The 45,277-nt window shown below is 36.2% G+C and carries 47 protein-coding genes and 1 riboswitch; of the genes, 12 read left to right on the forward strand and 35 right to left on the reverse strand.

All coding sequences use genetic code 11. The features are described from left to right. The 3 genes from DIS06_RS18655 to DIS06_RS18665 form a co-directional block, all read right to left on the reverse strand. On the reverse strand, positions 1 to 150 hold a 150-nt coding region (locus DIS06_RS18655; RefSeq protein ID WP_162596026.1), incomplete at its 3' end, for a helix-turn-helix domain-containing protein. Positions 151 to 436: 286 nt separating this feature from the next. Next, positions 437 to 832 (reverse strand): hypothetical protein, encoded by a 396-nt coding sequence (locus DIS06_RS18660; RefSeq protein ID WP_110114749.1) that lies wholly within the window; start codon positions 830 to 832, stop codon positions 437 to 439. A 120-nt stretch (positions 833 to 952) separates the two neighbouring features. After that, positions 953 to 2,167: a DNA polymerase IV gene (locus DIS06_RS18665; RefSeq protein WP_110114750.1), complete on the reverse strand. Its 1,215-nt coding sequence runs from the start codon at positions 2,165 to 2,167 to the stop codon at positions 953 to 955. A 271-nt stretch (positions 2,168 to 2,438) separates the two neighbouring features. Here DIS06_RS18665 and DIS06_RS18670 point away from each other — a divergent pair, with 271 nt between their 5' ends. Beyond that, positions 2,439 to 3,026 (forward strand): DedA family protein, encoded by a 588-nt coding sequence (locus DIS06_RS18670; RefSeq protein WP_110114751.1) that lies wholly within the window; start codon positions 2,439 to 2,441, stop codon positions 3,024 to 3,026. A gap of 134 nt (positions 3,027 to 3,160) precedes the next feature. On the opposite strand, the gene DIS06_RS18675 is transcribed toward DIS06_RS18670, so the two are convergent. From DIS06_RS18675 to DIS06_RS18715, 9 genes are all read right to left on the reverse strand, one after another. Beyond that, positions 3,161 to 3,667 (reverse strand): RNA polymerase sigma factor, encoded by a 507-nt coding sequence (locus DIS06_RS18675; RefSeq protein WP_110114752.1) that lies wholly within the window; start codon positions 3,665 to 3,667, stop codon positions 3,161 to 3,163. Between the two features lie 12 nt (positions 3,668 to 3,679). Further along, positions 3,680 to 5,686, reverse strand: coding sequence for a hypothetical protein (locus DIS06_RS18680; RefSeq protein WP_110114753.1), 2,007 nt, complete (start codon positions 5,684 to 5,686; stop codon positions 3,680 to 3,682). Then, positions 5,661 to 6,560, reverse strand: coding sequence for an ABC transporter ATP-binding protein (locus tag DIS06_RS18685; RefSeq protein ID WP_110114754.1), 900 nt, complete (start codon positions 6,558 to 6,560; stop codon positions 5,661 to 5,663). Before DIS06_RS18685 ends, DIS06_RS18680 begins: the two co-directional genes overlap by 26 nt. Continuing rightward, a complete protein-coding gene (locus tag DIS06_RS18690) occupies positions 6,553 to 6,942 on the reverse strand; it encodes a GntR family transcriptional regulator (protein WP_110114755.1) in 390 nt (129 codons plus the stop codon). Before DIS06_RS18690 ends, DIS06_RS18685 begins: the two co-directional genes overlap by 8 nt. Before the next feature lie 182 nt (positions 6,943 to 7,124). Continuing rightward, positions 7,125 to 7,499 carry a PH domain-containing protein gene (locus DIS06_RS18695; protein WP_110114756.1) on the reverse strand — a complete coding sequence of 125 codons (375 nt, stop codon included), beginning with the start codon at positions 7,497 to 7,499 and terminating at the stop codon, positions 7,125 to 7,127. Positions 7,500 to 7,682: 183 nt separating this feature from the next. Beyond that, positions 7,683 to 9,821 carry a DNA helicase RecQ gene (gene recQ, locus DIS06_RS18700; RefSeq protein WP_110114757.1) on the reverse strand — a complete coding sequence of 713 codons (2,139 nt, stop codon included), beginning with the start codon at positions 9,819 to 9,821 and terminating at the stop codon, positions 7,683 to 7,685. Between the two features lie 214 nt (positions 9,822 to 10,035). Then, complete coding sequence (locus DIS06_RS18705; RefSeq protein ID WP_162596028.1) at positions 10,036 to 10,518, reverse strand: MarR family winged helix-turn-helix transcriptional regulator; 483 nt, start codon at positions 10,516 to 10,518, stop codon at positions 10,036 to 10,038. Positions 10,519 to 10,600: 82 nt separating this feature from the next. Next, positions 10,601 to 13,657: an efflux RND transporter permease subunit gene (locus DIS06_RS18710; RefSeq protein WP_110114759.1), complete on the reverse strand. Its 3,057-nt coding sequence runs from the start codon at positions 13,655 to 13,657 to the stop codon at positions 10,601 to 10,603. A 388-nt stretch (positions 13,658 to 14,045) separates the two neighbouring features. Continuing rightward, entirely contained in the window at positions 14,046 to 15,380 is a 1,335-nt protein-coding gene (locus DIS06_RS18715; RefSeq protein WP_110114760.1) for an FAD-dependent oxidoreductase, read from the reverse strand. 217 nt (positions 15,381 to 15,597) lie between these two features. Here DIS06_RS18715 and DIS06_RS18720 point away from each other — a divergent pair, with 217 nt between their 5' ends. Then, on the forward strand, positions 15,598 to 16,041 hold the full coding sequence (locus tag DIS06_RS18720) for a cupredoxin domain-containing protein (protein WP_110114761.1): 444 nt from the start codon (positions 15,598 to 15,600) through the stop codon (positions 16,039 to 16,041). A 35-nt stretch (positions 16,042 to 16,076) separates the two neighbouring features. On the opposite strand, the gene DIS06_RS18725 is transcribed toward DIS06_RS18720, so the two are convergent. From DIS06_RS18725 to DIS06_RS18770, 11 genes are all read right to left on the reverse strand, one after another. Continuing rightward, positions 16,077 to 16,925, reverse strand: a complete 849-nt coding sequence (locus DIS06_RS18725; RefSeq protein WP_162596029.1) for a DegV family protein — start codon at positions 16,923 to 16,925, stop codon at positions 16,077 to 16,079. A gap of 209 nt (positions 16,926 to 17,134) precedes the next feature. After that, entirely contained in the window at positions 17,135 to 19,222 is a 2,088-nt protein-coding gene (locus tag DIS06_RS18730; RefSeq protein ID WP_110114763.1) for a DNA topoisomerase III, read from the reverse strand. Positions 19,223 to 19,348: 126 nt separating this feature from the next. Further along, positions 19,349 to 20,377, reverse strand: coding sequence for a spore photoproduct lyase (gene splB / locus DIS06_RS18735; protein WP_110114764.1), 1,029 nt, complete (start codon positions 20,375 to 20,377; stop codon positions 19,349 to 19,351). A gap of 89 nt (positions 20,378 to 20,466) precedes the next feature. Then, positions 20,467 to 20,709, reverse strand: coding sequence for a transcriptional regulator SplA domain-containing protein (locus tag DIS06_RS18740; RefSeq protein WP_110114765.1), 243 nt, complete (start codon positions 20,707 to 20,709; stop codon positions 20,467 to 20,469). A 99-nt stretch (positions 20,710 to 20,808) separates the two neighbouring features. Beyond that, positions 20,809 to 21,354, reverse strand: coding sequence for a substrate-binding domain-containing protein (locus tag DIS06_RS18745; protein WP_343287512.1), 546 nt, complete (start codon positions 21,352 to 21,354; stop codon positions 20,809 to 20,811). Beyond that, positions 21,264 to 21,461 carry a LacI family DNA-binding transcriptional regulator gene (locus DIS06_RS21020; protein WP_481746889.1) on the reverse strand — a complete coding sequence of 66 codons (198 nt, stop codon included), beginning with the start codon at positions 21,459 to 21,461 and terminating at the stop codon, positions 21,264 to 21,266. The genes DIS06_RS18745 and DIS06_RS21020 overlap by 91 nt, the downstream gene beginning before the upstream one ends. Before the next feature lie 236 nt (positions 21,462 to 21,697). Continuing rightward, a complete protein-coding gene (locus DIS06_RS18750; protein WP_204166827.1) occupies positions 21,698 to 22,057 on the reverse strand; it encodes an avidin-fold protein in 360 nt (119 codons plus the stop codon). A 30-nt stretch (positions 22,058 to 22,087) separates the two neighbouring features. Next, positions 22,088 to 23,062, reverse strand: a complete 975-nt coding sequence (locus DIS06_RS18755) for a nucleoside hydrolase (RefSeq protein WP_110114766.1) — start codon at positions 23,060 to 23,062, stop codon at positions 22,088 to 22,090. Positions 23,063 to 23,168: 106 nt separating this feature from the next. Further along, the gene (locus DIS06_RS18760; RefSeq protein WP_110114767.1) at positions 23,169 to 24,494 is read right to left on the reverse strand and encodes a Na+/H+ antiporter NhaC family protein; all 1,326 of its coding nucleotides are present in this window, start codon (positions 24,492 to 24,494) and stop codon (positions 23,169 to 23,171) included. Between the two features lie 92 nt (positions 24,495 to 24,586). Continuing rightward, positions 24,587 to 24,690, reverse strand: a riboswitch (SAM riboswitch). Positions 24,691 to 24,760: 70 nt separating this feature from the next. After that, positions 24,761 to 25,528, reverse strand: a complete 768-nt coding sequence (locus tag DIS06_RS18765) for an ABC transporter permease (protein WP_110114768.1) — start codon at positions 25,526 to 25,528, stop codon at positions 24,761 to 24,763. Further along, positions 25,525 to 26,433, reverse strand: a complete 909-nt coding sequence (locus DIS06_RS18770; protein ID WP_204166828.1) for an ABC transporter ATP-binding protein — start codon at positions 26,431 to 26,433, stop codon at positions 25,525 to 25,527. The genes DIS06_RS18765 and DIS06_RS18770 overlap by 4 nt, the downstream gene beginning before the upstream one ends. Positions 26,434 to 26,631: 198 nt before the next feature. Here DIS06_RS18770 and DIS06_RS18775 point away from each other — a divergent pair, with 198 nt between their 5' ends. Then, entirely contained in the window at positions 26,632 to 27,072 is a 441-nt protein-coding gene (locus DIS06_RS18775; RefSeq protein ID WP_110114769.1) for a YtoQ family protein, read from the forward strand. A 73-nt stretch (positions 27,073 to 27,145) separates the two neighbouring features. Here the strand turns inward: DIS06_RS18775 and DIS06_RS18780 are convergent, their stop codons facing one another. Beyond that, complete coding sequence (locus tag DIS06_RS18780; RefSeq protein ID WP_162596030.1) at positions 27,146 to 27,985, reverse strand: STAS domain-containing protein; 840 nt, start codon at positions 27,983 to 27,985, stop codon at positions 27,146 to 27,148. 304 nt (positions 27,986 to 28,289) lie between these two features. Between DIS06_RS18780 and DIS06_RS18785 the strand changes: the two genes are divergently transcribed. Next, complete coding sequence (locus DIS06_RS18785) at positions 28,290 to 29,909, forward strand: ABC-F family ATP-binding cassette domain-containing protein (RefSeq protein ID WP_110114771.1); 1,620 nt, start codon at positions 28,290 to 28,292, stop codon at positions 29,907 to 29,909. Positions 29,910 to 30,131: 222 nt separating this feature from the next. Continuing rightward, positions 30,132 to 30,407: a hypothetical protein gene (locus DIS06_RS18790; protein ID WP_110114772.1), complete on the forward strand. Its 276-nt coding sequence runs from the start codon at positions 30,132 to 30,134 to the stop codon at positions 30,405 to 30,407. Positions 30,408 to 30,450: 43 nt separating this feature from the next. Here DIS06_RS18790 and DIS06_RS18795 read toward each other — a convergent pair whose 3' ends face one another. Together DIS06_RS18795 and DIS06_RS18800 are read right to left on the reverse strand one after the other, a co-directional pair. Beyond that, positions 30,451 to 31,446: an LLM class flavin-dependent oxidoreductase gene (locus DIS06_RS18795; RefSeq protein WP_110114773.1), complete on the reverse strand. Its 996-nt coding sequence runs from the start codon at positions 31,444 to 31,446 to the stop codon at positions 30,451 to 30,453. A 240-nt stretch (positions 31,447 to 31,686) separates the two neighbouring features. Next, complete coding sequence (locus DIS06_RS18800) at positions 31,687 to 32,901, reverse strand: MFS transporter (protein WP_110114774.1); 1,215 nt, start codon at positions 32,899 to 32,901, stop codon at positions 31,687 to 31,689. A gap of 147 nt (positions 32,902 to 33,048) precedes the next feature. Between DIS06_RS18800 and DIS06_RS18805 the strand changes: the two genes are divergently transcribed. Next, positions 33,049 to 33,324, forward strand: coding sequence for an acylphosphatase (locus tag DIS06_RS18805; protein WP_110114775.1), 276 nt, complete (start codon positions 33,049 to 33,051; stop codon positions 33,322 to 33,324). Positions 33,325 to 33,370: 46 nt separating this feature from the next. Here DIS06_RS18805 and DIS06_RS18810 read toward each other — a convergent pair whose 3' ends face one another. Next, the gene (locus tag DIS06_RS18810) at positions 33,371 to 33,682 is read right to left on the reverse strand and encodes a winged helix-turn-helix transcriptional regulator (RefSeq protein WP_481746890.1); all 312 of its coding nucleotides are present in this window, start codon (positions 33,680 to 33,682) and stop codon (positions 33,371 to 33,373) included. 283 nt (positions 33,683 to 33,965) lie between these two features. On the opposite strand from DIS06_RS18810, the gene DIS06_RS18815 reads away from it, so the two are divergent. Beyond that, positions 33,966 to 35,252, forward strand: a complete 1,287-nt coding sequence (locus tag DIS06_RS18815; protein ID WP_110114776.1) for a GntP family permease — start codon at positions 33,966 to 33,968, stop codon at positions 35,250 to 35,252. A 69-nt stretch (positions 35,253 to 35,321) separates the two neighbouring features. After that, positions 35,322 to 36,098, forward strand: coding sequence for a 3-hydroxybutyrate dehydrogenase (locus DIS06_RS18820; RefSeq protein WP_110114777.1), 777 nt, complete (start codon positions 35,322 to 35,324; stop codon positions 36,096 to 36,098). Positions 36,099 to 36,138: 40 nt separating this feature from the next. On the opposite strand, the gene DIS06_RS18825 is transcribed toward DIS06_RS18820, so the two are convergent. The 3 genes from DIS06_RS18825 to DIS06_RS18835 form a co-directional block, all read right to left on the reverse strand. After that, on the reverse strand, positions 36,139 to 36,507 hold the full coding sequence (locus DIS06_RS18825) for a VOC family protein (RefSeq protein ID WP_204166829.1): 369 nt from the start codon (positions 36,505 to 36,507) through the stop codon (positions 36,139 to 36,141). Positions 36,508 to 36,658: 151 nt separating this feature from the next. Then, positions 36,659 to 37,405, reverse strand: coding sequence for a type I methionyl aminopeptidase (map, locus tag DIS06_RS18830; protein WP_110114779.1), 747 nt, complete (start codon positions 37,403 to 37,405; stop codon positions 36,659 to 36,661). Further along, entirely contained in the window at positions 37,398 to 37,970 is a 573-nt protein-coding gene (locus DIS06_RS18835) for a GNAT family N-acetyltransferase (RefSeq protein WP_110114780.1), read from the reverse strand. The genes map and DIS06_RS18835 overlap by 8 nt, the downstream gene beginning before the upstream one ends. A 114-nt stretch (positions 37,971 to 38,084) precedes the next feature. Here DIS06_RS18835 and DIS06_RS20260 point away from each other — a divergent pair, with 114 nt between their 5' ends. Beyond that, a complete protein-coding gene (locus DIS06_RS20260) occupies positions 38,085 to 38,261 on the forward strand; it encodes a hypothetical protein (protein WP_204166830.1) in 177 nt (58 codons plus the stop codon). A 68-nt stretch (positions 38,262 to 38,329) separates the two neighbouring features. Here DIS06_RS20260 and DIS06_RS18840 read toward each other — a convergent pair whose 3' ends face one another. Both DIS06_RS18840 and DIS06_RS18845 read right to left on the reverse strand, forming a co-directional pair. Continuing rightward, positions 38,330 to 39,208, reverse strand: a complete 879-nt coding sequence (locus tag DIS06_RS18840) for a thermonuclease family protein (protein WP_239422156.1) — start codon at positions 39,206 to 39,208, stop codon at positions 38,330 to 38,332. 154 nt (positions 39,209 to 39,362) lie between these two features. Then, positions 39,363 to 39,932 carry an HAD-IA family hydrolase gene (locus DIS06_RS18845; RefSeq protein WP_110114781.1) on the reverse strand — a complete coding sequence of 190 codons (570 nt, stop codon included), beginning with the start codon at positions 39,930 to 39,932 and terminating at the stop codon, positions 39,363 to 39,365. Between the two features lie 207 nt (positions 39,933 to 40,139). Between DIS06_RS18845 and DIS06_RS18850 the strand changes: the two genes are divergently transcribed. Further along, a complete protein-coding gene (locus tag DIS06_RS18850; protein ID WP_162596032.1) occupies positions 40,140 to 40,502 on the forward strand; it encodes a helix-turn-helix domain-containing protein in 363 nt (120 codons plus the stop codon). 62 nt (positions 40,503 to 40,564) lie between these two features. On the opposite strand, the gene DIS06_RS18855 is transcribed toward DIS06_RS18850, so the two are convergent. The 3 genes from DIS06_RS18855 to DIS06_RS18865 form a co-directional block, all read right to left on the reverse strand. Then, positions 40,565 to 42,037: a spore germination protein gene (locus tag DIS06_RS18855; protein ID WP_110114783.1), complete on the reverse strand. Its 1,473-nt coding sequence runs from the start codon at positions 42,035 to 42,037 to the stop codon at positions 40,565 to 40,567. Positions 42,038 to 42,226: 189 nt separating this feature from the next. Next, positions 42,227 to 43,540, reverse strand: a complete 1,314-nt coding sequence (gene brnQ, locus DIS06_RS18860; RefSeq protein ID WP_110114784.1) for a branched-chain amino acid transport system II carrier protein — start codon at positions 43,538 to 43,540, stop codon at positions 42,227 to 42,229. A 253-nt stretch (positions 43,541 to 43,793) separates the two neighbouring features. After that, complete coding sequence (locus tag DIS06_RS18865; protein ID WP_110114785.1) at positions 43,794 to 44,198, reverse strand: hypothetical protein; 405 nt, start codon at positions 44,196 to 44,198, stop codon at positions 43,794 to 43,796. Between the two features lie 263 nt (positions 44,199 to 44,461). Between DIS06_RS18865 and DIS06_RS18870 the strand changes: the two genes are divergently transcribed. Next, the gene (locus tag DIS06_RS18870; RefSeq protein ID WP_110114786.1) at positions 44,462 to 44,947 is read left to right on the forward strand and encodes a hypothetical protein; all 486 of its coding nucleotides are present in this window, start codon (positions 44,462 to 44,464) and stop codon (positions 44,945 to 44,947) included. A 189-nt stretch (positions 44,948 to 45,136) separates the two neighbouring features. Further along, a partial coding sequence (locus tag DIS06_RS18875) for a transposase (protein WP_204166831.1) occupies positions 45,137 to 45,277 on the forward strand: 141 nt, incomplete at its 3' end.

The following is a 45,277-nucleotide window of genomic DNA, read 5'->3' on the forward strand; positions in this document are numbered from 1 at the left end:
TAACCCTTTCCCCGTTTCTTTGTAAGCATCGTTCCATTTCGCCAAAAAGTGATTGAATACAAAGCGAGAACAACCGATTGTTTTAGCGATTAAGATTTCTTGTTCCTTATTAGGATAGATCCGAAACTTATAGGCTTTATTGACTAACATGACTTTCACCTCCTCGCGTGTTGAGATATACATATTATACCATATTAGATAGATATTACATTTCATTTAGAGGTGAAGATATGGAAACACAATCGGTTGTCTTAAGATTTCCCAAGACTTTTTTAGATAGAGTCGACATATACAAAGTGGTTTTGGTACTCGTACACAAGCTATTTTTCATTTACTGCAACTCGCACTCGAACAGTCGGACAATCGAGATGGCAAGTAAGCCATCCCTTGTCCGAAGACGATTCATCCCCCACCTACTCATTGGGCTTGGCCCTTCTCATTCCTTGAGGTGGGGGTCTTCTCGACTGAAATGATAAATATCATCACTTGATGCGTCTGGGTAATTCTTTAATAAAGCCGCTAACTCTTTTTCTACTTTAGGAGCAATTTCTTTATTTTTAAAATCTGAAAAGTCTAACATCCCAAGGTCAATAACTTCCTGTTCGCGCCTCTTCACTAAAACACCACTTTGTTGCTGATTGACCTCTTCAATTGTACGAGCAGCTTGTTTACTTTCACTTGCTTCTTTTTCAGCTATCTTTTCTTCTTTTGCACCTTCAGGGTTAGCGGTCGTCTTTTCCGCTTCATCCGTTCCACACCCTGTTATAAGAAAAATGACAGCTAATAAACTTATACTCCATTTACATACATTCATTTCTTTCACTTCAATCATAAAAAGTAAGACTTGTTTATCATACTACAAACCTCTCAATTTTTGATTTATACAGACACTTTTTACAAAAAGAGGAAAAAAGACTTATAATAGTTAGAAAGAGGGTCAAAAGCTTTACACCTAACTGTTTTCCCTCTTTTTACTGTTAGTAATATCAATTCCTTTTTGGATAATGTCATCTCCAAACCTTCCTTTTAACTGATCCATGACTTTTAAAAGAGGTTCTTCTGTTGCTTCTTCTTCATATGTGAAGAGACTTAATTGTTTCATTGCTTCTTTTTTACGAACCACTTGAGCAGCAGTAATCCCTAACAAACGTATAGGGTCTCCAGTCCAATGCTTTCGAAATAATCGAACAGCTTGATTGAACAACTCCTCTTTTGAATCAATGCTATTTGGTAGCTTTTCACTCCGTGTGATCGTTTCAAAGTTGCTGTAGCGGATTGTAATTTGAATGTGTTGAGTGACAACTTTTTTTTGATGCATTCGTTGACTTACAGACTGAGCGAGACGATTGAATGTTTGAAGCAATATGCGGTCATCGGTTTCATTTTTAGGTAGTGTAGTAGAATGTCCAATTGATTTAAATTGTGATGAAGCATTTGGATTCACTAAACGGTGATCTATACCGTTTGCTCGCTCGATGATTGTTTTCCCTTTCACCCCTAGTACATGTTTAACGCGGTGCTCATCTGCTTTTGCTAAATGTTCAATGGTTTCAATGCCAAGTTGGTTTAATTTTTCAGCTGTTTTCGCACCAATTCCATGCATTTTACTGACCTGTAAAGGCCAAAGAATGTGAGAAACATCTCTTTTCCGTAAAATCGTAATACCAAGAGGCTTCTTCATATCACTAGCCGTTTTAGCTAAAAATTTATTCGGCGCAATACCAATAGAAACAGGAATCTTTAATTCCGTTAATAACGTTTGTTGAATTTGTTCAGCAATTTCAAGAGGACTTCCTAATTGAAAGCAGTTGGTGATATCTAAATATCCTTCGTCTATAGACGCTGGTTCTAATACGTTTGAATATTTTAGCAGATAGTCAAACATCTTTTTAGATACTTGTCGATAAAGTGGGAAATTAGGTTTTAGAACGACCAATTCCGGGCATTTTTGTTTCGCTTCCCAAAGTGGCATAGGGGCGTATACACCTTTGCTTCTTGCTATATAATTACATGTAACGACAATGCCTCTTCGTTCTTTTGGGTTACCAGCAATTGCAACAGGCTTACTATTTAATTCTGGATTTTCTGAAGCTTCAACCGATGCATAAAAAGCATTTGCATCAATGTGAAGAATGACTTTTCCGTTTTTTGGGTACATATTGTGCATACTATCCATCACCTTACACTTAGAACATATATTCTTATTATACACAATCACCACTTTAATCATAAGATGTAAATGATATTCATATATTTACAAAACTTGTTTTAACAAATTTGTTCATTTTTAAGCGAAAAGAATAGTTAATCTTCTTTTATAATGAGACTCTAAACATTTCACTTTTCAATTTTAGATAAAGACAGTATGATTTTCTCATAAAACTTCTATCATATATGAATAAATTATAGGGTAGAAGATAGAAAGGTGGACAGATTAGTTGATTGATAGTCTCTTATCTTACATTGAAGAACTAGGATACGGTTACTTCTTTTTTATTACGTTAGTTGGAGCAAATTTAACACCTGTTCCGGATCCTATTTATATTATGATTGCTGGTAATCAAGCAAAACAGAATCTTTTTAATTACATTCCCGCCTTTCTTTTAACGTATTTAGGAATGATGACTAGTTTATATGTAAAATTTTTGTTCGGAAGGTTATTCTCAGCTCAAGCGTTGCGACTACTTCAACGTCCTCGTCTAAAAAACAAAATGCTTAAAATGGAAAAAGCCATTGATCAATACGGAAACTCAGCTATTATCGCCAGTTACTTTTTACCAGGTCTTCGTCATATTATGCCCATCTTTCTAGGGGCAACAGGAATGAGAAATGCTAGATATATAACTGTTTCGTTTTCATTTGGGTTCATTTGGACTCTATGTTTATTCATTTTAGGAGCAGTTTTAGATGGTTCCCCTTCTTATGTTGATTTTGTTGATGTAGGGATTGGATTGATTTTCATTTGTGGAATATATATTTTTTACCGAAAGAGAAAACAAAGAAGAAAAAGATTAGGACATGAGTGACGAAAGCTAAAAAAGAACATGTACATGAAACAACCCTTGCCTCTCTATCTATTTCTATTAATCGATGGTAAAAGGCAAGGGTTGTTTCATATTGAGTCAACTAGGGGTGTTTTATCCTAGTTGGATTATCCTCTCTACATGTCTAACATACTAGTATATTCTTTTATAAAATGTTTTCTTGCTCGAAATAAAGACGACTTCAATGTACCTAATTGCATGTTTAACCGACTTGCAATTTCGTCATATTTTAATTCAAGTACATACTTTAAAATTAATAAGTTTCGATAAGTTGGATTTAACTTGTTTAATGCGGTCTGACACTCTTCACAATCTTCACTTTGAAGTAAGCATGTCATGGGACAACACGTATCATTATAAAAATCTTGTCTTTTACACTTCTCCATGTACCGCTCTTTTACTTTTTTATGACGAAGTGTATCATAATGTTTGTTCATGGCGACTCGAAACATCCATGCTTTTACTTTTTGAGGATGAATGAACTCTTTATGTTCTAAATATTTCAACGCAACTTCCTGTGTTAAATCCTCTACATCTTGGTGTGCAATTCCTTTTGCATGTAAATAACGCGTTAATTGTTTTAAAGATGCTTCAAAGGATGGTAGATCCTTTTCCGTACACATAGTTGTTCTCCTTTACTTATTGTTAAAGTGTTGCTTGACAAAGTCCGGTACTTTGTCATTTCTAAACGTTCGTGTAATAGGGCCTCTTTGTTCTTTATCATAAAATGCAATAAGATATTCACCACGATCATCCCAAATGCTTGCTGTTAATATTTCATCAATTTTATTTGAGTCTGTGACGGTTAATTTATCTGCATGCTTTTCGATTTCTTCTTTTGTTAGCTCATCCATTGATTTTTTAAAATCATTTTTCAGAATGATCACTTTAGAATAATCATTTCCCGTTTGTCGAGCTTCTTCACGCAATCCTTGTTGTTGTAGCCACTCGTCGACACCTGCATATGATTTATGCCATGTAACGTAGCTGAGTGCTTTTTTATCTGGGCGAATGAGCTCAATATCCCCCCAAGCTTCATTCCCAGAATAACGATATAAATCTTCATAACTTTGAGATCTCATATCTTTCTTTATGACCTCTAACAACTCACGCACTTGCTTAGGGTCTGAAATCGTTACTTGCTTATCTCGTCCATCATGAGAGCGAATAATTAATTGTTCGACATTTTCTAGATTTTGATCCTTTAATAGCTGATGGTAATTTTCCATATGCTCGTCTGATGCGACAATTGGCTCATAAAACACTTTGTATTCTTGATATGGAATGATATATTGTCTCACCAATTTCTTGCCATTTTTAAGTTCATAAACAAGTGAAACGGATTGCGAACCTTGTTGAGATAATCGTCTATGTTGATCATGTTCAGCCGAAATTGCTTCATGCAGCTGAATAATGTGTTTAATATTTTCCTTTTCTTCATAATAAAATGGTTCGTACTCTTTATACATATAATCATCAACGTCTTTAAAATCCTCTGGTGACACAAACAACGAATAAAATCCATCTGAAAGATATACCCTCTCTACATCTTCCGCTTCAGGTACCTTACTTTCAAACCCTGTGATATCGGAATACAAAATGACACCGATTATACCAAAAATAATGATAAATCCAACATACCCTTTCCACTTACTCGCAATTCGCCACGTTTTATCTAAAATCATTTGCGAAATCACGTAACCAAGTAAAGCTCCGATTCCATATCCGAAAATTCCCCAACTAAGTGAGTGTTGTGCTCCTAAAAAGTAAAGACCTCCTACTAGTGCAAAACAAAACGTAACCCCATATTTAAACAGAGGTTGAAGTGGCTTAAAGGCTACCGCGCTATTCGCTACTTCAACATTTCGCTTACGATAAACAAGTAGCGCTGTTACATAGAATACAAGAATAAGAGTGATATAGATGAAAAATTCCGTTCCTGTTAATAAACGATCTTGAATCATGTGTGTGTACCTTGCTGGTAGAAGTAAATACTCAGAAAGACGACCGTGTAAGTAATAATCAATTGCTAAGCCAGTCAAAGCATAGCGTAAATTCATTACGATTAGCATCATCATTCCAAATGGAAATCCTATTAATACATATGTCAGCAAACCATGTAATACAGACATACCTGTAAAAGTCGAAACAAAGACACTCGACATATAAACTAATAGCGTAATCGTAGCTGTTGTTAAGAACCAGTTGATGACATCGCTCGTTGAAAAGATATCGCTAATATTTAAAAATGGAATTAAACATGCATTAATAATCGACACAAGTATAAGTGGGGTGATTAATAACAGCGCTCCAATGATTACTTGTTGATGAAATAGCGGTTCACGCTTGATTGGTAAACCATGTATAAAATCTGCAGCCAGTTTTACATGCATATAACGAAATAGAAAGATGGCTAGTAAAACGGGTACTGTAAATAAAAAGACAACTTGCAAATCTCCTGAAACAGCAAACAAGTTAACGGGAGGCTGTTCAAAAGGATCTCGTTCTTGTGTATATTTCATTAGTAGTTGTAGGGGCACTGAAAAAAACAGCAATACAAAGAATAGTAAACTAGTCCAACCAACATTTCGTAACGTTTGAGTAAGAATTCCTCGATTAAACAAGAATGTTTTCGATGGCATAACCAACATCTCCCATCTCATAAATGAATATTTCTTCTAATGTGAGTGGTAAGATATCAAACAAAACAGGTTGCTGTGATTGCACAAATGTTTTAATTCTCTCTTCCTTGCCTCTCACAATGAATAATAAAACACTTCCGCGCTGCTCTTTATGTAAAATCTGTAGTTCGTGTAAAAAGGCAAGTGGAACATCCTTTTTAAAAGCAACTTGTATTTTATGAATATCTGATTTTAAATCATCTAACTCTTTCTCAACCATTAGCTTTCCTTGATGTAAGATTCCAATATAGTCACAAAGATCCTCAACTTCTCGAAGGTTATGAGAAGAAATTAAAACCGTCATTTCACGATCGGCAACATCTTGAATCAACAGATTACGGATTTTTTGTCTCATCACTGCATCTAATCCATCTAGCGGTTCATCTAAAATAAGCACATCAGGCATCGCTGATAAAGCAAGCCAAAACGCAACTTGACGCTGCATTCCTTTTGACATACGGTGGACTTTTTTCGTAAGTGGGATTGGAAAAGCTTCTGCTAACCGTTCAAAACGCTCTTCGTTCCAATTCCGATACATACTGCGATAAAAGCTCGCTAGTTGCTTAACTGTGGACTGAGGAAAGAAGTACAAGGAGTCTGATAAAAAGATAAGTCTCTCTTTCATTTCAATATTTTCAAAGATAGGTTGGCCATCAATTTTGATTTCCCCACTATCTTGTTTATAAATACCTGCTAGCATTTTAAGTAACGTTGTTTTACCGGCACCGTTCGAACCTAAAAGACCATAAATTGACCCTTTTTTAATTTGCAAACTCACATCTTTCACAGCTTCGTTGTCTTCATATTCTTTTCTTACATGTTTGGCATTAATCACTGTTATCTCCCCCTTTCACTGTTTGTTCTGCTTCTGTAATGAGCGATAGGATTTCTTCTTTTTTCAATCCTAGATACATAGCCTCTGAAATGAGCTTAACTAACTCTTCTTTCATCTTTTTCACCTTTTCATTATTTGATGTTACAGATTGCGGTGTCACAAAGCTTCCTTTTCCTGGAACCGAGTAAATATATCCCTGATTTTCTAATTCTCGGTATGCTTTTTGGATCGTATTAGGATTAATCGTCAACTCTTTTGCAAGCAAACGAACAGACGGTAACTGCTGATCCGCTTGAAACACTTCGTGAATGATTAGTTCTTTCAGTTTTTCAACGAGCTGCTCGTAAATAGGTTTACGACTTCGAATATCTAAATCAAACATAACTTACCTCCTTTCTTTCGTTCAATATCTGTATGATGTGTACTAAGTGTATTAACTGTATTACATTACATATTACAGTTTTAATTATATTCATATTTTTGGAAAAGACAACAGTTTTTTAAAAATTAGTCATTAAAAAGTGATGAACAAAAAAAAACGCAACCTTATAGGCTGCGCTTTTTTCATAGAACGTACGAAGCAAGTGTACGTTGAACATCATATATATTTTTATCTTTTTTAAATTCTTTTGAAACAGGCATTGAAGCGCCAGAGAGCCAAATTTTCAACTCGGCATCTAAATCAAATCGACCTGCAGTTTCAACGCTAAAATGTGTAATTGTCTTATAAGGAATCGAATGATACTCTACCTTCTTACCAGTTACTCCTTGCTTGTCAATGAGAATTAAGCGTTTGTTCGTAAACACAACTAAGTCTCGAATTAGTTTATATGCTTTCTCAATTTTTTCATTTTGTACTAGGATAAGAGAAAGGTCTTGTTCAACTGACTGTAAATCAACTTCCGAAGCGTTACCTAGTAATCCATCTAATATACTCATCATTGTCTCCTCCTTTTCACTTTCCTATTTCTATTCTACTTCGTATCTTCGTATTCCTCAAATGAGATCATGTTTGGATGGTTTTTCTTTACTTCGCCACATCGTCATACTACACTTTTCATATACTAGAAGGAAAGGAACTTACACAAACGGTCTACTTTCCGCTTTTGAAACACCTTTTTATCACGTCGTCTGCTTTCTTTTTGCTAGAACACTACGAATCATAAAATAGCTCACTTCATCTGGAAGCGCTTCTTTTATCGGTTTTAACTTATCGTCTTCCATCTGACTAATCACATCTTCAATTAATTGCTCATAGTGAGGAGGAACAAACCGATTCCAATCAAACTCTTTTCCTTCTTGATAACAGCGAATTAGATGGTTTTCAATGGTTTGTTGACTTAATCCTCTTTGTTTTGCCACTTCTTCAATGACGATCCCTTCTTCTATCACCATTTGATAAGTGACTTCATGAGAAAGCTCATCACTCGTTGTTTTTTTCTTTTTCGGTGCTGTCTCTACTACTTCGACTTGACGCTCTCGCTCTGGATTTTCAAGGCAAAATTGATGAATTGCTGCAATAAAACGCTCACCGTATTGTTCTTGCTTACGTTCTCCAACTCCTTTGACGCTTAAAAATGCTTCATTCGTTTGGGGTAACTTTGCACTCATATCGCGTAAACTTTCATCTGAAAATACAACAAACGGTGGTACCCCTTCTTCTGATGCAATTTCTTTTCGAAGTGAGCGTAAATACTCAAATAGTTCATCATCTCGAACGAGTTGTTTTATTTGTACTTGTTCTTTCCGCATCACTTTTTCGTTTCCAAGTAACACATCTCGCCCTCGGTTTGTAACAGTTAATGTCGGAAACTGACCTTGTCCGACTGCAATATACTGTTCAGAAATTAAGTATTCGATAAACTGACTTACGTCTTTTACAGACTGCTCTTTCATCACCCCATACGTCGAAAGCGTGGTAAAGTTAAGTTCTTGTATCTTTTTATTTTTTGAACCAGTGAGTACTTGAGCAATCATCGTTTTACCAAATCGCTCACCCATGCGAATCATACAAGATAGCACTTTTTGTGTGTCAATCGTGACATCAACTGCTGTTCGGTCATCGGTACAATTTCCACATCGACCACACGACTGTGGGTTTTCGTCCCCAAAATACTGTAAGATAAACGCCTGTAAACAGCCTTCTGTATGGCAATAGTTCACCATTTGCTGAAGCTTTTCCAAATCGTTCATTTGACGCTCTTGGTGGAACGTGGTTTGTTCAATTAAATACCGTTGCACCCGAATATCTTGCGGAGAATATAACACGATACATTCACTATCGAGTCCATCACGCCCCGCACGACCTGCTTCTTGATAATAACTCTCCATGTTTTTCGGCAGTTGATAGTGAATGACGTATCGAATATTCGATTTGTCTATCCCCATTCCGAAGGCAGATGTTGCAACCATCACTTGCACATCATCTTGTAAAAACTGCTCCTGTTCTGTAGCTCGACTTTGATCATTCATCCCGGCATGATAGCGGCCGACACTTACACCATTTTGTCGCAAGTGTTCATACAGATGATCCACTTCTTTTCTCGTTGCCGCATAGATGATTCCAGCTTCTTGCTCATTTTGTTTAATGTAACGATTAATATAAGCAAGACGATCTTCTCCTTTGACAACTGAGAACGATAAGTTTTTTCGTTCAAAACCTGTAATGACTGTATTCTTTTCATCAATATTTAATGAACGACAAATGTCCTCTCGAACTTGAGGGGTTGCTGTCGCTGTTAAAGCGACGACTGTTGGTTGGTATTCTAATTGATTAATCATTTGATGAATACGCAAATAACTTGGACGGAAATCATGTCCCCATTGCGAAATACAGTGAGCTTCATCAATGGCTACAAGTGGAATAGGTAAATAGCGTAATTGCTCTAAAAAAGCCGGAGACTCTAACCTCTCTGGCGCGACATACAACAGCTCATATTCACCCATTTTCACTTCATCTAATCGTTCATTCACTTCTGTTGCTGTTAAAGAGCTATTAATAAACGTTGCTGAAATACCAACTTGATGTAATGCATCTACTTGGTCTTTCATCAATGAGATGAGTGGTGAAATAACAAGTGTCGTTCCCGGTAAAATTAAAGCTGGAATTTGATAGCACAATGACTTCCCACCGCCAGTTGGCATAATACATGCCACATTTTCACCGTTTAATACCTGTCGAATGGTCTCTTCTTGTCCACCTCGAAATGACTCATACCCAAAATAAGATTGTAGATGCTGCACTGCTTGCTCAAAACTCATAAAATGACCTCCTGGATTTCATTTGTTACTTTTTGAGGGAAAGAGAAAGAGGATTGTATCGTGTGATTGAAGAATGTAAGTGAGAGTATGTTTAGTTTAACAGGAATTCACTAAATTCGAAACTGTTTCTTACATTGATTTCGCACTAACATTTGGCAAAGCTTTAAACCTATCATTTAATGAAAAGTGGTCTAAATAGAAGAAGCTGAGTCGATTATCTTTTCAACTCAGCTTCTTCTATTTCATTATACATATCCGTTGCAGTTTTGGTTAACTTTTGCAACATATCATGAAACGCGTATTTTTCTTCATCGTTTAGCGCTTCAAAAAAGCGATCCGTTACTTCAATGCTAATTCGTTCCGCTTCTTTCACCGTTTCAATTCCTTTGTCAGTTATTGTCACTTGGTGAGCACGTTTATCGGTTGGATGTGGTACTTTTTCAATACAATCCATATCTCCTAACTCGCGAATCAGCGTAACCATGGTCGCTTTATCGATACTAACTAAATCCGTCAATCTCGCTTGTACTTGAGGACCATGATTATCAAGTGCCATCAGTACGCCAAGATGATGTGGTGTAATTCCTATTTGATGAAGAGATGAGGAGTAAATTACTTTCGCTAGTTCACCTAACTTCCCAAACGTAAATCCCATCCATTTTGATAAATAACTCGGAAAGTGCTGCTCTATTGTCATTGTCATCACCTTCTATCTAAAACGAAAATCTTTGTAAAAATAAGGTGCAGTTTTCTGCACCTCATTTTTTATTATACTAAAATCACTTTACTTTGCGTAGTTTTGCGACTAGTAAATACAATGCAGGTACAATAACTAGCGTTAAAATGGTTGAAAACAGCACACCTGACACAATTGAAATAGCAAGTGGCTTAAATAATGGATCATTACTAAATGCCACAGGTAGTAATGAAACAAGTGCTGTAAAAGCAGTTAATAAAATTGGTCGAATACGTGAGCGACCTGCTTCAATAATGGACTCAACTAACTCCATCCCTGCTTTTCGACGCTGTTCAATGAACTCAAATAACACAACAGAATTACGTACAACAATCCCTGCTAAGGAGACAATGCCCATCGTTGCCATAAAGCTAAATGGCGTTTGTGTGACAAACAAGCCTGTTACGGCACCAGCAATCGCAAGGTACACTGTTCCTAATACAAGTAGCGGCAATAAGAATGAATTAAACTGTAACGCAATCGTTAAATAAATCAATACCATTACGACACCGAAAAGAAGTGTAATTTCAACAAAGAATTGCGTTTGATCATCATTTTCTCCACCAGTTGTTAACTGATAGTTCTCATTTTCATATTTCTTCTGTAAATCTTTCACGATGCCTTCTACGTCTTCTTTAAACGTTTCTGATTCCCCCGGATATGCTTTTAATGTAATTGTACGCTCTCCATCTTTATGAGGAATCGTTTTGTATTCTTCTACATTCTTTTCTGTTACAAAATCGCTTAGTGGTGCAAGTTCTGGAACAGGACCACCTGTTTGAATCGGTACGTTAATTTCTTCTAAGTTGATCCCTTCAGCATGTGTTTCTTCATCTAATTTCAACACTAAATCCATGTCATCTTGACCACGCTGGAAAGAACCTAATGGTACCCCATCTGTCACGACACGAAGTTGGTCACTAATAAACTTCGCATCTATCCCTTGCTTAGCCATTTCTTCACGATTTAACTCATACGTAATTGTTTCAACAGGTTCTTTTACATCATCAATAACTAAACCATTATCTACTTCTTGAATATTTTTTCGAAGCTCATTTTTAATCTCATTTAATTTTGTAAAATCTTCACCAGAGATATCAACAGTAACTGGTGCACCAGTCGGCGGACCTTGCACAATCGTATTCAAGAAAATCTCCGCTTCTGGATATGCTTCACGAAGTGGCTCTGTCATGTCATCAATAAATTGACTTGATGTAAGTGTCTCATTATCCACACGCGCCACAATTTGCCCTGTATTACTTCCGGTATTATCCATGCTAGCATTGAATAAATTTGGTAATCCTTTTCCTGCAAAAATAGACGTTTCCTCGATACCTTCAACTTCATTAATATCTTTTGTTATCTTCTCAAGTGTGTCATATGTTTCTGTTAATGAATTTTCAACAGGTAGCGTTACATTGACCACGACTTCTTTTTTATTGGCTGCAGGGAAAAATTCAAACGGTGTTAAAAATGCAAGACCAAATAATAACGTTGTAATAACGACTCCACCGATTCCTACAACAAATGGTCTTTTTAATACACTAGCAACCACTTTATCTGCATAGAAGTCAGATAAACGCTTTAATGAATTCCCAATTAAACCTGGTTCGCGTTCACTTGATTTCTTACCGTCCTTGTTTTTATTAACGGCATATTGATAGATTGGAACCAATGTTAATGAAATAATCATAGATGCGATAATTGTTAGTACTAAAACGGTTGGTAATGAGCGAATAAATGCACCATTTCCACCTGATAAAAAGACAAGAGGTAAAAATGCAAATACAACCGCTAACGTTGATGTAATAATTGAACCCCATACTTCTTTAATCCCATTTACAGTGGCGGGTAGAATCTTGCCTTGTTCTTTGTAGTTTCGCAAAATATTATCATTTACCACAATGGCGTCATCTACAAGAATCCCAAGTGCAATGATTAACCCAATAACTGAAATTTGGTTTAGATCTACATCTAAAAATGGAAGTGGAATCGCCCCTAATGTAATCGAAAACGGAATGGCAAGCGACACAATAAACGCTCCGCTCAGCGTTAACCCTAATGTTGTAATAATGATAACTGCGATAACCGCTAATAATGCGTCACGTGTTAAATCTTTAAAGATATTATCTACATCTGCTTTTTGTGAATAATACGTTACAAGATCAACATTGTTCGGTAACGTATTTTCATTGTTTTTTACAACTTCATCTACTTTTGTAAAAATTGTTGGAATGTCTAGTCCTTGCTCTACGTTTACCGTTAATGAATAAGCTGGTTTACCTTTATAGGTTACAATATCCTCAACTTCTTTTTCACGGTATTCAAATGAACCTAATTCGCTTAATTGAACAGCTTCTCTCTTTGTTTTTGATTGAAGTGAGATGGTTTCTACGTCCTCAATCGACTTGAAGTTTCCTAATGATAACGTGTACTCTTGTCCATTTTGCTGAACACTTCCTAATGGAGTTGTTTCGAATTCGTTATTGATAGCTTGAATAACAGACGAAACATTTAACCCATTTTCCGTTAGCTTTTCACTATCTGCTACAAAAACTGCTTCTTCTTCTGAGAAACCTTTAATAACAACGTCACTAACACCTTTTACTTCTAATAGTTTCTCTTTTAAGTCATTAATAGCTTTTTTGGACTCTTCTAATGTTTGTTCATCGTTTGCCACAACCATGTATGACGAAATAGGTGACTTTCCAAAGTCATCATTAAATGTTGGATCTAATGCCCCTTCTGGTAAGTTCTTAGATGAATCAAGCATCACTTGTTTAATTTCATCTGCCACATCTTGAAATTCAGCGCCATCATTGATTTCAATAATCACATTTGAAAATTCACGTGTTGAAACGGAATTCACAGAATCAATGTCTTTTATATCATCAAGCGCCTTCTCAAACCTATTCGTCACATCTCTTTCTACTTGTTCCGCATTTGCACCGGGATAAACCGTAGAGATTGAGACCAAATTCGGTTTAAATTCAGGTAACTCACGCTTTGGCAAGTTGTAAAATAAATATCCTCCTACAATTAAAACAACAAAAAATAAAACGAGTATAAGTTTGCCACGTTCTAAAAATTTTTCAAACATTGTTGATAACCTCCCTTATGGGCATAATGTTAGCTCAACAAACGTTTGTTAGTCAAACATTAGTGTGCTAAACAATTTGTAGAAATTTTTTCCTCTATTATGCACAAAAAAAGACAAGTTTAAAAAGTGGACTTGTCTTTTCGGAATTGTTCAATTTTAATCTCATCTGTCTGAAAATGATAGACATAAGCAATTTCCTCTTCTAGTTCAACAAGAGCTAGTTTAGGGTTCGATGTTACTTGTGCACCTAGGTCAGTTGCAACTCTAGCACCATCATGTGTAACACGTGTTGTAGGCGTATGGCCATGAACGACTACTTTCCTTTCTAATCTTCTTTCATTTTAAAGGAAAAAGAAAAAGTAAGCCAGGTAACCTGACTTACTTCTCATTAAGAACTTAACGCTTGTAATCCCGCTTGATTTAAGAAGTTCCACGGCTTATTAAAGTGTGGTTGGAAGAAGAAATCCACAAAACCGAGTTGATCGACTGTCATGTTGTTTTGAATACAGACAGACAACGTATTAATCGCTTGTGTTACATCGATTTTTGAAATAACCTGTGCACCAACAATTCGTCTTGATTCTTCTTCATAGACTAATTTTAATGTGACTTCTTCATACGTAGGCATGAATTCAGGTCGATTGTTTTCAGAGATTGTGATACTTTTCACATTCATACCGAAAAATGAAGCCGATGTTTCGGTTACACCAGTTGATGCCATATTATAGTCATAAATGTGTAAGCCTGACGTTCCTTGTGTTCCCATGTACTTAATCGTTGGCTGCATCAAGTTTTGAGCGACTAATGTTCCCATTCGAACTGCATTTGTTGCTAATGGAATGTATGCATGTTGACGAGTCGGATTGTAATAAATGGCACAGCTATCTCCTGCAGCAAACACGTCTGTATTACTTGTTCGCATATACTCATCCACAATAATAGCGCCGTTATCTAACATCTCCACTTGTCCTTTTAACAAATCTGTATTAGGTCGGAATCCTACACATAAAATGACTAAATCTGCTTCGTATTCGCCATTTGTTGTAATTACTTTTTCAACTTTTCCATCTGTCCCTTCAAACTTTGTAACCGATTGGTTCATCGCCAATGTGACACCACGGTTTGTTAGCTCTTCTTCGATAATGGATGTAAACTCTGGATCTAAATATTTATTTAAAATTCGATCTGCTCCATCAATAAATGTTACTTCTTTACCATATACTTCAAAAGCCTCTACTAATTCAACCCCAATATACCCCGCGCCAATAACGGCGATTTTCTTTGCTTTTTTCGCTTTTTCAATGATGTTATTGGCATGAGAGAAGTTTTTAGATAAGACAATGTTTTGAAGATCGATGCCTTCTAAGTTTGGCACGATTGGCCATGAACCAGTGGTCATTACTAATTTATCAAAGTAATCTTCAAATTGTTCATTCGTCTCATTGTTTTTCACTGTTATTGTTTTTAAAGTTGTATCAATCGTTAGCACTTCATGTTTCATTTTCATATTGACACCTAAATTTTTTAGTTCTTCTGGTGAAGAGTAAAATAAGCCATTTGCATCTTTTACAACTCCACCAACATAAAGTGCAATCCCACAAGATAAGAATGATACGTTGTCGTTCTTTTCATATACTGTAATCTCAGCTTCCGGATAAAGTGTGGCCATATTTTTAACAGCTGCCGTACCTGCATGTGTGCAACCTACAACTGCAATTTTCATGTAAACATCCTCCTAGGATATTTATTTGTGAAGCTTTTCACATGATATTGTGAAATATTTCACATATTCTTTACAGTTTTTATTATACACACTGTATAAATGGTTAGCAACTACTTTGTGAAATTTTTCACAAAAAAACTTTTTAGCTTAAAAAAGACAAGTTTTCACACCATCCTAACATATAAATGAACAACGATAATCGTTAGGAGGAGATTACGTGAAGTTTGTTGTGATTAAAAGAAAATGGCTTACACTCTTAGCACTAGTCCTTACGGTTGGATGTGTCAGTTGGTATGTATCAGATACTGATGTAGCGCTAACAAACACGCAGCCTAATCAACAAAAACTCGTCATTAACTTAGTAACTGGAGAGTTTTCATCTAAAACAGAGGATGGACAAGAAATTGAATCATATCGCTGGGACCCAGGTACTATTATGATTCCAAAAGGAGAAGAAGTAGCGCTTAGCATTTATGGCGTCAATGGAAAAGAGCACCCCTTTTTCATCGAAGGAACAGATTATAAAGGCGTTGTAAAAAAAGGTGAAGAAACGGTATTACAAGTTACATTCGACAAACCAGGCATTTATCGACTCATTTGTACAACTCATGCTCGAATCGAAGATAACGGTCCAATGATAGCTTACTTAATTGTTGACTAAAAAGTGCCAGGTTTATCTCCCTGGCACTTTGTTATTTATCTGCGTTCAAACCACATTAATCCAATTGTACCTGCACCTACGTGGGTACCAACAACTGGGCTTAGTGGACCCATTTCAATAGTAAAGCTTGGATCAATTTCTAACAAACGACGTTTCCATTCTTCTGCTTTTTCTGAAACTTCACTATGGATGATAGATACACCGTATAATGAATAGGCTTCATACGATTGTTTGAATAGTTCGAAAATGCGATTTTCTGCTTTTTTCATTGTACGGACTTTTTCAAGAGGTACAAGTGCTCCATCTTGAAACTCGAGAATCGGTTTAATTTGGAATAGATTACCTAACAATAAACCTAATCCAGATACTCGACCACCTTTATGCATCTGTTCTAAGCTACCGATTAAATTAAGCCCTCTCACTTCATTCGGCATTTGTTGAAGGCGCGCTACGATTTCTTCTGTAGATACTCCTTCTTCTTCTAGTCGAATACCTTCAAACATCATATATTCTAATGCTTTCGCACCAATTTTTGAATCAATATGCACCATTGGGAAACCTGCCATTTCAGCGGCCATAATTGAGGAATTATATGTTCCACTTACTTGTGACGTCACATGAATTGCAATTCCCATTTCATACTCTTCTTTTAGTTTTTCATAAAGCTCAACAAATTCTCCAACAGCAGGTTGACTTGTTGTTGGCAGTTTATCTGCTTCTTTTAAGCGAGCGTAGAATTCTTCAGTTGTTAAATCAATACCATCTTTGTAAATAGATTCTCCAAAAATTAAAGATAAAGGAACAACGTAAATTCCTTTTTCCTCAGCTAACTGTGGGGGAATACATGACACACTGTCTGTTACCCATGCAATTTTCTTCTTCAATAGTGAACCTCCTAAAACAAACGCTTCATACATTGTAACCGTATTCTCGCTAGATTAATAGAAAAATTTATTGGAAATGTTTATTTTTTTTCGTATTCTGACACATTTCCGGACACATTTTTTCCTTTTTGTGGATTGCCTATCGCTTTTTTATAAGAACAGAAGTTTCTAATTGAACAAGAAGACTTCTGCTCTTTTTCATTTTCTGTTTATTCTTTTTTTCCTTGTAATGCTTGTTTCAATGCATCACCTAAACTTGAACCAAATGCACCATCATCACTATATTTTTTCAGCAATTGTTTTTCTTCTCGCTTTGTCACTTTTTTCTTTTTGTCTTCAGCTTTTTCCACTACTTGACATGGACGACATTGAAAGTATGTTCCTGCCTTACCTGTATGGATTTCCATCTTTTTATGACATTGTGGACAACGACGGTTTGATAGTTTTGGATCTTTGTGTCGTTTATAGTTACACTCTCTATTCGAACAAACTAATATTTTCCCTTGTTTCGTTTTCTTTTCTTTTAGTAGTTCACCACATTCTGGACATTTTGAACCTGTCAAATTGTGTGGTCGATACGTTTTTTCGCTATTTTTCACTTCATGAACTAAATGTTTCGTTTGTTGGCGAATGTTTGCTAAAAAATGATTTGCATTTCCTTTTCCTTTTGCAATGGCTTCTAGCTCTTTTTCCCACTTTGCCGTTAGTTCTGGAGACTTCAATTCATCTGATACAAGATCAATCAGTTGATGTCCTTTTTTAGTTGGATGAAGACGGTTATTTTGTCGATCAATGGATTCGTTTTGTAGAAGCTTCTCAATAATATCCGCTCTTGTTGCAGGTGTTCCTAGACCATGCTTTTCCATTTGTCCAAGCAAATCAGCTTCTGAATAACGTTGTGGTGGCTCTGTAAAACCACTTTTTACGGTTATTTTTTGAACACAAAGAGTACTGCCTTCTTTCATTTGTTCAAGAGATACGTTTTCTTCTGATGCCTCTACTCCGTCTACTGTCTTAAAACCGATTTCTTTTACTTGTTTTCCACTTACAACAAATAGCTCTCCATTTACGTCGAGCTCTATTTTTACGACTTCATACTTATGAACAGGATAGAAAAGTGAAATAAAACGTTTAGCAATAAGGTCGTATAATTTACGCTCATCTGCTGATAATTCTCCTAAATGTACCGGTTCATCAGTTACGATAATTGCATGGTGATCGGATACTTTTTCATTATCCACAACACGTTTTGGTAAGATAGGCTGCTTTCTCAATAACGGTTTCACTTCATCTCTATATACACCTGAAATGCTTTCTAAACGCTCTTTCATCGTACTTACCATATCCGTTGTTAAATATCTTGAATCGGTTCTCGGATACGTGACAAGTTTATGTTGTTCATATAATTTTTGTAGCACGTTTAACGTCTTTTTAGCTGAAAAACCAAATCGTTTATTCGCATCGCGTTGTAATTCATTCAAATCATAAGGAAGCGGTTGAACCTCTACATGTTCTTTACGACGAATTGATTTGACGACAGCTTCTTTTTCATTTGTTTTGGCATGAATAGTCTCTGCTTCTTGTTTAGTAAACAATCGTTTTTCATTTTGACGCTGCCACTGAGCAGTAAATGAACGAAACTCTGCTGATAAGGTCCAGTACTCCACAGGCTTGAAAGTGTTAATCACTTTTTCTCGATCTAAAATCATCGCAAGTGTTGGTGTTTGTACGCGCCCTGCTGACAACGGTTCTTCATACTTAGTTGTAAGTGCTCTCGTCACATTTAAACCGATTAACCAATCAGCTTCAGAGCGACAAACAGCTGAATCATATAAGCGGTTAAATTGCTCACCAGGCTTCAAATTTTTAAAACCATCTTTAATTGCTTTATCCGTTTGAGACGAGATCCATAAGCGCTTAAACGGCTTATTCCAACGTACTTTCTCCATGATCCAGCGAGCAACAAGTTCACCTTCTCGCCCTGCGTCTGTTGCAATAATAAGTTCTTTTATGTCTTTTCGTTTGGCCAAGTCGGAAACGGTGCGAAATTGTGGACTTGTTTTACGAATGACTTTTAATTTCATTTGATCCGGCATAATAGGTAAGTCTTCTATTTTCCACGTTTTATAACGGTTATCATAATCTTCAGGTGTTTGTAATTCAACTAAGTGACCAAGTGCCCATGTCACCACATAATTAGGTCCTTCAATATATCCTTTTTTGGTTTGTGTGCAACCAAGTACACGAGCAATTTCTCTTGCTACGCTTGGCTTTTCTGCTAAAACTAATGATTTCATGTATGTATACCTCCAATTTACTTGTTCCATTATACAGGAAACAAAGCAATTTGTAATAATCATCCCTTTTTCAACATAAAAAAACAGACCTATGCATAGCGCACAAGCCTGTTTATCCTCTTTTCATTACGTGAAATATTCAATTTTAGCACTTGGAAAATAATAATCAATGTAATCTTCTAGTGTTTCACGTAATTCCTGCTCTTCATCTTTACTATAAACATACTTTCCGATTCCATAACGCCCCCACTTATAGCGACGTTCCTCTTCGTTCATTTCAAGCTTTGTTTTTGGGTAGTTCTTTTCAATGACTCGCTTTGCTGGTTTGGTAAAACGGTGCTGAATCATTTCGAATGTAATATCATCCCTTGCACTTTTAGGAATGGAATCATTCAGCTTCTCGAACATTTCACGATAACCATCTTGCCAGCCTTCATGAATATAAATAGGCGCGATAATAAATCCTAACGGATAGCCTGCTTTTGATACTTTCTTCGCTGCTTCAATCCGGTAATCAAGCGGTGATGTTCCTGGCTCAAAATATTTAATGACATAATCAGCATTAATACTAAAGCGGAAACGGGTACGTCCATTATGATTCGCATCTAACAAATGATCAACGTGATGGAATTTTGTCACAAAGCGTAATTGCCCTAAATCACTTTGTCCAAAATATTCAATTGCTCGTTTTAACGTATGTGTGAGATGATCAATTCCCACGATATCAGATGTACATGCCGCTTCAAATCGTGTAATCTGTGGCGCACGTTCTTGCATATATGTTTCCGCTTGATTCAATATTTCTTCTACATTCACATACGTACGAATGTAAGGTTTGCTGCCCATTGTTGTTTGCAAATAACAATAATGGCAATGACCCATACAGCCTGTCGCAAAAGGAATTGCATACTCAGCTGATGGTTTTGAAGTATCAAATTTTAACGTTTTACGTACACCAACAACTAATGTTGATTTCGCATTTCGATATTTTTGTAGGTCATTTTTACCTGGGATATTACGAACTTGGTTATGAGACGTTGTTTCACGGATCTCTAAACCCATTTTTTCAAACTTCTCTTTAAGTTCTACTCCTAATGGATATTCTAAAGCTCTTGGTTCAATATAAACTAATTGAGGTACAAATGGTTTAATCATGTTATCCACATCCTTTACTCATTGACACATTTGTACCGATAGTTTTCGGCACCCTTAATCATTATATAGCTGAGAGATATTACCTTTTATTAGTCGTACTGCTCATAGTCAAAAATTTTATTATACATCTGTTCTGCTTCTTCATATGTTGGATATACGGCATCATCTTCTGCTAGCAAGTGATAAGATTCATGTAAAAATAACGCTACATCTCCTGGCTGCTCAGGATGCTCGACAATCTCTGCTTCTGTAATATTAGCTACATTTGCAGTATGAGGATTGCGATAAATAACAAAGACTTGATCGCCAACTTGATACTCTCTTTTTGACATGTGGACCATTCCTTTCCTATCATTGTTTATTCGTAGCTTTTCCGTTGCACCAATTTTTTTACATAACAAAATGTGTTAATTTAAAAGAAATAGCCAAGCTCAAACAGTCGCTCGTTTTATGAGTCGAGTGGCAATTTCAATATGTTTGAGTTTACGTTTATGTAAAAAGAGCTCAAACAATTCATTCCCCATTTTCTTTAATGGTAACTCAATGGTTGTTAGTTGTAATACTTGCGAAATAGGTTGGTTGTCAAATCCGATGAGCGCTAAGTCCCCTGGTATTTTTATACCTAGTTGTTGACATTGCAGCATCATCCCAGCAGCTACTTGATCATTTGTCACTAATAAAGCAGTAGGACGACTTGTAAGACTTCTCCACTTCCTTGCTACACGTTCACCATCTTCTAGCAATAAGCAATGATGAAATATCCACTCTTCACGAATCGGTTCACCTAGTTCATTCATTATACGTGTATATGCTTTATGTCGTTGATAACTATTAACACCTGTTCGTCTGCCGATGCAGTACCCAATATGACGATGGCCCTGTTCAATTAAATGCCGTAACACTTTTTCAAATGCAGAATAGTGATCGATAAAGACAGATGAGATCTCGGTTTTCCTTGCATCTTCACAAACAACGATAGGACCATACGCTTATCTTCTTTTACATATGGATGATGATTAAGTACACGAGAAACCGTGGCAACAGATACACCTGCTTTCCTTGCAATATCGCGAATGTTCCCCATTTAAAACACCTCATGTTTACTATTGATTTTTTCTTGCTCTGAAATGCGTTTCATACATTATATTCTCACTAAGCAATGAAAAACGTAACTAGGAGTGAAAAGATATGATGAACATTTTAACTGGATTAGGCATATTAATTGGTCTTTGCTTTATTGTTGTAATAGGTGCATATATCGCATTAAAGCTACAAAAATGATGCAGATGCACAAATAGAGCTGTTTCAAACGAAGTTCGATTAACTCCGTCCGAAACAGCTCTTTACCTCTTCAATAATTGATTCACCCTTTGTTTTTTCCTCATCTAACCACTGCCACTTTTCATGTAATTGAATACGACCATCCTCTAAATAGGTAGGGGTAGACGAACATACACCTCCTCTAATTTCATGATCTCTGTTTACATGATTATAGCGAAAATGTAAATTCCCCGCTAAATCGACAGTTCCAATTAAAAACCCTTTTATAATTTCGCCACCACTATATGTAGCATGCACAATGTTTTTTTCTTGTTGATAATAAAAAATCGTGTCAGATGAAACCTCTCCATTTTCTGTATTTGTAATAGAGGTGAAAATTCGTTTATGATAATTAATCATGAAATCCATCCTTTTTGAAAATTATAACATTTATTTTCCTGTTATTTCTCGTTCTTGTAGAAATGTTTCAAGGAAATTTTCTTTAAACAACTCATAATCAAACTCTAATACAACCGTGTGGATATTATAATCGTCTAGTGGCTTCGGTCGATAATCAGCAAAACTTTGACCAAATGCCAATCCTTTTGAAACCACAATATTTAATGGCAGTTGAGACGTCGTAAAGTCTTGTGGACGAATTAAGTAATCTAAAGTTAGTACGTCATGCAATGGACTTCCTAAGATACCTGGGTAGTTAGATGAATAGAAGTTATAATAGTAATCCAACATTGGCTTAATCATCAGCCCGATCGGATCGTTCGTCTGCTGATGAAATTTATCAATCTGCTCAACCATTTCAGGAGTAACTAAAGCACTTTGTGTCACGTTTAGTGGAATGATGGTGAGTCTTTTCGCATGACGAATCACAATGTTAGCTGCATAAGGATCACCATGAAAATTGGCTTCTGCTAATGGTGTGACATTACCGGGATAAAAAAAAGCTCCTCCCATCACAATAATTTCTTTGAACAAACACATTTCTTCTAATTGCCAAATGAAGATTGAAGCTAAAGAGGATAACCGTCCAAGTGTCACGATTGTAATGTCTGCTATATCAGGTTTAATAATTGTTACTAAGTCTTCTATATAATTAATAGGAAATTTCACGTCAGGTGGGATGTCTGGAATAATAGGACCCAACCCTTCAGGCCCATGAACATCAGGAAAATATTGAGGTTCAATTCCTGTTAGTGGAATGGATGCACCTGCAAATACAGGAATATCCATCCGTTCCGACATATATTTTAAATAATTGATATTACGAAGCACTTTTTCTCTCGATACATTTCCATAATCAGCTACAATTCCTACAACCTCAATTTCTTTTCGGAACCATATATAAAAAAGGGCAATTGAATCATCAATCCCAAAGTCCCCAAATAGAAGCACCTTCTTTTTCTTCATCGACGTTCTCCCCCTCTTCTTTCTCTATTCGTAAAAACATATGAATACAAATGAATGTTTATGTGAAATAGAAAAAAGGTGTCCGATTCACTCGAACACCTTTTGATTACTTACTATAACCTTCATTCATGTTTCTTGTATGTTGCTTTTGCGTGTTAAACTTTGGAAAGTTAATAAAAATGGCAATGGTCCCAAATACAGCAATTAAAATTGGATAAAATGCATATGGGATAATGTTTATTGGTGAGATACCTGCAAATTCTGCTGCAATTAACATTTGAGCACCATATGGGATAAGTCCTTGTACACTACAAGAGAAAATATCAAGTAAACTTGCTGATTTACGATTATCAATGTTGTACTCATCTGCAATGTTCTTCGCAAGTGGACCTGTTGTAATAATTGAAATGGTATTGTTTGCTGTGGATAAATTTGTTGCACTTACTAATCCCGCAATACCAAACTCCGCACCTTTTTTTGTTGTAATATTTTTCGTCATTGCATGTAAAATGAAGTGAATACCACCATTGTGCTTAATAATCTCAACCATTCCACCAATTAAAATTGACAGGATAACAAGCTCTGACATGCCGCTAATTCCGTCTGTTATCGCTTTTGTGAACGTAGCTAACGTATAACTACCATCTACTAAACCAATCACACCTGCAAATAGAATCCCTCCAGCTAAGACTGCAAGGACATTCACGCCTGCTAGAGCGGCTACTAATACCCCAACATAAGGTAAAATCTTCACCCAATTAAAACTTTCTGGTGTAATCGTACTTTGGTTACCTAATGTTAAAACAACTAATAAAACCGCTGTAATAATAGCTGCTGGTAATACGATAAAGAAATTCACTTTAAATTTATCTCTCATATCTGTTTTTTGTGTACGCACTGCAGCAATCGTTGTGTCTGAAATAATGGACAAGTTGTCTCCGAACATGGCGCCACCTATGACTGCTGCCATGGCTAATGCAATTGAAATGTCCGTTTCACCGCTAATCCCTACCGCAATTGGAGCTAAAGCAGCGATTGTTCCTGTAGATGTTCCCATTGATAATGAAATGAAGGCACCAATAATGAACAAACCAACAACTAAAAAGCTTTGTGGCAACACAGATAAAGCTAAATTAACAGTCGAATCTACAGCACCCATTCCTTTTGCTGTTTCTGAAAAAGCACCTGCTAAAATAAAAATGATAACCATAATAATAATGTCAGGATGTCCCGCTCCCTTTGCAAAGCGTTCGACCTTTGTCATTAAGGGGTCTTTTCGGTTCATCGTTAGCGCAACGGCTACTGCAACAAGAACCGCTACTAATACAGGCATTTTATAAAAATCCCCTGTGATGATACCTGATCCTACAAATAATCCTAAAAATACTACCAAAGGCAACAAAGCCCATCCGTTTCCTCTGATTTTTTCCAACCATAACACCTCACTTAAAAACTATCATGTTATGAAAAAGACCTCTTCCTATAAACAAGAAGAGGTCTCATATACATGTATAAGAAACGCCCTTCTCATCTTCCAAGCTTTACGCCTGCTGGATTTGGCACAGCATTCAAATGAATCAGTTGCCGAGACATCATCGGGCCAGTCCCTCCGCCTCTCTCGATAAGAAGATTAAATTTTTTCACAAACAGTCTTTCACTACTGTAAGATGTTTGTCGTAAAATGTCAAATAGGAATTTTCAGACTGTCATATCTCTCTTTGTAAATGTCCACCATGATGCTACTAAAAATAAAACCATGTAGACAGCGGTAACAAAAATAGAAAAAGAAGCGGTCATTCCTTCAAATAAAGGTTCGCTACCTCCAATATATTGCCCAAAGTCAGTATTTGCATATAATAAATACTTCCCCCAACTAACTTTCAAAGTAGAGAGCAACTGAACAAACCCTTCTCCAGCTAACGTTAACAAAACAGACAGTCCAACCGCTAACGAGCTGTTACGAAATACCGTCGAAATAGAAAATGCGAATGTTGTTGCTACAATTGTTTCAACATAGCTCAGTCCATAACCAATCAAAGTGCTTTTAATCAAGGCTGCATCATCTTTTATGTACTCAAATCCAAATAAAAGAGCTCCCAGTAACATAGAAGAAACAAAAAAGACAAAAAATAAATACAAGCTAACTAACAAAACAGTCACATATTTTGACAGTAACACTTTTGAACGCTTCGCAGGACGAATAAGTAGAAATTTTATTGTTCCCCAATCAAATTCATTCGCAACAATTCCACTTGCAATCGCAATCGCAAAAAATGGCAATATCGATAAAAAACCAGTTGTAAACGACAAATAGCTAATGATATTTTCATTTACACCTGCTCCATCTACCATTCTTTTCGTAATAAGCGATAAAGTAATGGATAAAACAAGTAGCCCACCAAACAATACTTTGTTACTTTTTTTATAAATGATCTTCATATGTTCATTTATGATTAAGCTTCTCATGAATGAACACCTCCGGTCACTTCTAAAAATTCATCTTCTAAAGACTTATAAAGAGGTTGCATACGATAGATTTGAATCCCTTTTCCAACAAGAGTTGCATTTATAATGGGGATTTGTTGCTTTGTTAGTTCAATTTTAAAAGTCGTGTCGTTTAGAATATTAGCTTGCTCGTTTGATAGAACTAGAATTGCTTTTGCTGCATCATCCACTTCAAAAAGAACATGCCGCAACGCTTCATCTTGCTTTGTAATCGCTCTAACAGCTACTACTTCTCCATATTGAATAATAGCTACACGGTCACAGAGCTCCTCTATTTCTTTTAATAGGTGACTAGCAATGACAATCGATACGTTTTCCTCCTTACATAATTTACGTAAATAAACACGCAATTCCTTCATGCCAGATGGATCCAATCCGTTTGTGGGTTCATCTAAAATTAACAATTTCGGCTTATGTAAAATGGCTTGAGCAATCCCTAAACGTTGTCTCATTCCTAAAGAATATGTACCGACTCGGTTATGAATACTTTCTTCTAAGTTAACTAAGCGAATAACTTCGTCAATACGTTCAGGGGTGACACCTTCAACCATATTTGCGAAATGAACTAAATTCTGATACCCTGTTAAATACTCATAAAACTCTGGATTTTCGACTATTGCTCCTACTTGCATCATTGCTTGTTCAAATGATTTCGCCACATCATAGTGACCGATAAAAATCCGACCTGATGTTTTCTTTACAAGACCTAAGATTGCACGAATTAATGTTGTCTTTCCAGATCCATTTGGTCCTAGTAAGCCAAATATTTCTCCTTCTTTCACCTCAAATGATACATCGAATAAAAGGTCTTGTTTTCCAATTCGTTTATATACATGTTCAACCCGTAATATTGATTGATTTATCATCATATATCCCTTTCTTTAAAGCTAGTACTATGAACATTATTCTACTTTGTTATTTTAAGGTATTCTCTTTCATCAGGCAATGAACTACTTAGAAGGGAATGAGATTCACCTGTCGAAACAAGTTAGAGGATTCATTAGTTGCTTTTTGTGGTAAACATAATGAGTAAACTATTATCATTGTACAGAGGAGGAATTTTAATGAACTTAACTGTTTATCTGGCTGGTCAAATTCATGACAATTGGCGAGAAGAATTGAAAAGTATGGCGCAAGAAAAAAGATTACCACTTACATTTGTAGGACCTATGGAAGACCATGATCGTTCAGACACTATTGGAGAAAAAATTGTAGGGAAGCAACCCAATGCCATTTTAAAAGATGAGATGGCGTCACGTATAAATAACCTACGCACAGAGATATTAATGAAAAAAGCAGATGTGGTCATTGCACGATTTGGTGAAAAATATAAACAATGGAATACTGCGATGGACGCTTCTGCAGCAATTACGCTGAATAAACCTCTGATTTTGGTGCGCCCTGAATCTCTTCATCACCCATTAAAAGAGTTATCAAACAAAGCACAAGTCACAGTTGAAACAACCGAGCAAGCGCTTCAAGTTCTTTCTTACATATTTGAATAAACTTAAAATCCCTTTCCATAAAATATCCGCTAAAAACGGAAATAATGGCAAGGGATTTCTTTTATAACTTGTCCTACTGTTCTTCACTTTCATACGTAAAGCCAATTGCTCTTAGTGCTTGTTTTAAAGTTGAGTACGTTCGCACACCGCTAAAGTCAATTCCTAAATTGACAATGGTTTGAGCAATTTCCGGAGTAATTCCACTGATTTTTGCTTTTACTCCAATTAATGTGAGAGCCTCAATAATTTGAAATAATTTTTGAGCAACAAACGTATCAATAATCGGTACACCTGATAAGTCAAGAACAAAATGGGTTAGCTGTAGTGAAACACTACTATCAAGCGCTTGTTCCATAATTAACTTCGCACGATACGTATCGATAGTCCCCACAATCGGCAATACAGCTACACCTTCTGCTATCGGTACAACTGGAACAGATAATTCGAGTAGCGCTTCTTTTGATGTTTTCAATTGTTCACTATGAAATTCAACGAAAGGTAAACTAAAATAATACACAACATCATTAACGGTTTGATCTAAAATTGAAATAACCTCATACAGTTCATCTAAAGATAGATTTGCTTTTTCGGCTTCCTCTTTGATCACACTTCCAATAAAATGACGATAATGAGGAACTTCATCTAGCATCGAATCAAGTGTTGTACCCATGACCGCACACTCACGACCTGTTTTTCTCCCCCACTCCTCTAATCGCTTTTTTCGTTCTTTTTCTTCCATCGCTAGCGATTCTCCGTATAATTGCACAAGCTCAACACGCAAAGGAAGTAATTCATTCGAGATCGGTAATAATTGATCGGGATACCGCTTATTTTGCTCATCTGTTACAAAATGAGCTAACTGATATTTTGCTTTAACAATTTTTTCACTCATTAACCTCAAATGTTCCATCATCATTTCTTTCTCCAATACCTTTTTATTTTAAAACGAATTTTGATCAACAAGTCATTGTATCTTTCATTATTTTAATCTTTTCTATTAAGAAAAGTATATTCCCAATGTGCTATCACTTCCCTTAAATGGTTAGGATGAAACAAGAAGAGAAACATGCAGCAGACACAATCATTTGACTTTTCGTTTTAAAAATCGGTACACTTTATGTTTGAATTTGCTTATTAATTCACAATATCCATGTCGCTCTTGACTGCAAATAATGATATAATTTCTTAGGATCTTAAATTTGGAGGAATAAAATTACATGATTACAGTAACAAATGTTAGTTTACGATATGGTGATCGAAAACTTTTTGAAGATGTCAACATTAAATTCACACCAGGAAATTGCTACGGATTAATCGGGGCAAACGGGGCTGGGAAATCAACATTCTTAAAAATTTTATCAGGTGAAATTGAAGCACAATCAGGCGATGTACATTTAGGGCCTGGTGAACGTCTTGCTGTCTTAAAACAGAACCACTTTGAGTACGAAGAACATGAAGTATTAAAAGTAGTTATGATGGGGCATGCTCGTCTTTATCAAGTGATGCAAGAAAAAGATGCGATTTACATGAAAGCTGATTTTACAGATGAAGACGGAATGAAAGCGGCAGAACTTGAAGGTGAGTTCGCTGAACTAAACGGTTGGGAAGCTGAGTCAGAAGCAGCGATCCTTTTAAAAGGTTTAGGAATTGCTGAAGATCTACACACAAAGAAAATGGCTGATTTAACGGGCGGAGACAAAGTTAAAGTACTTTTAGCGCAAGCATTATTTGGTAAGCCAGATGTTCTTTTACTAGATGAGCCTACTAACCACTTAGACATCAAAGCAATTCAATGGTTAGAAGAGTTTTTAATTAACTTTGAAAACACAGTGATCGTTGTATCCCATGACCGTCACTTCTTGAACAAAGTTTGTACACACATTGCGGACTTAGACTTTGGAAAAATCCAAATTTATGTTGGGAACTATGACTTCTGGTATGAATCAAGTCAATTGGCTCTTCGTATGGCTCAAGATGCAAATAAGAAAAAAGAAGAAAAGATTAAAGAGCTTCAAAACTTTATCGCTCGATTCAGTGCGAATGCTTCGAAATCTAAACAAGCAACATCTCGTAAAAAGTTGTTAGATAAAATTTCTCTTGATGACATTCGTCCATCTTCTCGTCGTTATCCATACGTAAACTTTACGCCAGAGCGTGAAATTGGAAATGACTTATTACGTGTTGAAAATTTAACGAAAACAATTGATGGTGTAAAAGTTCTTGATAACGTAAGTTTCATCATGAACAAAGATGACAAGATTGCTCTTGTAGGACGTGATGAAATTGCTCACACAACATTATTTAAAATCTTATCTGGTGAAATGGAGCCAGATAGCGGTTCATACAAATGGGGTGTGACAACTTCTCAAGCTCACTTCCCTAAAGATAACTCGGAGTACTTTGAAGGTTGCGATTTAAACCTTGTTGATTGGTTACGTCAATACTCACCAAATGACCAAAGCGAGAGCTTCTTACGTGGTTTCCTAGGAAGAATGCTATTCTCTGGTGAAGAAGTATTGAAAAAAGCAAGTGTACTATCAGGAGGAGAAAAAGTACGCTGCATGCTATCAAAAATGATGCTAAGCGGTGCGAATGTTTTACTTCTTGATGAGCCAACGAACCACCTTGATTTAGAGTCAATTACAGCTTTAAATAATGGTTTAACAAGCTATAAAGGTTCTATGGTCTTCACGTCTCATGACCATCAGTTCGTTCAAACGATTGCAAATCGTATTATTGAAATTACACCAAATGGCGTAATTGATAAACAATTAACGTATGATGAGTACCTAGAGAATAGCGACCTACAAAAACAAGTAGCTGAGATGTATAAATAATGAAGCAAAGAAGGTAACCACTCTGGTTGCCTTTTTTTATTCACAAAGGATAAAAAGCTTAAATGTTGAATAGAATGACTAGCAAGATGACAAATTATGAACATTTCCGCACTAATTTGTGAACAAATTGTGAAAAAATTATAGACAAAATTGTCAAAAAAATTTATAATAATGTTAAATAAAGTTAATCAAACCAGTTCTTTCATTAAGGAGGATCATCACATGAGTTTAGTTGGTGGATTAGTATACGTCGGAATTATTTTTATCTTTTTACTTACAATTGTAACCGCTTTCTTAAAAGCGGCATATCCTACTCGTCGATATGAATATAAAATTGCATTAGGGCTGTTTGGCCTTAGTTTAATCTTAATTGGAATCAACTTTATCGTAACTGGCGGCGTTGAACAGTTAGCTCTTACATTTGTAGGTATTATGATTATTGTAGGAACAACAGTCGTAACAGCTTTAAATCTTTTCTTAAAACGAATTGCTTCTTAATAAAAAAGAGACAACACCTTACTGTTAGAGTGTTGTCTCTTTTTTATTTGAAAGCTTTTGCTAACAGTTCATACGATTTTTTCTTTGCTTTAAAGTCATGGATATTGGTGATCACTAAAAATTCATCAGTTCGATATTGATCTTGCAAGAAAAGAAGTTCTTGCTTCACCATTTTTACGTCTCCGACAATCATTCTTCTTCGATTTCGTTTTATTTTTTTATAATCGTCTTCCGTGTATGAGTACGCACTTGCCTCTTCTATACTTGGGACTGTCGTGTCTCCGCCTTTTTCAACTTTTAGCAACCATAAGTCTAATGTTTTGGCGTGCATGTCTGCTTCTTCCTTTGTATCTGCACATACGACAAAAATACATACATTTGCATGAGGTGTTTTCTGATAAGAAGAAGGAACAAAATGATCATAATACGTCTCAATGGCCTCCTGACCGGCTATCGGCTGTATAAAATGACCAAATGTGAATGACACACCAAGCTCTCCGGCTGCTCGACCTCCTCGTTTATTAATACCAAGCTGCCATAATTGAGGGTTTGTCTCACTAGTTGGATAAGCACGAACACCGTAAAATTCATGCTCTTTTGGTAACGAATTTGTTAGATGGCCTATTAACGCTTGTACTTGTCTTGGGAATTCATTCAAACTTTTCCGAACACCATCTGTTAGAGCTAACCTTGTTAACGCATCTCCTCCTGGTGAACGCCCCAAACCAAGATCAATTCGATTTGGAAATAAGTTTTCAAGTAATTGCACATCTTCAGCCACCTTATAAGGACTATACTGAGGCAACAAGACTCCACCAGATCCAATTCGAATCCGCGTCGTTTGAGAGGCAAGGTGGGTCATTAATAAAAGCGGTGAAGAACCTGCTAGCCCATTTGTATTGTGGTGTTCAGCAACCCAAAAGCGGTGATAACCAAGCGAATCAGCAAGTTGAGCAAGTTCCACTGTTTTCGTTAATGCATCATGAAATGTATCTCCACTAGAAACCGGAGATTGATCTAACACACCTAATGTAATCATCTTCGAAATCCTTTCTTCGTTTTATGAGTATAATGATAAAACCTCTTCTGCTTTTTGACGAATAAGTTGCTTCATTTCAACTGGCTCTTTCACTAAAGCATCACGTCCTTATCACCATTATATGGTATAAGAGAAGTAAAAGGAGTAGAGTTCACAAAACATACAAAAAGGAAATAACTATGTTAAAGAAGCAAAAGTAAGCATCTTTAACATAGCCAAAACAACATAAACTTTTTATTGTTATTGATTTAACTCACGCACACGCTGATCAGTTGGTAATAACCACGTTAAAACTCCTAGTAATGGTAAAAAACTACAGAATATCATGATAAACCGTAAGCTATAAACATCGGCCAGTTTCCCTAAAATAATGGAACCTAAAGCACCCATTCCAAAAGCAAGACCTACAATTAATCCTGAAACCATTCCTATCCTACCTGGTAATAACTCTTGTGCGTATACAACTGTCACACTAAAGCTTGATGATAAAATAAAACCGATTAAAAAGAATAAAGGTGTAACAGCAATGAGTGGTACGTAAGGTAATAAAAGTGTTAATGGAGCTGCGCCTAACATTGATAGCATAATAATATTTCGTTTCCCGAAACGATCAGCTAAAGGACCCCCAAAAAATGTGCCTAACACCCCTGCAATCATGAATACAAATATGTAAAACTGTGCACTTTTTATCGTTAAGTCATAATAATCAATTAAATAAAACTGATAATAACTTGAAATCCCCGCTCCATACCATGAGCGTGCAAAGACGAGAAATACAAGAAGTGCAATAGCAAACTTCACTTGTTTATTTAATACGTTCGTCTTCATAATGGTACTTTGTTTTTTAACAGGTTGTTTTACTCCTAACTGTTGCTTATACCATGCAGAAACATATAGCAACACAACAATAGCAATAGCTGCTAGAACTGTAAACCACATTGAACCAATTTGCCCAAGTGGCACAAAGATAAAGGCCGTAAACAATGGAGCCATTGACTGCCCTGTGTTTCCTCCTACTTGGTAAATGGATTGTGCTAAGCCACGCTTTTCACCTGCTGCCATATACGCAACACGCGAGCCTTCTGGGTGAAAGATAGCAGACCCTAAACCAACAAAGAAAACGGAAAGTAATACCCAATAAAAGCTTGGTGAAAAAGCTAAGCCGATCATTCCAACCATACTAAATGACATCGCTAGTGGAAGTAAAAATGGGGAAGATCGTTTGTCTGCATAATAACCAAACACTGGTTGCATAATGGAAGATGTCATGTTTAACACAAAGGCGATTACACCGATCTGAGTAAATGACAGACTCATCGATTTTCCGATTATCGGAAAAATAGCAGGAATAACAGATTGCATCGAATCATTTAAGAAATGACCGAGACTAATGAGGAAAAGAATGTTATACATAGTTTTTGTTTCTTGGTGACTTGTTTTTAATGCTACTTGCATGATTAAACCCTTCTTTCTTCTGTACATCGTGTAGAGGTGCTTTTAAATACGGCGCAAATTAATATATATTCGATGACAAATGTAAATTTTCCTCTTTTTGTTTGAATGACGTTTATTTGAGAATTATGGAACTAGAGGTGGAAATCAATGAATATTCGTATACGCATGAGTATCAAAGGTCACGTTCAAGGTGTTGGGTTTAGGCAATTCACCCAATTAACAGCCATACAATATGGCCTTTCAGGTTGGGTTAGAAATTGCGAAGATGGTTCCGTGCAGCTTGAAGCAGAAGGGCCAAAGAGTCGTATTGACACGTTCGTCTCCACTATTAAAAAAGGACCCCATCGTTTTAGTCACGTTCACGCAGTAGATATTCAACAGAAAGAGCACTTGCAGAATGACAAGCAATTTAACATTCACTAATAAGAAAAAAGAGGTCACAAGCAACCATGCTCAATGACCTCTTTTTTTACATCCACTTTCCTGCCCATTTACCAATTTCATTCAATGCATCACTTAACGCTCTTCCCTTTTCTGTTAAGCTATATTCAATGCGTACAGGTCGGTCTGGAATGACGTTTCGATTTATAATCTCTAAATCTTCTAATTCCTTTATACGTTCTGTTAGTACACGGTTACTAATGTTTGGAATCGACGCACTCATTTCAGCAAACCGCTTTGGTCCGCTCGCTAATGTATGGACGATAAAACACATCCATTTCCGACTAATCATTTCAAATGAGAGCTCAGTTTTTGCGCATACTCTCATTGTTTCTTCCACAACGAAGCCCTCCTCATCTGCATCATACATTTCTTTTTCCCATCTTTATCATACAACATAACCCCTATATTTTGTAAATAGAATATTTCATCTATCGAGCATTAGTCTCTCTTACCCTATGAATGATTTCATATATTTCATAATAGTTCATGTGTTGGTAATATTGAAACAATTTTAAATACCCTTAGAATACCTTGACGATTTTGTGAACAAAAAATATAATGGTAATCGTTACTAACTTGGTTACTTATAGTAACTTAATAACTTGAAGGAGTCACAGATCATGATTAGCATTATTGTTGGACTTATTTTATTAATGCTCCTCGCTTATAAGGGATGGTCAATTGTTTGGCTAGCTCCTCTTGTAGCCGGAGTTGTTGCGCTCATTAGTGGTTTAGAGCTTCTACCTACATATACAAACGTCTACATGCAGGGCTTTGTTGATTTTGTAAAGGCATGGTTTCCTGTCTTTATGCTTGGTGCCATCTTTGGTAAACTAATGGAAGATACTGGTGCAGCGAAATCAGTGGCTTTATGGGTGACAAAAGTGGTAGGAAAACAGCGCGCTATTTTAGGTGTACTTATTGGTGCTGCTGTTCTTACTTATGGTGGGGTTAGCTTATTCGTTGTTGTATTTGCGATTTATCCAATCTCAATTGCTCTATTTAGAGAGGCGAATATTTCACGCAAATTAATCCCTGGAACAATTGCACTTGGAGCGTTCACTTTTACGATGACCGCTCTTCCTGGAACACCACAAATTCAAAACTTAATTCCGATGCAATATTTTAAAACAGGCCCGATGGCAGCTCCTATTATTGGAATAGTATCTGGTCTCATCATGGCAGTGGGAGGTTATTTTTACTTAGTTTGGAGACAAAAACAATTAACAGCTCAAGGTGATGTGTTTACAGAACCCAAACAAAGTAAAGAGTTAAAAGAAGATGATCAATCTTCTTTACCTAATCCATTTTTATCTTTTTTACCGTTACTTGTTATTGTCGTAACATTGAATGTTCTAAAATGGAATATCATCCCTTCCATGATTGTTGGTACTTTACTCTTAATGGTGTTAAACGCTAAGAAACTAGCTATCTTCTTACCTTCCATTAACCAAGGTGCTCAAGGATCGGTTACAGCGATTATTAATACGAGTGCAGCTGTTGGATTTGGAGCGGTCGTTAAAGCTGTGCCGGGGTTTGAAGATTTAACAAACTTCCTAATGAATATAAAAGGAAGCCCATTAATTTCAGAAGCTCTTGCTGTTCAACTGATGGCAGGTGTGACAGGCTCTGCATCTGGTGGTATGGGGATTGCATTAGAAGCTTTAGGTTCTAAATATTATGAATTAGCCATCTCCACAGGCATTGCACCTGAAGCATTCCACCGTATCGCATCGGTTTCGTCTGGTGCGCTTATCTTACCACATAACGGTGCATTATTAACATTACTTGCGGTTACTGGCTTAACACATAAAGATTCGTATCGTGACATTTTCTTTGTAGCTGTCATCATTCCAACAATCGCTACAATTATTGCGATTATACTTGGTACATTAGGAATCTATTAACCTTTGATTATACATAAACAAGTTGTTTATTGTATATAAATTAATTATTTTAATCTAGGAGGAAAAAATATGGTAACGAATAAAGTCGTTTTAATTACAGGTGCTGCACAAGGTATCGGTTATCAAATTGGCGAGCGTTTCGCTGAAAATGGTGCAAAAGTTGTTTTAACTGATTTAAATGAAGATGGTGTAAAAAAAGCAGCTGAAACACTTGTTTCAAAAGGTCATGAAGCATACGGCATTAAAGCCGATGTAACAAGTGAAAGTGATATCGAAAACATGATTAATGAGACCGTTGAAAAGTATGGTCGTCTTGACGTACTAATCAATAATGCGGGCATGCAATTTGTATCACCGATTGAAGATTTCCCTACTGAGAAGTTTGAACTTTTAACAAAAATTATGCTTGTTGCACCATTTGTTGCAACGAAGCACGCTTTCCCAATTATGAAAAAACAACAATTTGGCCGCATTATTAACATGGCATCCATTAACGGTTTAATTGGATTTGCTGGTAAAGCTGCTTACAATAGTGCAAAACATGGTGTAATTGGCTTAACAAAAGTATCAGCACTTGAAGGAGCTGCTCATGGTATTACGGTAAACGCAGTTTGTCCTGGTTACGTTGATACACCACTTGTACGTAATCAATTGCAAGACTTAGCAAAAACACGTAACGTAGCATTAGAAAGTGTATTAGAAGAGGTTATCTATCCATTAGTTCCTCAAAAACGTTTATTATCTGTAGATGAAATTGCAGATTACTCCATGTTTTTAGCAAGTGATATGGCTAAAGGTGTAACAGGTCAAGCGGTTGTTATTGATGGTGGATATACAGCTCAATAACCTAAAAAAGGTGGTTGACATTGCGTCAACCACCTTTTTCTTATTCATACTCTAAAAATTCAATTCGATTGCCAAACGGATCTTGAACGAAAAAACGCTCCCGACCTGCTATCGGTGTATCTTCTTTCGTTGCTATCCCTACATCTCTAAGGTGTTGTCTAAACGTGCGTAAGTGTTTAACGACAAAGGCTGGGTGTGCTTTTTTCTGTGGAGTAAACCCTTCCTCTACGCCAATATGTACTTCTTGATTACCACATTGAAACCATACCCCTCCATTTTTGCGAAGACTTTCTGGCTTCGGTATTTCAGTAAGACCTAGTTTATCTACGTAAAATGTGCGTGCTTCCTCTTCGCATCCTTTCGGACCTGTTAATTGAATGTGATCAATCCCTTGAATGAACGTTGGCACCCTATCACCTTCCCGTTTTTCGTTATGGCTACTATTATACATCATTTTCCTCTTAGAGAGTTTAAAATTGTTCTCAGGTGACATGTTCTTAGTTACGTATTTTTTCTAAAAATAAAAAACGAGAGTCTATAGTCCACTCTCGAATGAATTATTATTGTTTTGTTAAGATGATAGGTCCTTCTTTTGTAATGGCAATGGTATGCTCATATTGTGCAGATAAACTTCCATCTGAAGTACGCGCTGTCCACCCATCCTCTTCAATATAAATATGCCGCTCACCTATATTTAACATCGGTTCAATCGTAAACGTCATTCCTTCTTTTAGTCGCACTCCTTTTCCAGGTAAGCCTGCATGTAAAAACGAAGGCTCCTCATGAATATTTCGACCAATTCCATGTGCAGCTAATTCCATTACAATGCCGTATCCATACTTCTCGGCGTGCTGTTGAATTGCATGTGAAATGTCACCGATTCGATTACCAATAACCGCTTGTTCAATTCCTATATATAAGCATTCTTCAGTTACTTTTAATAGCTGCTTCGCTTCTTCAGATACCTCACCTACCGCATAAGACCAAGCCGAGTCTCCTTTCCACCCATCCACATCAAACACAGTATCAATGGTTACAATATCTCCCGATTTTAACGGTTTATCACTTGGAAACCCATGTGCTACAACGTCATTGACTGATGCACACGTCGCAAATTGAAATCCTTTATAGCCGATTAAAGACGTTTCAGCTCCGTGCTTTTTTGCATAACGTATCGCAAACTTTTCAATTTCCATCGTCGTCACGCCTGGTTTAATCATTTTCTTCAACTCTTTATGTAAACCAGCCACAAGCTGATTTGGTTTTCTCATTGCTTCAATTTCACGCATTGATTTTAATTCAATCATGTTCATTCCTCCAGTTTTTCACCATATATTTAAATGGCTTTTCATTAATAAGTCGATTACCATCTTGCCGAAAACCCATACGAGTATATAAAGCTTCGGCTTTATCATTTCCTACCTCGACATTAAGGCTTACACGAAGATTTTGTTCTTGTGCAAGTTTTTCCGCCTCTTTTAAAAGCTCTGTTCCAATCCCTCGCCCACGAAATGACGATGCAACACAAATTGAATCAACATATAAATCATCTGGGGTTGCCTCTAAATCTGTCGTCCATTCTTTCTTTTTTGTTTTTGAACGTACGTTTTCAATAATAGGTCTGTCTAGTTTCATTTGCTCTTTACCGCCATATGTAACCATCATACCTGCAATTCTACCTTCAATTTCTTTTACAATAATATTTCGGTAGCTATAACGATTTTCTTCTGATTGTATGTAACGTTCAAACACTTGACAAGTTTCCAACCTTGTCTTTTCAGCGGCATGCGAACGAGCAATGTCTCCTAATACATCATAGAGAAGTGAAGCAATAATTGTTGCTTCTTCCTTTTTAGCTTTTCGAATTGTCATTTTCGTTCCCCTTTCATTCTTTTTTTACTTTATCATAATTGACAACCGATCAAGAAAGAAATGAATGTACTTTTATAAAATACGTATTATAATGAAGAAAAAGGCGACTATGAAATGGAGTGTATGGATTTGTTTAAACGGAAAAAGAAACAAAAAAGCCATGAATCAAGCTTCTGGGGAGATCTTTTATCAGAGCTTGTTTTTGAAATTCTCCTTATACCATTTCGTATTCTTTGGTACGCACTTCGTATACTCGTTCGCTCTGTTGGTCGTTTATTTGATGGGGTTTAATCATAATAAAAGAAACAGTATACAAAAAATAACGCTAACTTCCATTTATTAGCGTTATTTTCATCTATTCAATTTTGTGATTTACGATAACCTGCATTAACTGCATCGTCTTCTGAACAAAACCATTGAACATTACTTGTCGTTCGTTCATAATGCTGACCACCAGGTATATGGTAAATCATCGAGTTTTTATTGCCTTTAATTTTACCTTCACAACTCGATGATGGATTGGTACTTTCCTGTGCTGATGTTGCAGTATTGTGACTACCTACAGGCGGACTTACTTGAACAGATGTACCTTTCGTCTCGTCATTAAACCCTTTCTCATGCACATAGTTTTCAATACTCCAAATGCCTAATTCTGCTTGTCTTGCTTTTTCTTGAGCACTTCGGAACTCATCTACATATTTTGTATTAGGTGGAAACACTGCTACTCTTGCTAATCCATTTTCAATAAGCTTCTTATTGACTAATTCTTCCCCTAGCCAAACATAAGCTAACAGACGACCGTAACGATCTCGCTCTTGCACATCAAATTCTAACATCACTTCTTGTCCTGTCAATTTAGATGTAGTGAACGAAGAAGCTTCTGGACCAAACGGTTGAACACCAATTTTGGGATGTTTTGTCTCTGGTGTATCGACTAACACTAGTCGAATACGTTCTTCTGAACCATCTGGCATGTTAACGTCGATTGTATCCCCATCTACTACATTTGTAACACTTACTTTCACGCCATCAATATCCGCTTCTTCCATTGAAGGAAGTGACTCTTGTTTCTTTGTTTCACTTTCTCCAAGTGTTTCTTGCTTCACTTGTGCGTTCTCACTAATTGACGTCGCTTCTTGAACTTCTGAACTACAAGCCGTGATAACGAAAAGGAAACAAAAAGCCACAAACATATGTAACGTGTGGTAGGAGCTTATTTTTTTCTTTTTACACTCCAAAAGTAAAGACCTCCCTATGAAATTGTTTTACTATACAACTATAAAGGATTCACCACCTTTTATAAAGAGAAAATTAAAAGCTCTTACATAAATCATAAGAAATGGTAAAAAAGAGGGTGTTATGATCAAAAACGAATCACAACACCTTCTTTTTTTACTTTTGAACAACTGCAAAGAAATTTTTATATGTTTCAATATGATAATCTGCTTCAATGTCTTTATTTTGAAAAGCACACGTTTTAATTCCTAACTCTCTTGCTGGTTTTAAATCGAGCTCACGGTCTCCAATCACGAGGTCAATGTTATATTTATTATGTAGATATTCATAAGCTCCTCTATCTGGCTTACGTTTGTACCCATCATCTTTTGTAATAATTTCTTTAAAATAGTGATGCATTCCATAGTATTCTAGAATATCAAGTGCTGATTGCTTTCCTTTATGAGTCACAATGACATTTGTGTTTGCTGCTTTTAACACTTTTTCTACATATGGAAATGGTGGCTTATCTTTTGGGTGTAGTTGCTGTTCCAATGCATGAAATCTCTCATCGAATACGGATTTAGAAATGTTAAAATAATTGATTGCCACTTCTGAAGAGATTTTCATTTTTTGTAATACTTCCTCTTCCGTTACGCTCCGATTTTCAACTAGCTCTTTTACTGCTTTTACAATCGTTGGATATGTATCAAAAATAGTTCCATCAAAATCCCATAGTATGTTCATCTACTCACACCTATTCTTTTTAGTTTTCTAAAAACGAAAATCGAATTCTTTTCCTCTTTTGATAACTTTAGTTTCTATTTTGTTTTTCTATTGCTTTTCTCATTGCTTTTTCGATACAATTAGTTATATCACCTTTGTTAGTAAACAGCAACGCCTATGATTAAGTTTATGATTTGTTTTTCTCTAGTTAAAAGGAGGAACGAAAACATGAATACGAAAGATCAAGAGCGCTTAAAAGCAGAAGAATTGTTACGACAAGGAACCACACCGAAAGAAATTGCTCACATCCTCAATGTTCACATCTCAACTATTTATAATTGGAAGAAACGTCTTGAAAAAAAGAACGTTTCCTTTTCTCACTCTTCACTAAAGAAACCTACTCGCGAACAAATTCGAATAGACACGAAGACTCAAACTAAAATCGAACCAAAAGCGAACGATTACGAAATCACGAAACTAAAAAACGAAAACGAAACACTAAAAAAGAAAGTTCGTCATCTAGAAGAAGTGATTGCAGACTTAGTCATTAAGTTGAAATCAAAAGATGATAATTGGTTAGATGAAAAATAAAAAGCTCCTTTTTTAAAAGTATTCCCTTCAATAGGTGAACCACTTTTAAAGAAGAAGCTTTTTTATTTTGCTTGTCTCTTTTTGTCTTGTGGATGTAACATATTTGAACGTGTATTTTTCAATGGAATTGGAAATCGAACAAGCGTTCCCCAAAAATCTTTCGGATTAAACGGCATGAACGGATACAAGTAAGGTAAATTCATGCTTTTCGTATACGTTAGTAGTAACAGCCAAAACGTGACACCAATAACAAGTCCAGGAATTTTAAATAGTGCAGCTAAAATGAGGAAAAATACTCGAAACACACGATTACCTAAACTCAGTTCATAACTCGGCGTTGCAAATGTACCAGAGGCTGCGACAGCAATATATAGAACTACTTCCGTCGTAAAGATCCCCACCTGTACCGCTACATCTCCGATCAATATCGCAGCCACAATCCCTAAGGCTGTTGCTAATGCATTAGGTGTATGAATAGCAGCCATACGCAAAATTTCAATTCCGACTTCCGCAATTAAAAACTGCCAAATCAGCGAGAGTTCTCCTGCTTTTTCAGGACCAATAAACGCCCATCTTTGAGAAAGTAATTCTTCATTTGTTGCAAATGAATACCATAAAGGTAATAAAAATAGCGAAGCTAACACAGCAATGAATCGAACCCACCTTAAAAAGACACCAATAATCGGTTTTTGACGATATTCCTCTGCATGTTGTAAATGATGCCAAAAAGTTGTCGGGCAAATCATGATGCTTGGTGAACCATCGACAACAATGAGGATATGACCTTCCATTAAATGAACAGCGGAGGTATCTGCACGCTCTGTATATCGGACGAGCGGATATGGATTGTAATTACGCCCAAATACAAATTCCTCAATTGTCTTTTCACCCATCGCAATCCCGTCAATTGAGATTTCTTCCACCTTTTTCTTTAATGCTTCAACAAGGTCTAAGTCCGCTATACTATCAAGGTATACAAGAGCAATATCTGTTTTAGATCTCTCTCCTACTTGTAAGTACTCCATAATAAGCGATCGGTCTCGAACACGTCTTCTAATCAACGCACAGTTAAAAATAATCGTTTCCACAAAACCGTCACGTGGACCACGAACAACACGTTCAATATCTGGCTCTTCTGGTGACCGAATAGGATATTCACGCGTATCGATTAAAATCGCTTGTTGACACCCTTCGACTAAAAAAGCTGCCTGGCCTGCTAAAACTTGTCCAATGACTTCTTCTAAATCCTCTGTCGTCTCAACCTCAACGTGTGGAATAAATGTCTGGACAAGGCGATTAATCGTGTCATGTTCAATTTGCTCCGACTTTAACCCTTTAATTTCCATCATGATGTATCTCATCATGTCGGCATTCATAAAACCATCTATAAAGAATAAACTAAATCGTCTATTCGCATACTCAAGCTTTCGATGAACTAAATCAAAGTTTTTCTCTACTCTAAACTCTTTCAATAAGTAATTTACATTTTCGTGAAAAATTTCACTTAATGGTACTTGCGTTCCCTTTTTACCCACCTTTACTCACCCACTAGGTTTTAGTTTGTATTGGTAGTATGATTCAAAATTGGTAATGATATACTTCACACTCCGTCATGCATGACAACAAAAAGTGCCTTCTTACCTCTCTGTTTATTAAAACAGATTAGAAAACAAGGCACTTCCAACAAATTACCAACAAACTATTCTGACAATTATTTTTATATTCTACTCTTTTATACCTTTTGTATTTGATTTTCTTGACAGTATCCAACCAATTGCACCACCTACAACTGCTGGTAACGACCAACCTAACCCACTTTCATATAGTGGTAAATAGTGAAGAAGCTGCGCACCTTGCACAATCCCAATTTCCTTTAAACCGTCGTAAATACTGACAAGCCCTGTACCAATTAGTGCGGATATATAAACAATTGATGAGCCACCGAACAAACTGTGTAAGAATGTTAAGACAATTAACACAATCGTCAATGGATAAATCACAGTTAAGACCGGTATAGAAAGTGAAATAATTTCATTTAATCCGATATTAGCAATCAATGCACTCAGTAGTGTAAGAAGAAGGGTCATATATTTATAAGAAATAGTTGGCCATAGCGTAAGAAAATATTGACTACACGCTGTTACAAGACCCACACACGTCGTAAAACATGCAACTGCAACAGTTAATCCTAATAAAATCATACCTGGTGTTCCGTAAAGTTGATTCGCCGCATTAGTTAAAATGTCACCCCCATTTTCAAATGTTCCGACAGACGTCATTTTCACACCAATCAATCCAATTACAACGTATACCACAGCTAATCCAATTCCTGCAATGATACCTGCTTTAGCCGTCGTTTGTACAATTTCTTTTTGGCTTGTCATTCCTTTTGACTTAATCGATGTAATAATGACAATTCCAAACGCCAGCGCTCCGATTGTATCCATCGTTAAGTATCCTTCCATAAACCCTGTAAAGAAAGGAGATTGAGCATACTTACTAGAAATAGCATTTACTTTAGGAAACTCGAGGTTTAAGATACCTCCTACTCCAATTAACGCAATGGCTCCTAATAAAAAAGGAGTTAACACGATTCCGATTCGGTCAACGAGTTTAGAAGGATTCAAACTTAATACGTACACGAGCGTAAAAAAGAAAACCGAAAATATAATAAGTGCGCCCTTTGTAAGAGATGGTAAAAATGGAGAAATCCCCATCTCAAATGCCACATTCGCTCCACGTGGAATTCCCATGAATGGACCAATCATTAAATACAAAATTATCGTAAAGACCAAGCCAAATATTGGGTGCACACGATCTGTAATCGCGCGAACGCCTCCTTTTACAGACGAAATCGCGATGATCGCGATAATGGGTAGGCCCACACCTGTTATGATAAATCCAATAATGGCCACCCAAAACTGATGACCAGCTTCTTGCCCTAAAAAAGGTGGGAAAATTAAATTACCTGCTCCAAAAAACAAAGCAAACAGCATAAATCCAATCACAACTATATCTTTTCTAGATAGTTGCTTCATACATAACTGCCCCCTCGTCCAATATGACGAAAAAACAAAAGCTCGCCTCTCATCGAAACGAGCTTCTTCTTTATTAATAGATGAATGTTTTGTTCATCGTTAACGTATTCTCGTCTTAATCATTTCCGCAGATAATCTTAACGAACAAAAAGACCTATTGTCAACAGGTTATTGAAAATTTTTTAAAAATTTCGTAGGTTTTGGAAATTGCTAGTAGAATCCGGCGTGCAGATGTAAAAAAGAAAGTTCACGATTAGGAACTTTCTTCTTCTTGTGGCATTTCATCTATTTTTTCAACTTTCACTAAACCATTGGCACTATAATTCAAATCAAAATAAGCTTTTACAATATCCCCTTCAATCAACCGTTCATCAAGTGGTTCATTTAAGTTTTTCTCTACAAATGAAATACCTGTACCTTCTTTTGTTGTACCATAGTAGCGATCTTCTTTCACTTCATCAATTGTTAAATAATAAATTCTATATTTTTTCTTACCATCTTCTTCTTCAACAGTTTCTTGTTCGGGTAACTTCTCTAACGTTTGTTCGTTTTCTTTTGAAGTCGGCACAGAAGATTTGTTCATATACTGAAAAACTAATAATAGTAAACAAATGACTAATAACAATAATAAGACCAGTTTTTTTGTCGGTAAAGACAATGGAAATGCCTCCTTACATTAGATATATAACTCGTGATGTACACATGAGATTATACACGATAACTCTATAAAACTTTTAATAAAAACGTTAAAATCAAACAAAATCCTCGAAAGGACCTATCTGCTTAACAATGATAACGCTTTGATTATATGCTTTTTTAAAAAAGGAATGCGACTTATGTCGTGAAACAAAATAGACAAAAGGATTTTTGTTTCACATTGTCGAATATGTAGATAACTTAACTAAAGGAGGTGGAACGAAAGTGGAGTATTTTATGGTTTTTTTGGTTACTTCACTCTCTATTATATTCATTTATTTTTTATCAAGCAATCGAAAAACATCCTCACTACAATCATCAAACTCAATTGCAAAAACGTTTGGTTATATTCGATCAGCAGAAGGAATTGATCCACAAACCATCTCTACTCTTGAATTATTTGACGATAAATTACTTATTAATAGTGTTGCTATCATTCCGTTAGAACGTATGCATTCTGCAACGTTTGAGAAAGTTGTAAAGAAAGAAACAAGTATCTCTGGGGTCTCTGTTCATCGCTATTATGGTGAATTAACGATTCTTTTCACCGATAAAAACGGACAAGAAGTCTCCATTTGTTGTGAAACTCCTAAAAAAAATCAATTCCATTACATCTATCAATATGAACTAATGAAAAAGAAAATTAATAAAACGTTAGGTTTAGAAGATCAACAAGCAGATGATCAATTACCAGAGCCTTATGAACTATAATCTTCTCTTTAAAGGGGAAGATTTTTTAACGTACTTCCGAAAGAAGTCTCCCTCTTCAAGCGTGTGAAGGTGCGGCAGCACCAACGGTAAGGGGGAGATGAATTTCGGTTGGGCGACAGCCCAAAGGCTTTTGTTTTTGTATGCTATATGGTATAATCAGTCTTATAACAAATAAGGATTGATATATCAATGAAATTAGATAGTAATAATCATTCAGTGTTCTTAATGTATTATCATCTTGTTTTGGTTGTAAAATACAGAAGAAACGCAATCGATGACACGATTTCAGACTATGCGAAAAATAAATTTATCTCATTGAGCAAAAACTAT

The organism is Bacillus sp. CGMCC 1.16541, assembly GCF_003184905.1.
GTDB lineage: Bacteria > Bacillota > Bacilli > Bacillales > Bacillaceae_H > Priestia.

What these genes read in the sequence shown, in the direction of transcription:
- DIS06_RS18800 (WP_110114774.1), bottom strand. Translation starts at nt 32,901, where the DNA reads ATGCAAGTAGCATTAAAAACAAGTCACCAAGAAACAAAAACTATGTAT.
- DIS06_RS18780 (WP_162596030.1), bottom strand. Translation starts at nt 27,985, where the DNA reads ATGATGGAACATTTGAGGTTAATGAGTGAAAAAATTGTTAAAGCAAAA.
- DIS06_RS18690 (WP_110114755.1), bottom strand. Translation starts at nt 6,942, where the DNA reads ATGTTTGATTTAGATATTCGAAGTCGTAAACCTATTTACGAGCAGCTC.
- DIS06_RS18775 (WP_110114769.1), top strand. Translation starts at nt 26,632, where the DNA reads ATGAACTTAACTGTTTATCTGGCTGGTCAAATTCATGACAATTGGCGA.
- DIS06_RS18850 (WP_162596032.1), top strand. Translation starts at nt 40,140, where the DNA reads ATGAATACGAAAGATCAAGAGCGCTTAAAAGCAGAAGAATTGTTACGA.
- DIS06_RS18660 (WP_110114749.1), bottom strand. Translation starts at nt 832, where the DNA reads ATGATTGAAGTGAAAGAAATGAATGTATGTAAATGGAGTATAAGTTTA.
- DIS06_RS21020 (WP_481746889.1), bottom strand. Translation starts at nt 21,461, where the DNA reads ATGGGGAACATTCGCGATATTGCAAGGAAAGCAGGTGTATCTGTTGCC.
- DIS06_RS18665 (WP_110114750.1), bottom strand. Translation starts at nt 2,167, where the DNA reads ATGCACAATATGTACCCAAAAAACGGAAAAGTCATTCTTCACATTGAT.
- map (WP_110114779.1), bottom strand. Translation starts at nt 37,405, where the DNA reads ATGATTGAATTAAAATCAATGCGTGAAATTGAAGCAATGAGAAAACCA.
- DIS06_RS18705 (WP_162596028.1), bottom strand. Translation starts at nt 10,518, where the DNA reads ATGACAATAGAGCAGCACTTTCCGAGTTATTTATCAAAATGGATGGGA.
- DIS06_RS18765 (WP_110114768.1), bottom strand. Translation starts at nt 25,528, where the DNA reads ATGAGAAGCTTAATCATAAATGAACATATGAAGATCATTTATAAAAAA.
- DIS06_RS18680 (WP_110114753.1), bottom strand. Translation starts at nt 5,686, where the DNA reads ATGCCATCGAAAACATTCTTGTTTAATCGAGGAATTCTTACTCAAACG.
- DIS06_RS18785 (WP_110114771.1), top strand. Translation starts at nt 28,290, where the DNA reads ATGATTACAGTAACAAATGTTAGTTTACGATATGGTGATCGAAAACTT.
- DIS06_RS18815 (WP_110114776.1), top strand. Translation starts at nt 33,966, where the DNA reads ATGATTAGCATTATTGTTGGACTTATTTTATTAATGCTCCTCGCTTAT.
- DIS06_RS18795 (WP_110114773.1), bottom strand. Translation starts at nt 31,446, where the DNA reads ATGATTACATTAGGTGTGTTAGATCAATCTCCGGTTTCTAGTGGAGAT.
- DIS06_RS20260 (WP_204166830.1), top strand. Translation starts at nt 38,085, where the DNA reads ATGGAGTGTATGGATTTGTTTAAACGGAAAAAGAAACAAAAAAGCCAT.
- DIS06_RS18835 (WP_110114780.1), bottom strand. Translation starts at nt 37,970, where the DNA reads ATGACAATTCGAAAAGCTAAAAAGGAAGAAGCAACAATTATTGCTTCA.
- brnQ (WP_110114784.1), bottom strand. Translation starts at nt 43,540, where the DNA reads ATGAAGCAACTATCTAGAAAAGATATAGTTGTGATTGGATTTATGCTG.
- DIS06_RS18695 (WP_110114756.1), bottom strand. Translation starts at nt 7,499, where the DNA reads ATGAGTATATTAGATGGATTACTAGGTAACGCTTCGGAAGTTGATTTA.
- DIS06_RS18675 (WP_110114752.1), bottom strand. Translation starts at nt 3,667, where the DNA reads ATGTGTACGGAAAAGGATCTACCATCCTTTGAAGCATCTTTAAAACAA.
- DIS06_RS18730 (WP_110114763.1), bottom strand. Translation starts at nt 19,222, where the DNA reads ATGAAATCATTAGTTTTAGCAGAAAAGCCAAGCGTAGCAAGAGAAATT.
- splB (WP_110114764.1), bottom strand. Translation starts at nt 20,377, where the DNA reads ATGATTAAACCATTTGTACCTCAATTAGTTTATATTGAACCAAGAGCT.
- DIS06_RS18845 (WP_110114781.1), bottom strand. Translation starts at nt 39,932, where the DNA reads ATGAACATACTATGGGATTTTGATGGAACTATTTTTGATACATATCCA.
- DIS06_RS18750 (WP_204166827.1), bottom strand. Translation starts at nt 22,057, where the DNA reads ATGATTAATTATCATAAACGAATTTTCACCTCTATTACAAATACAGAA.
- DIS06_RS18715 (WP_110114760.1), bottom strand. Translation starts at nt 15,380, where the DNA reads ATGAAAATTGCAGTTGTAGGTTGCACACATGCAGGTACGGCAGCTGTT.
- recQ (WP_110114757.1), bottom strand. Translation starts at nt 9,821, where the DNA reads ATGAGTTTTGAGCAAGCAGTGCAGCATCTACAATCTTATTTTGGGTAT.
- DIS06_RS18740 (WP_110114765.1), bottom strand. Translation starts at nt 20,709, where the DNA reads ATGTCAAAAAGAGAGTATCAAGTTGGCGATCAAGTCTTTGTTATTTAT.
- DIS06_RS18790 (WP_110114772.1), top strand. Translation starts at nt 30,132, where the DNA reads ATGAGTTTAGTTGGTGGATTAGTATACGTCGGAATTATTTTTATCTTT.
- DIS06_RS18805 (WP_110114775.1), top strand. Translation starts at nt 33,049, where the DNA reads ATGAATATTCGTATACGCATGAGTATCAAAGGTCACGTTCAAGGTGTT.
- DIS06_RS18820 (WP_110114777.1), top strand. Translation starts at nt 35,322, where the DNA reads ATGGTAACGAATAAAGTCGTTTTAATTACAGGTGCTGCACAAGGTATC.
- DIS06_RS18755 (WP_110114766.1), bottom strand. Translation starts at nt 23,062, where the DNA reads ATGAAGAAAAAGAAGGTGCTTCTATTTGGGGACTTTGGGATTGATGAT.
- DIS06_RS18710 (WP_110114759.1), bottom strand. Translation starts at nt 13,657, where the DNA reads ATGTTTGAAAAATTTTTAGAACGTGGCAAACTTATACTCGTTTTATTT.
- DIS06_RS18770 (WP_204166828.1), bottom strand. Translation starts at nt 26,433, where the DNA reads ATGATAAATCAATCAATATTACGGGTTGAACATGTATATAAACGAATT.